Origin of the sequence: Paraburkholderia sp. J8-2 (genome assembly GCF_905220195.1) — a bacterium.
GTDB lineage: Bacteria > Pseudomonadota > Gammaproteobacteria > Burkholderiales > Burkholderiaceae > Paraburkholderia.
Genome location: NZ_CAJMZA010000011.1, coordinates 115,344 through 170,141, shown reverse-complemented (window position 1 = coordinate 170,141; position 54,798 = coordinate 115,344). Strand labels below are relative to the sequence as shown.

Annotated in this window: 59 protein-coding genes and 1 other RNA gene (2 of these 60 running past the window's edge); 32 read left to right on the top strand and 28 right to left on the bottom strand. The window is 66.4% G+C overall.

Annotated features, from left to right (window positions below):
• A protein-coding gene (locus tag U5A52_RS23805) for an autotransporter assembly complex protein TamA (RefSeq protein ID WP_415774046.1) crosses the window boundary here: on the bottom strand, positions 1-362 show its 5' portion. 1,396 nt of this gene lie to the left of the window's left edge; the window shows 362 of its 1,758 coding nt (coding positions 1-362); its start codon is at positions 360-362; its stop codon lies beyond the left edge, outside the window.
• A gap of 363 nt (positions 363-725) precedes the next feature.
• Here U5A52_RS23805 and U5A52_RS23800 point away from each other — a divergent pair, with 363 nt between their 5' ends.
• From U5A52_RS23800 to panD, 4 genes are all read left to right on the top strand, one after another.
• Positions 726-911, top strand: coding sequence for a DUF3460 family protein (locus U5A52_RS23800; protein ID WP_069265440.1), 186 nt, complete (start codon positions 726-728; stop codon positions 909-911).
• Positions 911-1,825 carry a ScpA family protein gene (locus U5A52_RS23795; RefSeq protein WP_321912729.1) on the top strand — a complete coding sequence of 305 codons (915 nt, stop codon included), beginning with the start codon at positions 911-913 and terminating at the stop codon, positions 1,823-1,825. The genes U5A52_RS23800 and U5A52_RS23795 overlap by 1 nt, the downstream gene beginning before the upstream one ends.
• 312 nt (positions 1,826-2,137) lie before the next feature.
• Positions 2,138-2,980 (top strand): pantoate--beta-alanine ligase, encoded by an 843-nt coding sequence (gene panC / locus U5A52_RS23790; RefSeq protein ID WP_321912730.1) that lies wholly within the window; start codon positions 2,138-2,140, stop codon positions 2,978-2,980.
• A 103-nt stretch (positions 2,981-3,083) separates the two neighbouring features.
• A complete protein-coding gene (gene panD / locus U5A52_RS23785; protein WP_028207747.1) occupies positions 3,084-3,470 on the top strand; it encodes an aspartate 1-decarboxylase in 387 nt (128 codons plus the stop codon).
• Between the two features lie 66 nt (positions 3,471-3,536).
• Here the strand turns inward: panD and U5A52_RS23780 are convergent, their stop codons facing one another.
• Entirely contained in the window at positions 3,537-4,175 is a 639-nt protein-coding gene (locus U5A52_RS23780) for a ParA family protein (RefSeq protein ID WP_321936474.1), read from the bottom strand.
• Positions 4,176-4,395: 220 nt separating this feature from the next.
• Between U5A52_RS23780 and U5A52_RS23775 the strand changes: the two genes are divergently transcribed.
• The gene (locus U5A52_RS23775) at positions 4,396-4,815 is read left to right on the top strand and encodes a PaaI family thioesterase (protein WP_321912735.1); all 420 of its coding nucleotides are present in this window, start codon (positions 4,396-4,398) and stop codon (positions 4,813-4,815) included.
• A gap of 44 nt (positions 4,816-4,859) precedes the next feature.
• On the opposite strand, the gene U5A52_RS23770 is transcribed toward U5A52_RS23775, so the two are convergent.
• Positions 4,860-6,383 (bottom strand): cobyric acid synthase, encoded by a 1,524-nt coding sequence (locus U5A52_RS23770; protein WP_321936473.1) that lies wholly within the window; start codon positions 6,381-6,383, stop codon positions 4,860-4,862.
• 161 nt (positions 6,384-6,544) lie between these two features.
• Between U5A52_RS23770 and cobU the strand changes: the two genes are divergently transcribed.
• Genes cobU through U5A52_RS23750 form a run of 4 tightly spaced genes read left to right on the top strand, consistent with a single transcriptional unit; the run spans position 6,545 to position 9,960 of the window.
• A complete protein-coding gene (gene cobU, locus U5A52_RS23765) occupies positions 6,545-7,099 on the top strand; it encodes a bifunctional adenosylcobinamide kinase/adenosylcobinamide-phosphate guanylyltransferase (protein WP_321936472.1) in 555 nt (184 codons plus the stop codon).
• Positions 7,099-8,034: an adenosylcobinamide-phosphate synthase CbiB gene (gene cbiB / locus U5A52_RS23760; protein WP_321936496.1), complete on the top strand. Its 936-nt coding sequence runs from the start codon at positions 7,099-7,101 to the stop codon at positions 8,032-8,034. Before cobU ends, cbiB begins: the two co-directional genes overlap by 1 nt.
• On the top strand, positions 8,027-9,052 hold the full coding sequence (gene cobD / locus U5A52_RS23755; protein WP_321936471.1) for a threonine-phosphate decarboxylase CobD: 1,026 nt from the start codon (positions 8,027-8,029) through the stop codon (positions 9,050-9,052). Before cbiB ends, cobD begins: the two co-directional genes overlap by 8 nt.
• Positions 9,052-9,960, top strand: coding sequence for a cobalamin-binding protein (locus U5A52_RS23750; protein ID WP_321936470.1), 909 nt, complete (start codon positions 9,052-9,054; stop codon positions 9,958-9,960). The genes cobD and U5A52_RS23750 overlap by 1 nt, the downstream gene beginning before the upstream one ends.
• Positions 9,961-9,981: 21 nt before the next feature.
• On the opposite strand, the gene cobC is transcribed toward U5A52_RS23750, so the two are convergent.
• From cobC to U5A52_RS23725, 5 genes are read right to left on the bottom strand one after another with little or no spacing between them, the layout of a single operon-like run.
• A complete protein-coding gene (gene cobC / locus U5A52_RS23745; RefSeq protein ID WP_321936469.1) occupies positions 9,982-10,569 on the bottom strand; it encodes an alpha-ribazole phosphatase in 588 nt (195 codons plus the stop codon).
• Positions 10,554-11,330, bottom strand: a complete 777-nt coding sequence (locus U5A52_RS23740) for an adenosylcobinamide-GDP ribazoletransferase (RefSeq protein ID WP_321936495.1) — start codon at positions 11,328-11,330, stop codon at positions 10,554-10,556. Before U5A52_RS23740 ends, cobC begins: the two co-directional genes overlap by 16 nt.
• A 10-nt stretch (positions 11,331-11,340) precedes the next feature.
• Positions 11,341-12,402, bottom strand: coding sequence for a nicotinate-nucleotide--dimethylbenzimidazole phosphoribosyltransferase (cobT, locus tag U5A52_RS23735; RefSeq protein WP_415765567.1), 1,062 nt, complete (start codon positions 12,400-12,402; stop codon positions 11,341-11,343).
• A 44-nt stretch (positions 12,403-12,446) separates the two neighbouring features.
• Positions 12,447-13,292: an ABC transporter ATP-binding protein gene (locus U5A52_RS23730; RefSeq protein ID WP_321912744.1), complete on the bottom strand. Its 846-nt coding sequence runs from the start codon at positions 13,290-13,292 to the stop codon at positions 12,447-12,449.
• On the bottom strand, positions 13,289-14,347 hold the full coding sequence (locus U5A52_RS23725) for an iron ABC transporter permease (RefSeq protein WP_321936468.1): 1,059 nt from the start codon (positions 14,345-14,347) through the stop codon (positions 13,289-13,291). The genes U5A52_RS23730 and U5A52_RS23725 overlap by 4 nt, the downstream gene beginning before the upstream one ends.
• Before the next feature lie 397 nt (positions 14,348-14,744).
• On the opposite strand from U5A52_RS23725, the gene U5A52_RS23720 reads away from it, so the two are divergent.
• From U5A52_RS23720 to U5A52_RS23700, 5 genes are all read left to right on the top strand, one after another.
• Positions 14,745-15,098: an ATPase gene (locus U5A52_RS23720; RefSeq protein ID WP_321912746.1), complete on the top strand. Its 354-nt coding sequence runs from the start codon at positions 14,745-14,747 to the stop codon at positions 15,096-15,098.
• Positions 15,095-15,409 (top strand): cell division protein ZapA, encoded by a 315-nt coding sequence (locus U5A52_RS23715; RefSeq protein ID WP_042268772.1) that lies wholly within the window; start codon positions 15,095-15,097, stop codon positions 15,407-15,409. Before U5A52_RS23720 ends, U5A52_RS23715 begins: the two co-directional genes overlap by 4 nt.
• A gap of 116 nt (positions 15,410-15,525) precedes the next feature.
• Positions 15,526-15,707: non-coding RNA, 6S RNA (gene ssrS / locus U5A52_RS23710), on the top strand.
• Between the two features lie 102 nt (positions 15,708-15,809).
• Positions 15,810-16,268: an EVE domain-containing protein gene (locus tag U5A52_RS23705; RefSeq protein ID WP_201693722.1), complete on the top strand. Its 459-nt coding sequence runs from the start codon at positions 15,810-15,812 to the stop codon at positions 16,266-16,268.
• Between the two features lie 187 nt (positions 16,269-16,455).
• Positions 16,456-17,190, top strand: a complete 735-nt coding sequence (locus tag U5A52_RS23700; RefSeq protein WP_321936467.1) for an SIMPL domain-containing protein — start codon at positions 16,456-16,458, stop codon at positions 17,188-17,190.
• Between the two features lie 93 nt (positions 17,191-17,283).
• Here the strand turns inward: U5A52_RS23700 and lgt are convergent, their stop codons facing one another.
• Positions 17,284-18,207 carry a prolipoprotein diacylglyceryl transferase gene (gene lgt, locus U5A52_RS23695; RefSeq protein WP_321912748.1) on the bottom strand — a complete coding sequence of 308 codons (924 nt, stop codon included), beginning with the start codon at positions 18,205-18,207 and terminating at the stop codon, positions 17,284-17,286.
• Between the two features lie 234 nt (positions 18,208-18,441).
• The gene (locus tag U5A52_RS23690; protein ID WP_321936466.1) at positions 18,442-19,401 is read right to left on the bottom strand and encodes a LysR family transcriptional regulator; all 960 of its coding nucleotides are present in this window, start codon (positions 19,399-19,401) and stop codon (positions 18,442-18,444) included.
• 170 nt (positions 19,402-19,571) lie between these two features.
• On the opposite strand from U5A52_RS23690, the gene ilvD reads away from it, so the two are divergent.
• Together ilvD and U5A52_RS23680 are read left to right on the top strand one after the other, a co-directional pair.
• Positions 19,572-21,245, top strand: coding sequence for a dihydroxy-acid dehydratase (gene ilvD, locus U5A52_RS23685; protein WP_321912750.1), 1,674 nt, complete (start codon positions 19,572-19,574; stop codon positions 21,243-21,245).
• 146 nt (positions 21,246-21,391) lie between these two features.
• The gene (locus U5A52_RS23680) at positions 21,392-21,751 is read left to right on the top strand and encodes a c-type cytochrome (RefSeq protein ID WP_321936465.1); all 360 of its coding nucleotides are present in this window, start codon (positions 21,392-21,394) and stop codon (positions 21,749-21,751) included.
• A gap of 59 nt (positions 21,752-21,810) precedes the next feature.
• On the opposite strand, the gene U5A52_RS23675 is transcribed toward U5A52_RS23680, so the two are convergent.
• The 3 genes from U5A52_RS23675 to U5A52_RS23665 are packed head-to-tail and all read right to left on the bottom strand — an operon-like array spanning position 21,811 to position 24,249.
• Positions 21,811-22,209 (bottom strand): DUF2486 family protein, encoded by a 399-nt coding sequence (locus U5A52_RS23675; protein ID WP_321912754.1) that lies wholly within the window; start codon positions 22,207-22,209, stop codon positions 21,811-21,813.
• Between the two features lie 59 nt (positions 22,210-22,268).
• Positions 22,269-22,685, bottom strand: a complete 417-nt coding sequence (locus tag U5A52_RS23670; protein ID WP_158757228.1) for a DNA polymerase III subunit chi — start codon at positions 22,683-22,685, stop codon at positions 22,269-22,271.
• A gap of 52 nt (positions 22,686-22,737) precedes the next feature.
• Positions 22,738-24,249, bottom strand: a complete 1,512-nt coding sequence (locus U5A52_RS23665; protein ID WP_321912757.1) for a leucyl aminopeptidase — start codon at positions 24,247-24,249, stop codon at positions 22,738-22,740.
• 134 nt (positions 24,250-24,383) lie between these two features.
• On the opposite strand from U5A52_RS23665, the gene lptF reads away from it, so the two are divergent.
• From lptF to U5A52_RS23650, 3 genes are read left to right on the top strand one after another with little or no spacing between them, the layout of a single operon-like run.
• A complete protein-coding gene (gene lptF / locus U5A52_RS23660; protein WP_321912759.1) occupies positions 24,384-25,484 on the top strand; it encodes an LPS export ABC transporter permease LptF in 1,101 nt (366 codons plus the stop codon).
• Between the two features lie 15 nt (positions 25,485-25,499).
• Complete coding sequence (gene lptG / locus U5A52_RS23655; RefSeq protein WP_321912761.1) at positions 25,500-26,648, top strand: LPS export ABC transporter permease LptG; 1,149 nt, start codon at positions 25,500-25,502, stop codon at positions 26,646-26,648.
• A gap of 59 nt (positions 26,649-26,707) precedes the next feature.
• Positions 26,708-27,085 (top strand): CbiX/SirB N-terminal domain-containing protein, encoded by a 378-nt coding sequence (locus U5A52_RS23650; RefSeq protein WP_321912763.1) that lies wholly within the window; start codon positions 26,708-26,710, stop codon positions 27,083-27,085.
• Between the two features lie 74 nt (positions 27,086-27,159).
• Here the strand turns inward: U5A52_RS23650 and cobA are convergent, their stop codons facing one another.
• From cobA to U5A52_RS23620, 6 genes are all read right to left on the bottom strand, one after another.
• Positions 27,160-27,933: a uroporphyrinogen-III C-methyltransferase gene (cobA, locus tag U5A52_RS23645; RefSeq protein ID WP_321936464.1), complete on the bottom strand. Its 774-nt coding sequence runs from the start codon at positions 27,931-27,933 to the stop codon at positions 27,160-27,162.
• 53 nt (positions 27,934-27,986) lie between these two features.
• A complete protein-coding gene (locus tag U5A52_RS23640; protein ID WP_321936463.1) occupies positions 27,987-29,303 on the bottom strand; it encodes a sulfate adenylyltransferase subunit 1 in 1,317 nt (438 codons plus the stop codon).
• 26 nt (positions 29,304-29,329) lie between these two features.
• The gene (gene cysD, locus U5A52_RS23635) at positions 29,330-30,292 is read right to left on the bottom strand and encodes a sulfate adenylyltransferase subunit CysD (RefSeq protein ID WP_321912767.1); all 963 of its coding nucleotides are present in this window, start codon (positions 30,290-30,292) and stop codon (positions 29,330-29,332) included.
• Positions 30,293-30,391: 99 nt separating this feature from the next.
• Positions 30,392-31,159 (bottom strand): phosphoadenylyl-sulfate reductase, encoded by a 768-nt coding sequence (locus tag U5A52_RS23630; RefSeq protein ID WP_321936462.1) that lies wholly within the window; start codon positions 31,157-31,159, stop codon positions 30,392-30,394.
• Positions 31,156-31,692: a DUF934 domain-containing protein gene (locus tag U5A52_RS23625; protein ID WP_321936461.1), complete on the bottom strand. Its 537-nt coding sequence runs from the start codon at positions 31,690-31,692 to the stop codon at positions 31,156-31,158. The genes U5A52_RS23630 and U5A52_RS23625 overlap by 4 nt, the downstream gene beginning before the upstream one ends.
• A gap of 30 nt (positions 31,693-31,722) precedes the next feature.
• Positions 31,723-33,402: a nitrite/sulfite reductase gene (locus U5A52_RS23620; protein ID WP_321912770.1), complete on the bottom strand. Its 1,680-nt coding sequence runs from the start codon at positions 33,400-33,402 to the stop codon at positions 31,723-31,725.
• A gap of 246 nt (positions 33,403-33,648) precedes the next feature.
• On the opposite strand from U5A52_RS23620, the gene U5A52_RS23615 reads away from it, so the two are divergent.
• Together U5A52_RS23615 and U5A52_RS23610 are read left to right on the top strand one after the other, a co-directional pair.
• Complete coding sequence (locus tag U5A52_RS23615; RefSeq protein ID WP_321912771.1) at positions 33,649-34,590, top strand: CysB family HTH-type transcriptional regulator; 942 nt, start codon at positions 33,649-33,651, stop codon at positions 34,588-34,590.
• 86 nt (positions 34,591-34,676) lie between these two features.
• On the top strand, positions 34,677-35,855 hold the full coding sequence (locus U5A52_RS23610; protein ID WP_321936460.1) for an ABC transporter substrate-binding protein: 1,179 nt from the start codon (positions 34,677-34,679) through the stop codon (positions 35,853-35,855).
• A 30-nt stretch (positions 35,856-35,885) separates the two neighbouring features.
• On the opposite strand, the gene U5A52_RS23605 is transcribed toward U5A52_RS23610, so the two are convergent.
• From U5A52_RS23605 to U5A52_RS23570, 8 genes are all read right to left on the bottom strand, one after another.
• Positions 35,886-36,173: a type II toxin-antitoxin system RelE/ParE family toxin gene (locus U5A52_RS23605; RefSeq protein WP_321912774.1), complete on the bottom strand. Its 288-nt coding sequence runs from the start codon at positions 36,171-36,173 to the stop codon at positions 35,886-35,888.
• Positions 36,170-36,493 carry a type II toxin-antitoxin system RelB/DinJ family antitoxin gene (locus tag U5A52_RS23600; protein WP_321912776.1) on the bottom strand — a complete coding sequence of 108 codons (324 nt, stop codon included), beginning with the start codon at positions 36,491-36,493 and terminating at the stop codon, positions 36,170-36,172. Before U5A52_RS23600 ends, U5A52_RS23605 begins: the two co-directional genes overlap by 4 nt.
• A gap of 163 nt (positions 36,494-36,656) precedes the next feature.
• Positions 36,657-37,805, bottom strand: a complete 1,149-nt coding sequence (locus U5A52_RS23595; RefSeq protein WP_321912777.1) for a Gfo/Idh/MocA family oxidoreductase — start codon at positions 37,803-37,805, stop codon at positions 36,657-36,659.
• Positions 37,806-37,830: 25 nt separating this feature from the next.
• Entirely contained in the window at positions 37,831-38,880 is a 1,050-nt protein-coding gene (locus U5A52_RS23590) for a sugar phosphate isomerase/epimerase (protein WP_321936459.1), read from the bottom strand.
• A 14-nt stretch (positions 38,881-38,894) separates the two neighbouring features.
• The gene (locus tag U5A52_RS23585) at positions 38,895-39,863 is read right to left on the bottom strand and encodes a substrate-binding domain-containing protein (RefSeq protein ID WP_321936458.1); all 969 of its coding nucleotides are present in this window, start codon (positions 39,861-39,863) and stop codon (positions 38,895-38,897) included.
• A 102-nt stretch (positions 39,864-39,965) separates the two neighbouring features.
• The gene (locus tag U5A52_RS23580; RefSeq protein WP_321936457.1) at positions 39,966-40,988 is read right to left on the bottom strand and encodes an ABC transporter permease; all 1,023 of its coding nucleotides are present in this window, start codon (positions 40,986-40,988) and stop codon (positions 39,966-39,968) included.
• Positions 40,969-42,456: a sugar ABC transporter ATP-binding protein gene (locus tag U5A52_RS23575; protein WP_321936456.1), complete on the bottom strand. Its 1,488-nt coding sequence runs from the start codon at positions 42,454-42,456 to the stop codon at positions 40,969-40,971. Before U5A52_RS23575 ends, U5A52_RS23580 begins: the two co-directional genes overlap by 20 nt.
• Positions 42,457-42,567: 111 nt before the next feature.
• On the bottom strand, positions 42,568-43,638 hold the full coding sequence (locus U5A52_RS23570; protein WP_321936455.1) for a LacI family DNA-binding transcriptional regulator: 1,071 nt from the start codon (positions 43,636-43,638) through the stop codon (positions 42,568-42,570).
• A gap of 284 nt (positions 43,639-43,922) precedes the next feature.
• Between U5A52_RS23570 and U5A52_RS23565 the strand changes: the two genes are divergently transcribed.
• From U5A52_RS23565 to urtE, 7 genes are all read left to right on the top strand, one after another.
• Positions 43,923-44,576, top strand: coding sequence for a protein-L-isoaspartate O-methyltransferase (locus tag U5A52_RS23565; protein WP_321912788.1), 654 nt, complete (start codon positions 43,923-43,925; stop codon positions 44,574-44,576).
• Positions 44,577-44,646: 70 nt separating this feature from the next.
• On the top strand, positions 44,647-44,970 hold the full coding sequence (locus U5A52_RS23560) for a rhodanese-like domain-containing protein (protein ID WP_158757209.1): 324 nt from the start codon (positions 44,647-44,649) through the stop codon (positions 44,968-44,970).
• A gap of 455 nt (positions 44,971-45,425) precedes the next feature.
• A complete protein-coding gene (gene urtA / locus U5A52_RS23555) occupies positions 45,426-46,730 on the top strand; it encodes an urea ABC transporter substrate-binding protein (RefSeq protein WP_321912792.1) in 1,305 nt (434 codons plus the stop codon).
• Between the two features lie 109 nt (positions 46,731-46,839).
• Positions 46,840-48,480, top strand: a complete 1,641-nt coding sequence (gene urtB, locus U5A52_RS23550) for an urea ABC transporter permease subunit UrtB (RefSeq protein ID WP_321912794.1) — start codon at positions 46,840-46,842, stop codon at positions 48,478-48,480.
• 1 nt (position 48,481) lies between these two features.
• Entirely contained in the window at positions 48,482-49,699 is a 1,218-nt protein-coding gene (gene urtC, locus U5A52_RS23545) for an urea ABC transporter permease subunit UrtC (RefSeq protein WP_321936454.1), read from the top strand.
• Positions 49,696-50,577: an urea ABC transporter ATP-binding protein UrtD gene (gene urtD, locus U5A52_RS23540; RefSeq protein WP_321912797.1), complete on the top strand. Its 882-nt coding sequence runs from the start codon at positions 49,696-49,698 to the stop codon at positions 50,575-50,577. Before urtC ends, urtD begins: the two co-directional genes overlap by 4 nt.
• Positions 50,578-50,598: 21 nt before the next feature.
• Positions 50,599-51,294 (top strand): urea ABC transporter ATP-binding subunit UrtE, encoded by a 696-nt coding sequence (urtE, locus tag U5A52_RS23535; RefSeq protein ID WP_321912799.1) that lies wholly within the window; start codon positions 50,599-50,601, stop codon positions 51,292-51,294.
• 67 nt (positions 51,295-51,361) lie between these two features.
• Here the strand turns inward: urtE and U5A52_RS23530 are convergent, their stop codons facing one another.
• Positions 51,362-52,429 (bottom strand): purine nucleoside permease, encoded by a 1,068-nt coding sequence (locus U5A52_RS23530; protein WP_321936453.1) that lies wholly within the window; start codon positions 52,427-52,429, stop codon positions 51,362-51,364.
• Between the two features lie 251 nt (positions 52,430-52,680).
• Between U5A52_RS23530 and U5A52_RS23525 the strand changes: the two genes are divergently transcribed.
• The 4 genes from U5A52_RS23525 to ureC all read left to right on the top strand — a co-directional run.
• Positions 52,681-53,586 carry an urease accessory protein UreD gene (locus U5A52_RS23525; RefSeq protein WP_321912804.1) on the top strand — a complete coding sequence of 302 codons (906 nt, stop codon included), beginning with the start codon at positions 52,681-52,683 and terminating at the stop codon, positions 53,584-53,586.
• A 234-nt stretch (positions 53,587-53,820) separates the two neighbouring features.
• On the top strand, positions 53,821-54,123 hold the full coding sequence (gene ureA, locus U5A52_RS23520) for an urease subunit gamma (RefSeq protein WP_017773123.1): 303 nt from the start codon (positions 53,821-53,823) through the stop codon (positions 54,121-54,123).
• Between the two features lie 17 nt (positions 54,124-54,140).
• Positions 54,141-54,446: an urease subunit beta gene (locus tag U5A52_RS23515; protein WP_321912806.1), complete on the top strand. Its 306-nt coding sequence runs from the start codon at positions 54,141-54,143 to the stop codon at positions 54,444-54,446.
• Between the two features lie 41 nt (positions 54,447-54,487).
• On the top strand, positions 54,488-54,798 hold the start of the coding sequence (ureC, locus tag U5A52_RS23510; RefSeq protein WP_321936452.1) for an urease subunit alpha. Its footprint extends 1,408 nt past the window's final position; 311 of the gene's 1,719 nt are visible here — the first part of the coding sequence; the start codon lies at positions 54,488-54,490; the stop codon falls past the right edge of the window.

The following is a 54,798-nucleotide window of genomic DNA, read 5'->3' as shown; positions in this document are numbered from 1 at the left end:
AGCTTCACCGACGAAATCGTCGTGCGCGGCCCCGGGTCGACGCTCACCCGCACGTGCCGCCTGCCGTCGATCGTGCGCACGTCGGTACGCACGACCGGCGTGAAATAGCCCGCGGTCGAGGCAAGGTCGCGCACCTGCTGCGGCGTCGCGGTCACGAGGAACTCGAACTGGTCCTCGTTCACGTCGGCGCGCGTGGCAAAGCGCGCAATGTCGAGGTGCGTCTCGAGGAGCTTGCGCAGATCGCGCGGAGTGGCCTGGATGTCGACGTCGTAGTAGGTGCGCGGGCGCATCCACGGCAGGAGGGTAGTCAGGATGTCGGCCCGGGCGGGCGGCGCGACGGCAGAGAACACGGCGAGGCACATGAACAGGCATGCGGCGAGCCGTGGCCGCGCCGCCCGCGAGGGGCGCCGCCGTGCGCACAATGCATCGATCACCCATCCCGCCAAACGCCACCTCCGGCCGTCGTAGAACTGGTTGGCGCCGGTTGCGCCGCTCGCGCGCAGGGCACGGGGGGCGGCAACGGGGCGCAAACGCGTTATTTCACCACATCGGCGCGTAAAAACCCCAGGAGGAGGCGCAAAGGCGCGGCAAGACCACCGCAAAGGTAGCGGAGCACGAAAGTCGGTGCGGATGTTCCGCGGCGTTGGCTTGCGGTAAAATTGCCGCCGACAGAATTAGCGGCGCGGCGCAATCAGGCGCCCCGCCTTACTGGACGGACGTCAGCCATGTATCAGTCGGACATCACGCAGTTCATCAACCAGCTCAAGCAGCAAAAGCCGCAGCTCGAAGAACAGCAACGCAAGGGCCGCGCGCTCCTGTGGGACAAGCAGCCGATCGACCTCGACGAGCGCGAGCGCCAGCAGGCTTCGCGCGTGAAGCAAACGTCCTACGTCTACTACCAGAACTTCTGATGGCCGAGGCCGACGGGGCCGGCGCGCCGCCAGCAGGCGAGCACGCGGCCAGTCACGCGGGCCACGCGCCCGGGCAAACGCCCGGTGAGGCGCTGACCACACCCGCGACCGACTCGACGCCCGACACGGTCGACGGCGTTGCGTTCGCACGCCTTTACGGCGAGCCGCTCTTCAAGCTCCCGCAGGACCTCTACATCCCGCCGGACGCGCTCGAAGTTTTCCTCGAAACCTTCGAAGGCCCGCTCGACCTGCTGCTGTACCTGATCCGCAAGCAGAACTTCAACGTCCTCGATATTCCGATGGCGGAGGTCACGACCCAGTACCTCGGCTACGTCGAGCAACTGCGCAAGACCAACCTCGAACTCGCGGCCGAATATCTGCTGATGGCGGCCATGCTCATCGAGATCAAGTCGCGCATGCTGCTGCCGGTCAAGAAGGCCGACACCGGCGAGGAAGCCGAGGACCCGCGCGCCGAACTCGTGCGCCGCCTGCTCGAATACGAGCAGATGAAGCTCGCCGCCCAGCGCCTCGACCAGTTGCCGCAGCTCGGCCGCGACTTCCTGCGCGCCGAGGTGTATATCGAGCAGAGCATCACGCCGCGCTTTCCCGACGTGGACAGCAACGACCTGCGCGCCGCGTGGGCCGACGTCATCAAGCGCGCAAAGCTCGTCCAGCATCACAAGATCTCGCGCGAGGAGCTCTCGGTGCGCGAGCACATGAGCATCATCCTGCGCAAACTCCAGGGCGAGCGATTCATGGAGTTCTCCGAGCTTTTCGACACCACGCGCGGCGTGCCCGTCGTGGTCGTGAACTTCATCGCCATGCTGGAGCTTTCGCGCGAGTCGCTCATCGAGATCACCCAGCCCGAGCCGTTCGCGCCGATTTACGTGCGGCTCGCGTATTTGCCCGCCTGATCTATCCCCGATGTTTTCCGGGCGCGCGCCGGGACAATAAACAGGATCGCATCACGCGGGGCAGCCGCCCGGACCGCACAGCGGAACGCCAGGACAAACCCCCTATCCGAGGCGGGTGCGCGGCATTCACAAATCCACTACAATCGCCCGCGCCTGCCCGGTCTCGTCCCATATACGGGGCACACGTCATACTTGCCGCGCCACCTGCGCGGACCGGGCGCGCGACGTCCGCTCGCGGCCCTTCGTCCGGGTCTCTGGCTTGCGGCCGTGCCACCCAAGTCTTGCCCCGCGCGAGGCATAAAGCATCCGATCATGAAAGTCATTAGCTCGATTCAGGAATTGCGCGACCAGTTGCGCGGCCAAAACCGCACTGCATTCGTGCCGACCATGGGCAACCTGCACGAAGGCCATCTCTCGCTGATGCGCCTCGCGCGCCAGCACGGCGACCCGGTCGTGGCGAGCATCTTCGTCAACCGGCTGCAGTTCGGCCCGAACGAGGACTTCGACAAGTACCCGCGCACGCTCCAGGACGACATCGAGAAGCTGCAGAAGGAAAACGTCTACGTGCTGTTCGCGCCCACCGAGCGCGACATGTATCCGCAGCCGCAGGAATATCGCGTGCGCCCGCCGCACGACCTCGGCGATATTCTGGAAGGCGAATTCCGCCCCGGATTCTTCGAGGGCGTGTGCACGGTCGTCATGAAGCTGATGTCGTGCGTGCAGCCGCGCGTGGCCGTGTTCGGCAAGAAGGACTACCAGCAGCTCATGATCGTGCGCGCGATGTGCAACCAGTTCGCGCTGCCGACCGAAGTGGTCGCCGCCGAAACGGTGCGCGACGCCGACGGCCTCGCGCTCAGCTCGCGCAATCGCTACCTGACCGAGGCCGAGCGCGCCGAGGCGCCGCAACTGGCGGGCGTGTTGCGCGCGATCCGCGAGTCGGTGCTGTCGGGCCGCCGCGACTTCCAGCAGCTCGAACTCGACGCCATGGCCACGCTCGCCGCCCGTGGCTGGAAGCCCGACTACATCGCGATCCGCAAGCGCGCGAACCTGCTGCCGCCCGCGCCGGGCGTAGCCGGCGACGCGGAGTCACCGCTCGTCGTGCTGGCCGCGGCGAAGCTGGGCGCCACGCGCCTCATCGACAACCTCGAAATCTGACGACGCGCGCGGGACGGCCGCGCCGCCGCCGCGCTCATCCGATTCCGCCAGATTCCGCTTACCCGCGGCGGGCCGCGCGCCCGCTCGCCTGAGGAGACCCTCCATGCAACGCCATATGCTGAAGTCGAAGATCCACCGCGTCGCGGTCACGCACTGCGAACTGCACTACGAAGGCTCGTGCGCCATCGACGAAAACCTGCTCGAAGCGGCGAACATCGTCGAAAACGAGCGCATCGACATCTGGAACATCAACAACGGCGAGCGCTTCACGACCTACGCGATCAAGGGCGAACGCGGCAGCGGCATGATCTCGCTGAACGGCTCGGCCGCGCGCCGCGCGCAACTGGGCGACCTCGTGATCATCGCGGCCTTCGCGAACGTGGAAGAGGAAGAGCTGAAGGCCGGCTGGAAGCCGGACCTCGTGTTCGTGGACGAGAACAACCGCATCAAGGGCAGCCGCGACCACGTGCCCACGCAAAGCTGGAGCTGACACGCGAGTACGGCCGGCGCGGCGCACGCGGCCCGCGCCGCCGCCGTTGCGCACTGGGTTGCCCGCTCATTTGCCGGCTGGTTTGCCGTCCACCCAGCCGATAATCGACTGCCACTGGTCGAGGTCCTTCTCGACCCGGCTCTTCGCGACGTCCCAGAGCGTGAGGCCGTGCGCGGCGAGCTGCACGTAGTTCTGCGTGTCGCGCAGATAGCCGAGCACCGGCAACTCCAACCCCTCGACAAAGCGCTGCAGCTGCTCGGCCGAGCGCGTGCGCGCATCGACCCGCATGCCCACCACGCCCACCTGGATCGCGCCCTTGCGCACGGCTTTTTCCTTGGCGAGGCGATTCAGGAAGTCCTGGGTGGCGAGAATGTCGAACATCGAAGGCTGCAGCGGCACGATCACCTTGTCGGCCAGCTCGATGATCGCCTGGAGCCGGTTGCCGTGCAGGCCAGCGGGCGTGTCGATAACTGCGTGCTCGAGGCCCTTGGGCGGCTTCGCCGGGTTGTCCAGATCGACCTGCCAGCTTTCGATGGCCGGCAGCGTCGCGGGCCGCAGATCTAGCCAGGCGTGCGAAGACTGCTGCCGGTCGAGGTCCGCGAGCGCGACCCACTCGCCTTGTGCGGCGAAATAGCCGGCCAGATTGGTGGACAGCGTGCTCTTCCCCACGCCGCCCTTGGGATTCGCCACCACGATTACCGTCATGAATGCTCCCGTCAGGATGGCTGGCGCCTCGCCAGCCGGATTGCCGTGATTTTTGCCTGATGCCTTGTTCGATACCTGGCGAGGCGACTTGCGAACGAGCGAGCGCCCCGAATCAACCGTCCGATAATATCGGCAAATTGCGCGCCGCCGAAGTCCCCCACGTGCGCGCACCCGCATTGTTCACCGCATTGTTCATATCAAATACGGAGACTGACCGACCATGAGTACGCTACGCCACGACGTCACGATCGAAACCCTGCTCGAACGGCAACGCGGCCGCCTGCCCGATCTGCTGGGCTTTCGTCCGATCGCCCTCGAGCAAGGCCTGCTGCGCGCCGAACTCGACGTGCGCAGCGACCTGCTCGCCCCGAATGGCTTCCTGCACGCCGCCACGGTGATCGGGCTCGCCGATACGGCCTGCGGCTACGCCTGCCTCGCCCACCTTCCGCCCAACGCGAAGAACTTCACGACCATCGAGATCAAGAGCAACCATCTCGGCACCGCGCGCGAAGGCACGATCTCGGCTGTCGCGACGGGCGTGCACCTCGGGCGCAGCACGCAGGTCTGGGACGCCACGGTGAAGGGCCCGGACGGCAAGACCATCGCGCTGTTCCGCTGTACGCAGATGGTGCTTTACTGAGCCGGTCGGCCGCGCTTTTAGCCGCACTGCTTTTAGCCGCGCTTTCAGCCGATCACGCCGAACACCTTCTCCAGATCGAGGCTCGCCGCGAGCGTATCCGCCAGCCGCTCCAGCGACGCCTCGCGCAGCGCCGGGTAGTCCACCGTGCGCGCCTGCGCAAGCCCCGCCCAGCGCACGAGCGCCGCACACGCCTCGGGCGTGTCGAAGAGACCGTGCACGTAGGTGGCGAGAATCTGGCCGTCCGCCGAACGCGCGCCGTCCGGGCGCGTCGCCCCCTCGGCGCCCACGGCAAGCCTCAGCGCCGGGAAATCGAGCGCCGGCCCGTGCGTCTCGCCCATATGAATTTCGTAGCCCGCCACGCGGGCAAGCGCCGCGTGCGCGCCTTCCAGCGCGAGCGCGCCTGTCACGTTCTTCAGCGTCTTCTCGCGCGTGAGCACGGTCTCGTAGTCGAGCCAGCCGAAGCCCTCAACCGCGCCTGGCTCGCCCTCCACGCCATGCGGATCGGCAATCGCGCGCCCGAGCATCTGCATGCCGCCGCAAATGCCGATGACGCGCCCGCCATACCGCAGATGCCGCGCAAGCGCCGTCTCCCAGCCCTGGGCGCGCAGCCACGCGAGGTCGTCGCGCACGTTCTTCGATCCCGGCAGGATCACGAGATCGGCGGCGGGAGGCGCTTCGCCCGTGCGCACATACGTGAAATCGACCTGCGGGTGGGCGCGCAGCGCGTCGAAGTCGGTGTGGTTGCTGATGTGCGGCAGCGCCGGCACGACGACGCGCAGCGTCTCGCCCTCGGCCTGCGCGCCGCTGTGGGCCGCGCCCGGCAACATGTCCTCGGCGTCGAGCGTGAGGCCGTGCAGATACGGCACGACGCCCAGCACCGGCTTGCCCGTCTGCCGCTCGAGCCAGGCGAGGCCCGGTTCCAGCAGTGTGAGGTCGCCGCGAAAACGGTTGATGACAAAACCTTTGACGCGCGCGCGCTCGCTCTCCGAAAGACAGGCCAGCGTGCCGATCAGATGCGCGAACACGCCGCCACGGTCGATGTCGGCCACGAGCACGACCGGGCAATCGACCGCCTCGGCAAAACCCATGTTCGCGATGTCGTTGGCGCGCAGGTTGACTTCGGCGGGACTGCCCGCGCCTTCCACGAACACCGTGTCGTAGCGCGCGCGCAGACGCCCATAGGATTCGAGCACGGCCTCGCGCGCGAGCGGCTTGTAGTCCTGGTACGCGCGCGCGTTGAGATTCATGCGCGCCTTGCCGTGGATGATGACCTGCGAGCCGAGATCGCTATTCGGCTTGAGCAGCACCGGATTCAGGTCGGTGTGCGCCTCGATGCCGGCAGCGACAGCCTGCAGCGCCTGGGCGCGGCCGATCTCGCCGCCATCCACGGTCACGGCGCTGTTGAGCGCCATGTTCTGCGGCTTGAACGGCGCAACGCGCGCGCCCGCGCGGCGCGCGAGGCGGCACAAACCGGCGACGAGCGTGCTCTTGCCGGCGTCGGAGGTCGTGCCCTGGATCATCAACGTGCCGGTGGGTACACGAGGCACGGCGGGTAGCGTGGCGGTCATGAAGCGAATACGTGGGCCTGGGTTGGTCCTTCGGTGGGCCTGAAAGACACGGGAAAGCGAACGCGCATTATCCCATCGCCCCGCCGCGCCCTGCAGAACCCTAGCGCGACGTTGGCCGAACGGATGACGGTGCGTCCGACTTCAGCCGTTACAATCACGCGATGAATTCGCGCGATCTCACCTTCATCGTCGGCGGCGCGCGCTCGGGCAAGAGCGCGCACGCCGAACGCCTCGCCGCCGCAAGCGGCCTGCCGGTCACCTATATCGCCACCGCGCGCGTGACGGACGACATCGAATTCACCGAGCGCATCGCCCACCATCGCGCGCGCCGGCCCGCGCACTGGGCGCTGGCCGAAGCGCCGCTCGATCTCGCGCTCGCGCTCGACGCAACGGCGGCGCCCGGCCAATGCGTGCTGATCGACTGCCTCACGCTGTGGCTCGCGAACCTGCTGTGCCCCGCCGACTCCGACTCGCCGCTGCCCGACTGGCGCGAGCGCCTCGACGCCTTCGCTGCCGCCTGCGAGCGCGCACAAGGCACGGTGCTCGTGGTGAGCAACGAGATCGGCATGGGCGTCGTGCCGATGGGCGCGGCCACGCGCCTTTACGTGGACGAACTCGGCCGCCTCAATCAGCGCATCGCGGCGCTTGCCGACCGCGCCACGCTCGTCGTCGCGGGCCTGCCTCTCGCGCTCAAGGCGCCGCACGGGGCCTCATGATGCTCACGCTACCCGTTACCGCCGCGCTCGCCGTGGCCGGCGTCGCCGTGGACCGCTGGCTCGGCGAGCCGCGCCGCGCACATCCGCTCGTCGCCTTCGGCCGCTACGCGAACCGCATCGAAGCGCGCCTGAACACCGGCCGCCGCGGCCGTCCGCTCGGCCTGCTCGCATGGCTCGCCGCCGTCGCGCCGCCCGTCATCGTCGCCGCGCTGTTTTGCGCGCTGCTGCCCTGGCCGCTCGCCTGGGCGTTGCATGTCGCGCTGCTCTGGTTCGCGCTCGGCGCACGTAGTCTTACCGAACACATCGCGCCGATCGGCGCCGCTTTGGCGCGGCGCGACCTCGCCGCCGCGCGCGAGCTGACGGGCCGCATCGTCTCGCGCGACACAGCGGGCGCGGACGCCACAGCGCTTTCGCGCGCCGCCGTCGAATCGGCGCTCGAAAACGGCAACGACGCGATCTTCGGCGCGCTGTTCTGGTTCGCGATCGCGGGCGGCCCCGGTGCGCTCGCGTTCCGTCTCGCCAACACACTGGACGCCATGTGGGGTTACCGCACGCCGCGCTTCCTGCGCTTTGGCTGGGCGGCCGCGCGTATCGACGACGTGCTCAACTGGATTCCCGCGCGCCTCACCGCCGCGAGCTACGCGCTGCTCGGCGACACACGCCAGGCGCTGCACTGCTGGCGCGAGCAGGCGCATCGCTGGGAGAGCCCGAACGCGGGCCCGGTGATGGCGGCGGGCGCGGGCAGCCTGAACGTACTGCTGGGCGGCGCGGCCGTGTATCACGGCACGCTGGAGGAGCGCCCGGCGCTCGGCGCGGGCTCGCCGCCGCGCGCGCAGCACGTGGATGCGGCGCTGCGGCTCGTCGAGCGCACCACCATCCTGTGGCTCGCGGCGCTGCTCGCACTGGCCTTCGTGAGCGTGGCGACCCATGTCTGAGCATCCCGCCGCTCTCGTCGCACACGGCGGCAATCTGCACGAAGCCGCCGAGCGTTACGGCATCGCGTGGGACGCCTGGATCGATCTCTCCACCGGCATCAACCCGCATGGCTATCCGGTGCTGCCCGTGCCGCCAACAGCATGGCGGCGTCTGCCCGACGACGGCGACGGCTTCGCCGCGTGCGCCGCGCGCTATTACGGCACGCCAGACGCTCACCATGTGCTGCCCGTGGCGGGCAGCCAGGCCGCAATCCGCGCGCTGCCCGCCTTGCTGCCGCTTGCGCGTGTAGCGATCGCGCCGCTCACCTACGGCGAATACGCGCCGGCGTTCGCGCGCGCGGGGCATGAAATCGTGCCGCTCGACGTCGTGCACGACACGCTGCCCGATAGCGTCACGCATGCCGTCGTGGTGAACCCCAACAATCCGACGGCCACGCATCTTGCTGCCGCGCGCCTGCTGCATTGGCATGCGCAACTCGCGTCGCGCGGCGGTACGTTGATCGTCGACGAAGCGTTTGCCGATGCGTTCGGGCACGAGCAATCCGAAACGCTTGCGCACGCAACCAATCGCGATGGACTCGTCGTGCTGCGCTCGCCGGGCAAATTCTTCGGGCTCGCCGGCGTGCGCTGTGGTTTCGCACTCGGCGCACCCGCGCTGCTGGCCGCGCTACGGGCGCATCTGGGCGCATGGACCGTGAGCGGACCCGCACGCCACGCCGTCACCCATGCGTTCGAAGACAGTGCGTGGCAAAACGCAATGCGCGTGTGGCTCGCCGCCGAGAGCGCACGCCTCGTTGCGCTGTTGCGCGCTCACGGCTTCGCGCCGCACGCCACGCCGCTTTTCGCGTGGATCACAGACTCGCGCGCGGCAGCGCTGCAAGACGCGCTCGCGCGACGCGCGGTGTGGACGCGCCGTTTTGACGCGCCGGCCAGCTTGCGCTTTGGCCTGCCCGCCTCCGAAGACGAGTGGCAACGCTTCGAAAGTGCGCTCGAACAGGCCGTACGGGCGATCGGCTGATGCGCGCGGCGATCCTCGCGTTATCGCTTGCCGTCGCGGCGCTCGGACCCTGCACCGCAAATGCAACCGTCACCGCCATCGACGACACAGGCAACACCGTCACCCTTGCGGCTCCCGCGCAACGCGTGGTGAGCCTCGCGCCTCACGTGACCGAGCTGCTCTATGCCGCGGGCGGCGGCACGAAACTGGTCGGCGCCGTGGCTTACAGCGATTACCCGCCTGAAGCACAAAAGGTGCCGCGCGTAGGCGACAATCGAGCGCTCGACCTCGAACGCATCGCCGCGCTCAAGCCGGATCTCATCGTGGTCTGGCGTCACGGCAACGCGCAGCAACAGCTCGATCGTCTGCGCGATCTGCACATCCCGCTCTTTTTCAGCGAGCCGCATAAGCTCGACGATGTCGCGGCCTCGCTCACGCGCCTTGGCGTGTTGCTCGGCACCGAATCCACGGCTCAGGCTGCGGCAAGCACCTACCGGCGCGATATCGCGCAGCTACGCGCACGCTATGCGCAGCGCGCGAGCGTGAGTGTGTTCTACGAAGTCTGGGATCAGCCGCTGATGACGATCAACGGTTCGCACATGATCAGCGACGTGATCGCGCTGTGCGGCGGCCGCAACGTGTTCGCAACGCTCGATCCACTCGTGCCGACAGTTTCCACGGAAGCCGTGCTCGCCGCCAATCCGGAGGCAATCGTCACCGCTTCGCCAGGCGCGACTTCGCCCGACCGCCCGCTGCCGGGCCTCGAGCGCTGGCGCGCCTGGCCCGCGCTCACCGCTGTTGCACGCGGCGATCTCTTCGCCATCGACGGCGATCTGCTCACGCGCCCCGCGCCGCGCATCGCCCAGGGCGCGGCACAACTGTGCAAGGATCTCGACCTCGCCCGCTCGCGCGACGCCACGGCGCATTGATTCGATCTCCGAAGCGATTTACTACGCGTTCCAGCGCGAAAGCAGCCACTGTGCGCTAGAAGCGTCGTAGCGCAGGCAGACGATGGCGCCCATCTCCAGCGGCCAGCGCACGCAGCGCGCGAGCGGCGTGCCGAGCGCGCGCGCCGTGACCGCGCGTATCACGCCCGCATGCGTCACGGCCCAGACGGTGGACTTCTCGTGCGCCCCGAGCGCGCCGAACCACTCGCTCACGCGCGCATCGAACTGCGCAACGCTCTCCCCGCCGTGTTCGCGCGCGTGCTCGAAATTCGCGGCCCATGCGTCGATTTGCACGCGCTCGATTGCGTCCCAGCGCTGCATCTCCCACGCGCCGAAATCCATTTCAGCCAGGCGTGCTTCGGCTTGCGGCGTGTGGCCGCGCACGCCGGCAAGTACGGCCGCCACGCTCGCGCAGCGCGTGAGCGGGCTCGTTTCAATCCGTTGCGGTTCGCGCACGCCGAGCGCAGCAAGCCGATCGGCCAGCAGCGCCGCCTGCTGCGTTGCGTCGCCCGCGAGCGCCACGTCGCTCGCGCCGTAGCACACGCCCGCGTCCACAGCCACGGCCGGATGGCGGATCAGAACGAGATCCATGCGAGCCCCACAAGGTAGATGGCGATCTCGAACACCTGCTGCGCGAAGCCGAGACAATCGCCCGTATAGCCGCCAATGCGGCGCACGAAGTAGCGCGCGAGCGCGTAGCGCAGCACGGCGAGCACGACGAGCGTCGCAACGCCCGCGCGCCAGTCAGGCGCACCTGCCCACACCGGCCAGAACAGCCACGGCAAGCCGAACACACACGCACACAGCCACGCGGCCACACTCATGCGCTGCGCAACGGGCTTGGCCTTGCCCTCGGGACGCACATATTCGAGCGAGACGAGATAGCTGATCGCGCACGCACGGCTCGCCGCGTGACCGGCGATCATCAGCATCGCGGCGCGCGCGGGGGGCAGCGCGGCAAGCGTCTGCCACTTCAGCGCCAGCGCCACCACAAGCCCAATCGCACCGAACGCGCCGATGCGTGAATCGTGCATGATGCGCAGCACGTCCTCACGTGTGTACGCGCCGCCGAATGCGTCAAGGCAGTCGGCAAGGCCGTCCTCGTGGAAGGCGCCCGTCGCGAGCAGCGTGAGCGCCATCGACAGCAGCACGGCCACGCTCGCGGGAAACACGCGCAAGGCGGCGAGATAGACGAGCGCCCCGAGCGCGCCGATCAACGCGCCGACGAGCGGAAAGTAGCGCGCCGCCGCATTGAGCCACGCAGGCTCGAAGCCAACCCAGCGCGGCACCGGCACGCGCGTGAAATAGCCCAACGCCGTGAAGAAATAGCGCAGTTCCGCAAGCGGGTTCATCGCGCGGCGCTCAGGCGTGTCGGTCACTGCGATCGTCGACGCCGGCCGACTCGAAGCTCGCCATTTCGTTCAGGAACGCCACCGCCGCGCGCAGCAGCGGCACGGCGAGCGCCGCGCCGGTTCCCTCGCCCAGACGCAGATCGAGCGTCAGCAGTTCGCGCGCGCCGAAGTGATCGAGCATGCGGCGGTGCCCTGCTTCGTTCGATGCATGCGCAAACACGCAGTAGTCGCGCACGTTTGGCGCAAGCGAGTCGGCCACGAGCAGCGCCGAGGTCGCGATAAAGCCGTCCACGAGAATCGCCATGCGCGAGCGCGCCGCTTCGAGGTACGCACCCGCCATCATCGCGATCTCAAAGCCGCCGAACGCGGCGAGCACGTCGAGCGGCTCGCGCGCGTCGGCATGATGCGCGAGCGCCGCCGCGAGCACGTTGCGCTTTTTCGCGAGGCCTGCATTGTCGAGGCCCGTGCCGCGCCCGACGCATTCATCGATCGGCACGCCGCACAGCCGGCTCATCAGGCACGCTGCCGACGACGTGTTCGCAATGCCCATCTCGCCAAAGCCGATCACGTTCGTGCCGAGCGCCGCGTGGTGGCGCACGCGCTCCGCGCCCGCCGCGAGCGCGGCGAGGGCTTCGTCGCGCGTCATGGCGCGCTCGCGCGCGAAGTTGCGTGTGCCTTGCGCGATGGGCACATCGACGAGCGCGGGCGACGGCGGCAGCAGCGTCGCCACGCCTGCGTTGACGACTTCGAGCGTGAGCCCTGCCACACCGCTGAACGCGTTGATGGCCGCGCCGCCCGCCACGAAGTTCGCGACCATCTGCGCGGTCACGGCCTGCGGGTACGGGCTCACGCCTTCAGCGGCAATGCCGTGGTCGCCCGCGAACACGATCATCACGGGACGCGCGACGCTCGGGCGCGTCGTGCCCTGGATCATGCCAAGCTGGCGCGCCAGCGTTTCGAGGCGGCCAAGACTGCCGGGGGGTTTGGTCTTCGTGTCGATGAGGCGTTGCAGTTCGTCGCGCAACGAGATGTCGAGCGGTTCGACGGCGAGCAGTTCGGTAAGCGATGACATCATGGTGTGTTTCGTTTCGAAGTGATGCGGGCGCGAACGGCGCGTTAGTGCGCGCCGTTCGCGCCCGGCGAATGCAAAAGGGAAGAAGTCGATCCGAGAGTTGGCGAAAGCGCGGGCACAAGCGCCTCGTGCTCGCCCTCGCGTATCAGCACGAGCGGATGGCCGAATGCAGCGCTCGCGCGCTGCGGCGTGAGCACCTCTCGCACGGGGCCCGCGTGAAAGCCGCCGCGGCCGTCGAGCAGGAGCGCGTGCGTCGCGAAACGCCGCGCGAGATTGAGATCGTGGCAGGAAAACAGTACGGCGCGCGCCTCACTTCGCACCCAGCGCGAGAGCGCTTCAAGGCACGCAATCTGATGATGCAGGTCGAGATGCGCAAGCGGTTCATCGAGCAGCAGCAGCGGCGCGCCCTGACACAACACGGCTGCCAGCGCGGCGCGCTGTCGCTCGCCGCCCGAGAGCGACAGCACATCGCGCGCGGCGAACGCTTCGAGGCCGAGCATGGCGAGCGCAGCGTGCGCGGCGGCACGATCGGCGTCGCCCTCCCAGCCCCAGCCCGAAAGATGCGGATAGCGATTGAGCAGCACGGTGTCGAGCACGCTCGCGCTGAATGCGTCGCGCTGGTCCTGGGGCATCAACGCGCGGCGCTGCGCGAGGCGCACCGGCTGCCAGTGTGCGAGCGCGATACCCTCCACTTCCACGCTTCCCGCCGAAGGCTCGCGCAGGCCCGCGAGCGCGCCGATGAGCGTAGTCTTGCCCGCGCCATTCGCGCCCGCGATGCACCAGATTTCGCCGGCGGCAAACCTTTGCGTGAGCGATTCGACAAGCGTGCGCGCGCCGGCTCGCAACGTGAGCGCGTGGACCGCGAGAAGAGGTGGAAGTGTGCCGCTCATCGTGCGCGCCTCGCGAGTAGCATCCACAGGAAAACGGGCACGCCCGCGAGCGCAGTCACAACGCCCACCGGCAACTGCGCGGGCGCAGCCACCGTACGCGCGACGAGGTCAGCGCCCATCACGGCGACGCCGCCCGCGAGCGCGGCGGCGGGCACGAGCATGCGCTGGTCGTTGCCGAACGCGAGGCGCAGCATGTGGGGCACGACGAGCCCAACGAAGCCGATGGTGCCGCCCGTCGTCACGGCGGCGGCCGCCGCGAGCGAGGCGGCAAGATAAATGCCCACGCGCAGACGCAACACCGGCACGCCGAGCGCCTGCGCAGCGGCGTCGCCGCGCAGCAACACGTTGAGCATCGGCGCGGCCGGCACGATGCACGCAAGGACCACGCCAAGCGTAACGAGCGCAGGCCATGGCGCGCCCGCGCCATTGAGGTCGCCCGTGAGCCAGAACAGCATGCCGCGCAGGCGCGTGTCGGGCGCGAGTGTGAGCAGCAGCGTGATCAGCGCGCCCCAGCCTGCCGCCGTCACCGCGCCCGTCAACAAAAGCCGCGGCGAGCTGTCCTGCGGCTCGCCGCGCCACAACTCGCGGCGCGCGAGGCCGAGCACGAGCAGGATCGAAACGAACGCGCCCGCACATGCGCTCGCCTGCACGCCCCACCACGCCACGCCCGCGATCATCGCCACCAGCGCGAACGCGGCAGCGCCGCCGGAAACACCGAGCACATAGGGCTCCGCGAGCGGATTGCGCAACAGCACCTGCAACAGCGCACCCGCCAGCGCGAGCAGCGCGCCACAAGCAAAGCCCGCCAACGCGCGCGGCAAGCGCAGCGTACGCACGATTTCAATCGCCATGTCGGGGGCGCCGTGCGCAGGGGTGAGCGCCGCGAGCGCCTGGGCAAACGTCACACTCACGCTGCCGGTTGCAAGCGATGCGACGAACACCGCGAGCGCGGCCGCAGCGAGCGCGCCCCAGATCATGCACGCGCGGCGTGCGCTCATCGCGCGGCGCGGCAGCGCGTGCAACGGCGGCACAGCATGGGACTCATCGCGGCTCATGGAACGCATCGAGGAACTCAGCAGCGGGTTTCAATCAAACTCACACAGAAAGACAGCAGGGATATCGCAGGCCACGACAGCGTGCAGTATTTTTGTCGCTAAGGATTCTGCATGATGTGTGGCAGAGCGTGGCAAAAGCGGCATGGCAAATGCCGTTCACAAAAGCACTGGCAATGGATCATGAATCCGTGATGTTATAACGCGCGGACCCTGAGCGAGACGACGCGCTGCGCGCGGCCGTGGCAAATTGCGTTCCCGCCCGGCCTATGCAGCACACGTAGCGAGGGATTCGTGCCTGATTCGGGTAAGAAGCCGGGTTGTTACGTCTGGAAACGACACAATCATCAAAATACGCGTTAATCCGCGCTAGAATGCCTGTCTTTAGAGGACGCAGCACATGCTCAACGAACTCGAAACACTCTCACAAAACATCGGGCGGCTGATCGAGATTAATCAGCGCCAACACGAAGCACGCCTCGCACTCGAAGAGCAACTCGCGCAGCTGCGTGCGCAATGCGACGAAACACGCGCCGAACTCGAACAGGTCCGCGAAGAGCGCGCCACGCTGCAAGCAGAGCGCGACGCACTCTCGGCCAAGATCGACGATGCGCAGGTGCGTCTGAACGCGATCCTCGAAAAGCTGCCACGCGCACGCGCTGGTAACGAGCGCGACAACCAGCTCGATCTGCTCGAACCGTCGCAGAGCAACGACGACGACAGCAACGCGGCCCGCCACGGAGAAAATGCATGACCACCAAGCAGATCGAAGCGACGATACTCGGCCAAACCTATCGCCTCGTCTGTTCGCCGGAAACGGAACAGGCGCTGCTCGAAGCCGTGGCGCGCGTGGACGCCGAAATGTCGAAGATCCGCAATCACAGCAACGTGCGCGGCACCGATCGCATTGCCGTCATGGCCGCGCTCTCGCTCGCTTCGGAACTGCTGCGCCTGCAAACGAGCGTGCGTCACGGAGAAGCATTCCCAGCCGAAGAAATCCGTCGTACAATGCGCCAAATGAATGAACAACTGGGCGCGGTGATTCACCAGTACGGTGTGCAATAAGCGCTGCAGTACGCTGCGGTTGTAAGAGCTAACGTGCGGTATGATGTTGTTCATCGGTAGCGTTGATTTGTTTAGAAACGCGTGTTTCCAAACACAGCTGCCAAACAGTTTAGTCAGCTTCCCTGCCTGGTTCGCCAAGGTCATATATTCCTTGAACCAATGCCATGTGCACGGTTGCGGAAATTTGTAGCACGGGCGTGCGCGTCACACAGTCTGATGTACCCGAAGTGCTGCTAACTGCGACCAATTCTGAACCCTCGGTTCAGGATGCCGGCCTAGCGGCTATGGCGGGGACCTATTCAAACGGCATCGGACCACAGTCCGATGCCGTTTTCCATTGTGCGGCACGAATTGCGCGTGCATGCCTGCCCCTCTCCCCTTTCGACGTGAACTTCGACTCATGCGCTACTGGCTGATGAAGTCCGAACCCGACGAAGCAAGCATCGACGACCTCGCAAACGCGCCGCAGCGCACGCTGCCCTGGACCGGCGTACGAAACTACCAGGCGCGCAATTTCATGCGCGACACCATGCAGCAAGGCGACGGCGTGCTGTTCTATCACTCGAGCTGCCCCGAGCCAGGCATCGCGGGCATCGCGCAGGTGTCGTCCACGGCCTACCCCGATCCTACGCAGTTCGATCCGAAAAGCCCTTACTACGACGCGAAATCGACGCAGGAGAATCCGCGCTGGATGCTCGTCGACGTCGTGTTCAAGAAGAAGTGTCCGCTGATCGCTCTGGCCGCGTTGCGCGAGCACGAGGAACTCGCGGACATGCGCGTGCTCGCCAAAGGCAATCGCCTGTCGATTACACCGGTCACCACGGCCGAGTGGAACTTCATCACGAAACATCTGATGTGATGCGGCTTTGACGCGGACCGGGCACGCACACAGCATCCGCGCGCGACTTCAAGCACAATCGCGCACAGTCGCGCGCTGTTACGTCGTTGTTTCGTTGCTGTTACGTTGCCGTTACGTTGCCATTGCGTCGGCGTTACGATGCCGCACGAGCAGCTCGCGCGCGACGCAAGTTCTGCAAGGAGCCTCAATGAACCGAAAAACCGCCGTCACGCTCGCCGCCGCATTCGCAGCCGCCCTCCCCCTCGCCATGACGCTCGCGCCGGGCGCCGCGTTCGCACAGAGCGACGCGCGTTTCCAGCAACCCTCGGGCGTGCTGTCGCTTTCCGCGCAGGCCAGCGCCGAAGTGCCTCAAGACGTCGTCAACATTACGCTGTTCTATGAACAGGAAGCGAGCGATCCCGCCTCGCTCACGGCCACGCTCAATCAGCGCGCCGACGCCGCGCTGCAACGCGCAAGAGGCGTCGCGGGCGTGACCGCGCACTCGGGCCAGTTCTCGATCTTCCCTTCCACCGATCGCGACGGGCGCATCTCCGCGTGGCGCGGACGCACGGAAGTCGTGCTCGAGTCGCATGATTTCGCGGCGGCGTCGAAGCTCGCCGGTGACCTCTCGTCGATCATGCAGGTCGGCAACGTGCAGTTCTCGCTGTCGCCCGAAGCGCAGCGTGCCGCCGAGCAAAAGCTTCAAGGCCAGGCCATCGCCTCGTTTCGCGACCAGGCCCTCTCGGCCACGCGCGCGTTCGGCTACAACAGCTACACGATTCGCGACGTGAACGTGGGGCACTCGGGCGTGATGCCGCGCCCCATGATGATGATGAGCGCGCGCGCCGCTTCGGCTGACGCGAAGATGTCGTCGCCCCTGCCGCTCGAAGGCGGCACATCCACGGTGACGGTCAATGTCTCCGGCTCGGTGCAGATGAAGTAACGCGCGCCATACAAGCAACACGCAAGCAAAAAAGGCCACGGTAAAAACCGTGGCCTTTTTCATGGGCTAAAACGCGTGGAGCGTATGCGCGTGTCAGCTCTTCGCGCCCGCGACCTGCGCGCTGTCGTTGCCGTTCTTGTTTCGATTGGCGCGGCGATACGCCCACACCATCAAGCCGATGCCCGCGATGATCATCGGCAGCGAGAGCCATTGGCCCATCGAAAGGCCGAGCGCGAGCAGGCCGAGGAAGTCGTCGGGTTCGCGGGCGAATTCAACCGTGAAGCGCGCAAGACCATAGCCGATCAGGAACATGGCCGAAATCGCGCCAACGGGGCGCGGCTTGCGCGCGAAAAGAATCAGCACGATGAAAAGCGCGATGCCTTCCAGCGCGATTTCATACAACTCGGAAGGATGGCGCGGAAGCAGGTGGTACTGCGCGAACACTTCGTTCAGATGCCACTGCGCGGCCAGTTGCGGATGCGCGGCAAGCCACGCGGCGTCGTCGTTCGCAGCGCCCGGAAACAGCATGGCCCACGGCGAGTCGGGCGACGTCACGCGACCCCACAACTCGCCGTTGATGAAGTTGCCGAGCCGGCCAAAGGCGAGCCCCGTGGGCACCATCGGCGCGACGAAGTCCGTGACCTGCAGCCAGGTGCGGCCGCGTTGCCACGCGAACAGAACCATCGCGAACGTCACGCCGAGGAAGCCGCCGTGAAACGACATGCCGCCTTCCCACACCTTGAAGATGTCGAGCGGATGCGCGAAATACCAGCTCGCCTTGTAGAACAGCACGTAGCCGAGGCGCCCGCCCAGAATCGTGCCGAGCACACCGTAGAACAGCATGTCGTCGATGTCTTTCGCGGTCCAGCCCTGGGCGGCCACGTAAGGCAGACGCAGGCGCAGACGGCCGATCACGATCGCCAGAATGAAGCCGACGAGATACATGAGGCCGTACCAGCGCACGGCGAGCGGCCCCAGATGAATGGCGACGGGGTCGAAGTTCGGGTGGATGAGCATCGTGGATGAAGTCTTGTCGGCGATATCAGTTGAAATCGGGTTGTAAGCAGTTACGCGCCACTGGCTAAACAGGCAAAGGGCGTTGGACGTTTGCAAAGCGGCGAGGTTCGCCGCCGGCGTGTCATGGCGTGACATTATCGCCGACGCGAGTAGGCGCGAACCAAAATGCGCGTTGGGCGATGCGCCGCGAGTATAACGGTGACAGATGACGTAGCCGGCACGCCCGCGTTCGCGCTAGCCCTCGCGCCTGTGCAAACCCGCCGTCGCTGCATGCGCCCGCACGATCTCGATAAACGCCGCGAGCACCGGGCTCACCTCGGCCGAGCGCCAGACGAGCCCCGTTTCGATGGCCGGCAGCGCCCCGGCAAGCGGCCGGTACACGACGCCCGTGCGCCGCAGATGGCGCAGCGACTGCGGCACGAGCGCCACGCCCATGCCGGCTGAGACGAGGCTCACGATCGTCTGCATCTGGATCGCTTCCTGCCCGATGAGCGGCGCGAGGCCCGCCGCGCCGTAGCAGTCCATGATGGTGTCGTAGAAACCAGGGGCCAGATGGCGCGGAAAGACGACGAGCGGCGCTGCGGCGAGGTCGCGCAGACTCACGGGCTCATCGTGCCAGTCATCGGCGGCCGGCCCGCCAAGGCGCGCCGACAGCGCCGACGGCATTGCGACCACGAGCGGCTCGCGTGCGATCGGCTGGTAAGCAAGCTGAGCCGCGTAGCGCGGCGGCACGGGTGCGATCACGAGGCCCGCGTCGATGCGTCCCGCCACCAGCTCTTCCACCTGCACGTCGCTCGTCGCTTCGGCGAGCTGCAAGCGCACGCGCGGATAACGTGCGCCGAAATCGCGCAGCAAAAGCGGCAGCAAGCCGTAATCGGCGGTCGAAACGAAGGCCAGCGCGAGCACCCCCGCCTCGCCGCGCGCGAGGCTCTGCGCGAGCGGCCGCAGCGCTTCGGCACTCGCCAGCAGGCGCCTCACCTCCGGCAACAGATCGGCGCCCACGGCTGTCAACTCCACCGAGCGGCGCGTGCGCGCGAACAGCGCCACGCCCAGCGTCTCCTCCAGCGCGCGAATGGCCTGCGAGAGCGGCGGCTGTGTCATCGAAAGGCGTGCCGCCGCGCGGCCGAAATGCTGCTCTTCGGCCACGGCAACGAAATAGCGAAGCTGACGCAGATCGGGGATAGTCGGGTTCATCGGCAGCGGTCTCGCGCGGTTATCTTGTTGATTCTTTTTTCGACTCAATAGACCACGAATAATATATTGGACAGCGTTCTCGCGAAATCGCATGCTTCGACAGACGTGCCGGCGCTCGCCAAACCAGAACCCCCACCCGGCATCCGAGACGAATTCCACCGGAGGTCCCCATGTCCTATAACCGTCGTTCGAAGCACATCACGCAAGGTGTTGCCCGTTCGCCCAACCGTTCGATGTATTACGCGCTCGGCTACGAGAAGGCCGACTTCGACAAGCCGATGATCGGCGTCGCGAACGGCCACTCGACCATCACGCCGTGCAACGCCGGCCTGCAGCGCCTCGCCGACGCGGCCGTCGAGGCCATCAAGCGCGCCGACGCGAACCCGCAGACTTTCGGCACGCCCACGATCTCGGACGGCATGTCGATGGGCACGGAGGGCATGAAGTACTCGCTCGTCTCGCGCGAAGTCATCGCCGACTGCATCGAGACCTGCGTGCAGGGCCAGTGGATGGACGGCGTGGTCGTGATCGGCGGCTGCGACAAGAACATGCCCGGCGGCATGATCGCGCTCGCGCGCATCAACGTGCCCGGCATTTACGTGTACGGCGGCACGATCCGCCCGGGCAACTGGAAGGGCAAAGCGCTGACCATCGTCTCGGCCTTCGAGGCCGTTGGCGAATTCACGGCGGGCCGCATGACCGAAGAGGATTTCGAAGGCGTCGAGAAAAACGCCTGCCCCTCCACGGGTTCGTGCGGCGGCATGTACACCGCGAACACGATGAGCTCGTCGTTCGAGGCGCTTGGCATGTCGCTCATGTACTCATCGACGATGGCCAACCCCGACGAGGAGAAAGTCGACTCGGCGGCGGAATCGGCGCGTGTGCTCGTCGAAGCCGTGAAGCAGGACCTCAAGCCGCGCGACATCATCACGAAGCAGTCGATCGAGAACGCGGTGGCGCTCATCATGGCGACGGGCGGCTCGACCAACGCCGTGCTGCACTATCTCGCCATCGCACATGCCGCGGAAATCGAATGGACCATCGACGACTTCGAGCGCATGCGCAAGAAGGTGCCGGTGATTTGCGACCTGAAGCCCTCGGGCCAATACGTCGCGACCGACCTGCACGCGGCCGGCGGCATTCCGCAGGTGCTCAAGATCCTGCTCGATGCGGGCCTGCTGCATGGCGACTGCATCACCATCACCGGCAAGACCATTGCCGAAGAGCTCAAGGACGTGCCGTCCACGCCGCGCGCCGACCAGAAGGTGATCTTTCCCATCAGCCAGGCGCTGTACAAGGAAGGCCACCTGGCGATCCTCAAGGGCAACCTCGCGACAGAAGGCGCGGTCGCCAAGATCACGGGCCTGAAGAATCCGGTCATCACGGGCCCCGCACGCGTTTTCGACGACGAGCAGAGCGCGATGGACGCGATTCTCGCCGACAAGATCCAGGCGGGCGACGTGGTCGTGCTGCGCTACCTCGGCCCCAAGGGCGGGCCCGGCATGCCGGAGATGCTCGCGCCGACTTCGGCGATCATCGGCAAGGGGCTCGGGGAGTCGGTTGGGCTCATCACCGATGGGCGCTTCTCGGGCGGCACCTGGGGCATGGTGGTGGGCCACGTCGCGCCGGAAGCGTTTGAAGGCGGCACGATCGCGCTCGTGCAGGAAGGCGATTCGATCACCATCGACGCGCACCAGCTCCTGCTGCAACTGAATGTGGACGACGCCGAACTCGCGCGCCGCCGCGCGGCGTGGAAGCAACCGGCGCCACGTTACACGCGCGGCGTAATGGCGAAGTACGCAGCGCTCGCGCGCCCGGCGAACCAAGGCGCGGTAACCGGCTAACGGCGCGGCTAACGGCGCGGCCGAGCGCGGCTAGACGCCGCTCAAACCTTCGCCTGCGATAAAGCAAAGGGCGCACGTCCGGAACGTGCGCCCTTTGCTTTTATAATGCGACGACACAGCCGGCGCACACGCGGGCGGAGACCTGTATGAACAGAAAGTCGCAAGCCAGGAACAAGACAGCGACGCTCGCCGCCGCGCTCGCCATCGGCATTGCCGGCGCACTCGGGGCAGCCCCGGCCCGCGCGCAGCATGGACCCGCCGGCCTCGCGCTCGCTCAGCAGCAGAACTGCATGAGCTGCCATTCGGTCACGCGCAATTTCATGGGTCCGGCCCTGCGCGACGTCGCCGCAAAATATGCAGGCAAGCCCGACGCGCAGACCTATCTCTCGCACAAGATTCTCGAAGGCAGCACCGGCGTGTGGGGCACCGTGCCGATGCCGGCCAATACACAGCTCAACCCAGGCCAGGCGGCCCAGCTCGCGAGCTGGATCCTCACGCTCAAGTGAGGCGTACGGTGTGACGGCGCGGCGCGGGGTGACCTCCGGCCGCCGCGCCCACCGCGGAATCAGGCCGAAGGCGGGTGTCCCGCGCGCGCAGCCAGTTCCTCACGCACGGCGGCCTTCACCCAGTTGTTGAGTTCCGTTTCGAGCGCGAGACCGATCTCGCGCGACACCTGTCCCACGAGCCAGTTCGAATGTTCCTGCATCGCCGCGCTGCAGCGCGCCTCGATCACGGCGCGGCCTTCGCCGGTGAGCCATGTGAGGCAGCGCCCGCGCAGGCGCTCGACGAGCGCGTCGGCGTCGTGCGCAAAGAGGCCTTCCTCGCGTTCGGCCACGGCCGCCTTCACGGCAGCGGCCGTCGCGCTCTTCGCCTCTTCGACGTTGTGCGCGCGCAGCGGATTGCCGGCCACCATCACCTCGCTCAAGAGCGGGATCGCCTCTTCCGGATCGTGCATGCCGGACATGTTCACCTCCATCGATCGGGGCAGTCGGCCTCGCGCCGGTACGCCTCGCGCGTCCGGCCTCAGCCGCCCTGCTTGTAGTTGTTGAGCGCGTAACCGCGGTCGCGGTAGAAACGATAGCGCTCGCGGCCCGACGCGAGTTCGTCGGGCGCATCGCCAATCACTTCGAGCAGGCGCTCGAAGCGTGCGAATTGAGGCGGGACCTGCGCGCCGAGATTGAGCAGCACACGATGATGCGGCGCACGCTCGAGATCCGTTGCCAGCACGATGGGCGATTCGCCCGCATGCGGGCTCTCCGCCATGCAGTGCGGCACGAAGTCGAGCGGCGAAAAGGTCCACAACATTTCGTCGAACGCGCGCAGGCGCGCGGGCTCGGCCAGCACCACCGCCTGCTGGCCCGCCTGATACGCCTTGCGCACGAGGCGGCACGCATACAGCAGCGAGTCGCCGACGTTCGTGTGGAAATCGATACGCGTCATGCCCACACCACTTTACACGCCGCCTGGCATGCAGCAATCGTCATGCCTGCCTTCATTGCGCCGCGCGGTCGATGAGGAACTGGGCGAGCAGCGGCACCGGACGGCCCGTTGCGCCCTTCGCCGCCCCGCTCTTCCACGCCGTGCCCGCGATGTCCAGGTGCGCCCACGGGTAGTTTTCGGTGAAGCGCGAGAGGAAGCACGCCGCCGTCACGCTGCCCGCCGGACGCCCGCCAATGTTGGCGAGGTCGGCGAAGTTCGACTTGAGCTGGTCCTGATACTCGTCGTCGAGCGGCAGGCGCCAGGCCGGATCGCCCGCTTCGCGCGAAGCGTCGAGCAGTTCGCCCGCGAGCGCGTCGTCCTTCGAGAACAGGCCGCTGTTGTGATGACCGAGCGCGATGATGCACGCGCCCGTGAGCGTGGCGATGTCGACCACGGCGGCCGGCTTGAAGCGCTCGGCGTAAGTGAGCGCGTCGCACAGGATGAGGCGGCCTTCGGCGTCGGTATTGAGCACTTCGACCGTGAGGCCCGCCATCGTCGTGACGATGTCGCCCGGCTTCGTGGCGTTGCCCGCGGGCATGTTCTCGCAGGTCGGGATGATGCCGATCACATTGAGCTTGAGCCCCATTTCGGCGACCGCGCGGATCGTGCCGAGCACCGAGCCCGCGCCGCACATGTCGTACTTCATCTCGTCCATGCCCTCGCCCGGCTTGAGCGAGATGCCGCCCGTGTCGAACGTGATGCCCTTGCCGACCAGCACGATGGGCGCGGCCTTGGCGCTTGCGCCCTGGTAGTGCAGCACGATGAACTGCGGCGGCTCGACCGAGCCCTTTGTTACAGAAAGAAACGAGCCCATCTTGAGCGTCTCGATCTGACGCTGGCCGAGCACCTCGACCTTGAGCTTCCAGTCGCGCGCGAGCTTCTTGGCCGTGGCGGCGAGATAGGTGGGCGTGCAGACGTTGCCCGGCAGATTGCCGAGGTCGCGCGTGAGGTCCATGCCGTTGGCGAGCGCGACGGCTTGCTTCGCCGCGACCTTCGCTGCCTTCTCTTCGGCGGCGTCGATGCTGAAGACCACGCGCTTGAGCGCCCGCTGCGCGACGTCGGGCTTGCTCTTCATCTGTGTGAAGCGGTAGGTCTCGTTGCGCAGCGCGAGAATGGCGGCGCGCACGCCCCATTCGCCCGTGCGCTCCTTCACCGGCAGTTGCGCGAGCGTGAACGTGACCTGTGCGATCTTCGTGCCGAGGATCGCGCGCCACGCGGCTTTGACCGCGTCGCCGTAAGCCTTCTGGCTAAACGAGTCCTGCTTGCCGAGACCCACGAGCAGCACGCGCGAGGCGCCGATGCCGCTCACTTCCGGCAGAAACAACGTGGAGCCGGCCTTGCCGTCGATGTCGCCGGCCTTGACGACGCGCGCGATTGCGCCGCCAATGGCGCTGTCGATCGCGAACGCCGGGCCCGAGAGGGTTTGCGCCTCGAACACGCCGACTACGACACAATCCGACTTGCCGGTCAGGAAGGAGCCTTCCCCGCCTTTGCTCCAGTCACAGGCTTTTATGCTAAAGTCCATCGCGCTTGTCCTCGGATAAAATCAGGGCTTAGGATGAAAGCCGCAATTATCCGCTATTTTTCCCGCGGCGGCTCCTGGGCGGTTGCGCGAGCTGCGCGCCTCCCGGCACGGGCCGCCCGCCCTGCCCATCAAGAATGATCTTCGAACGTTCCCTGCAGCGCGAACTCGCGTACACGGCCGGCGCCGTGTTCATGGTTCTGCTCACGATCATGCTGACGACGATGATGATCCGCATCGTCGGCTTCGCCGCGTCCGGTCAGATCGACCCGCGCGACGTGCTGGTGCTGATCGGACTGACCGTGATCGGCTACATGGCCGTCATGCTCATCGTCACGCTCTTCGTGTCGATCCTGTTCGTCCTCACGCGCTGGTACAAGGATTCCGAAATGGTCGTATGGCTCGCCTCCGGGGTGAGCCTCACGCGCCTGATCAAGCCGGTCGCCACCTTCTCCGCGCCGATCATCCTGCTTATCGTGTTCTTCGCGTTCATCGGCTGGCCGTGGTCGAACGCGCAAAGCAAGCTCATTCGCGCGCGCTTTCAGCAGCGCGATGAAGTGTCGCTGCTCGCGCCTGGCCAGTTCCGCGAATCGCCCACCACGCACCGCGTGTTCTTCATCGAGCGCATGAGCCCCGACCAGGCGCGCGTGGAGAATGTATTCGTCACGAGCACGGAAAACGGCAAGGTCAGCGTGATCGTCTCGAAGACGGGCCACACCGAAACCATGCAGAGCGGCGACCGCTTCGTCGTGCTCGAAAACGGCCGCCGCTACGACGGCGAGCCGGGTCACCCGGACTTTCGCATCAGCGAGTTCCAGCGCTATGGCGTGAAGATCACGAGCCAGCCGCTCGTCAACACGCCTTCGGCGAGCACCACGTCCACACCGGGCCTGTTGCGCCATCCCACCGACGACAACCTGGGCGAGCTCGCCTGGCGCGCCGGCTTGCCGCTCATCGCGATCAACCTGATGCTGCTCGGCATTCCGCTCGCGTACCAGAACCCGCGCCGCAGCCGCACGATCAACCTCGTGATGGCGGTGCTGATCTACCTCACCTATTCGAACCTGCTCAACGTCGTGCAGTCGCAGATCGAACAAGGCAAGATGCCGTTCGGCGTCGGCCTTGTGCTGCTGCACACCGTGGTGCTCGCGCTCGTCGTGTTCATCTTCTGGATACGCGTGCGCAACCGGCCGCTCTTCACACGTGCGATGTTCCGGCGCGCCTCTTCAGGAAACTGAGAGGAAAACTGACCGATGCGCATCTACGAAAAATACTTCGCTCGCCAGGTTTACCTGACGTTCATCTTCATTCTGTTTGCCTTCTCCGGCCTGTTCTTCTTCTTCGACCTCATCAACGAGCTGAATTCGGTCGGGCACGGCAACTACAAGTTCCAGTACGCGGTGCTGCGCGTGGCGCTCCAGGCGCCCTCGCGGCTTTACGAGATCATCCCGGTCGCAGCGCTCATCGCCGCGATCTACGTGTTCGCGCAAATGGCGGCGAATTCCGAGTACACGATCTTTCGTGTGTCGGGCCTCGCCACGAACCAGGCGCTGCGCTCGCTGCTCAAGATCGGCGTGCCGCTCGTGCTGCTGACCTATCTGATCGGCGAAGTGGTCGGCCCTTACACCGACCAGCTTTCCGAGCGCGTGCGTCTCGAGGCGTTGGGCTCGGCGGTGTCGAGCAACTTCCAGTCGGGTGTGTGGGTGAAAGACACGCTCACCGCGCGCGCCGACGGCGAACAGGTCACGCGCTTCGTGAATGTGGGCGAGTTGCTGCCCAATGCGACCATCACGAACGTGCGCATCTACGAATTCGATTCGAAGTTCCGGCTCTCCAACGTACGCCTGGCGAAGAGCGGCACGTTCCAGCCGCCGGGTCACTGGCTGCTCAAGGACGTGACCGATACGCAGCTCATCAGCGTGCCGCCGCCGCAGAACCAGCCTGTCGATGCGCTCAATCCGGTCTATCGCGCAGAACAGACCTCGGCGCCCGAATACTCGCTGCGCTCGGAGCTCACGCCGAACATTCTCTCGGTGCTGCTCGTTTCGCCCGACCGGATGTCGATGTTCAACCTGTTCCGCTATATCCAGCACTTGACCGAGAACCATCAGGACGCGCAGCGCTACCAGATCGCGTTCTGGCGCAAGCTGCTCTACCCGTTCGCCGTGTTCGTGATGCTCGTGCTCTCGCTGCCGTTCGCGTATCTGCATACGCGCGCCGGTGTGGTGGGCATGAAGGTGTTCGGCGGGATCATGCTCGGCATGAGCTTCCAGCTCGTCAACACGCTGTTCTCCCACGTGGGTACACTGAACACCTGGCCTGCGCCGCTTACCGCGGCGACACCGGGGCTCATTTATCTCGCGGTCGGGCTGATCGGGCTCAAATGGGTTGACCGGCATTGATGCCGGGCGCCCTCGTCCGCTAGCTCGTCCAATTCGCTGATTCGCACAGGCTCGCAAGCATGGGCACGCACGGCATGATTCTCTTTGGCCACGGCGCGCGCGACGCGCGCTGGCAAGAGCCGTTTCAGCGCCTGGCCGCAAAGCTCGCCGCCGCGCGCGGCGATGCGGGTCCGGTCAGCCTCGCCTTCCTGGAACTCATGGCCCCGAGCCTGCCTGATGCCATCGCCTCACAGGCCACGGCGGGCTGCGACACGATTACGGTCATACCGGTGTTCTTCGGCCAGGGCGGCCACGTGCGGCGCGACCTGCCCGCGCTGATCGCGCAATGCCAGAGCGAACATCCGGGTGTGCGCCTGCGTTGCGCGGGCGCCGTTGGCGAGGACGACGCGGTGCTCGATGCGATCGTGCGCTTTTGCATCGACAACGAACGCGACTAACAACGCTCACGCATAAAAAAAGGCTCGCCTTTCAGCGAGCCCGTTTTGCTTTCCTGGCCTTTATCGTGTGGCGCTCAGGCGGCGGCGCGGCGGTTTTGACGATCGCCCTGCGCTTCATCTTCGCGCTGCGCCTGCCCTGCGCGTTCGGCGAACGCATCGCCGATCATGAGCAGGCTTGGCTGCGCCGGGTCGAGCCAGTCCTGCGCCTCGCCCGCTTCGAGGCCTGCGAGCGTCAGCGTGAGCGTGCGCTCGCGCGCGGTGCTGCAAGCTTCGACGATCGCCACCGGCGTGGCGCCCGCGCGGCCCGCTTCGATGAGCTGGCGCGCGATCTCGGGCGCGCTGTCGCGGCCCATGTAGAACACGAGCGAATCGGCGTTGACCTGCTCGCGAATCTCCTCGCTGCCCGCCGCGCGCGAATACGTGGCGAGCGCAACACTGCGGGCCACGCCGCGCAGCGTCAGTGAGCGTTGCAGCGTCGCCGCGCTGGCGAGCGCCGCCGTGATGCCCGGCACGACTTCGAAGTCGATGCCGGCCGCTTCGAGCGCGCGCATTTCCTCGTCGGCACGGCCGAACAGCATCGGGTCGCCGCCCTTCAGGCGCACGACCACGCCATGCTCACGCGCGGCGTCGACGAGTTGCTTGTTGATGAAGTGCTGCGCCGTGGAACGCTGCCCGCAGCGCTTGCCGACCGCGATGAACTTCGCGGTTGGCGGCGCGTACTCGAGCATGGCCGGCTCGACGAGCGCGTCGTGCAGCACGACGTCGGCGCTCGCGAGCAGCCGTGCGCCGCGCACCGTGATGAGGTCCGCTGCGCCCGGTCCCGCGCCGATCAGATATACCTTACCCATTTGCTTCGAATCCATTATTGCGGCCGCGCGCGGCCGCAACGTCGCGCGACGCCTTAGGCCGAGAACGCGCGGATCATGCCCGCGGCCACCGTGTGATGCGTCGCCTCGTCGATCAGCACGAACGCGCCGGTGCCAGGATTCGCATCATACAGGTCGCAGACGAGCGGCTTCTGCAGCGAGAGCGCCACGCGGCCGATATCGTTCATCGCGAGTTCGTGGCGGTCGGTGGCGTGCGAGAGCGTATGCACGTCGAGCACCTGCTTGACCGCGCCGATCTTCGCGAACACCGTGCTCGTGGTCTGCTTGAGCAGGTACTTGCGCTGCGGCGAGAGCGGCTCGTCGTCGAACCAGCAGAGGTCCGCTTCGAGCTTCTTCGCCGGCTGCGCGTTGTCCGACGCCGGCACGAAGGTGTCGCCGCGCGAGACGTCCACGTCTTCGGTCAGACGAATCGTGACGGTCTGACCCGCGAACGCGCGGTCGACCTGCGCCGTGCCGCCCGGCACGGGCGCGATGATTTCCGCGACCGTTGCGCTGCGGCCTGCCGGCAGCACCGTGATGGCGTCGCCGAGCTTCACTTCGCCCGCTTCGACGCGGCCCATGTAACCGCGGAAGTCGTCGGCGCTGGAGCCGTCCTGGCGCGCGACCCACTGCACCGGGAAGCGCAGCGCTTCACCCGTGGCCTGCGCGACCGGCAGTTGCTCGAGCACGTCGAGCAGCGGCTCGCCCGCGTACCAGGGCATGCGCTCGCTCGCGGCCACGATGTTGTCGCCCTTGAGCGCCGAGACCGGCACGAAGCGCACGTCATTGAGGCCGAGCTGGCGCGCGAGCGCGACATATGCTTCGCGGATCAGATTGAACGTGGCTTCGCTGTATTCGACCAGATCCATCTTGTTGATCGCGACGATCACGTGCTGCAGGCCCAGCAGCTTGACGATGGCGCTGTGGCGCTTGGTTTGCGGCAGCAATTGCGTGACGCCGTTCTCGACCGTCACACGCGTGGGGTCGATCAGGATGATCGCTGCGTGCGCCGTGGAAGCGCCCGTGACCATGTTGCGCGTGTACTGCTCGTGGCCAGGGGTATCCGCGATGATGAACTTGCGCTTGGCCGTGGCGAAGTAACGGTACGCCACGTCGATCGTGATGCCCTGCTCGCGTTCGGCCTCGAGGCCGTCGGTGAGCAGCGACAGGTCGATCTCGTCGCCCACCGTGCGCTTGTTCTTCGCGCGCGAAAGCGCCGAGAGCTGATCCGAGAGAACCGCCTTGCTGTCGTACAGCAGACGGCCGATCAGCGTGCTCTTGCCGTCGTCCACGCTGCCCGCCGTGATGAAGCGCAGCACGCCGAGGTCTTCAGGTTGATGCGTCGTAACCATGTCTAATCTTTCCTCTCGCGTGCTCTTTAGAAATAACCTTGCTTCTTGCGCTGTTCCATCGCCGCTTCCGACGCCTGGTCGTCCATGCGTGTCGCGCCGCGTTCCGTGATCTCGGTCACGGCCGTCTCGGCGATGATCTTCTCGACGTTGTCCGCGTCGCTCGCCACCGGGCACGTGCAGCTGATGTCGCCCACCGTGCGAAAGCGCACCTGCGCCATTTCGCTGACTTCGCCTTCCTTCATCGGCGTGAGCGGCGTGACCGGCACGAGCAGGCCGTTGCGGCGCACGATCTCGCGCTGGTGCGCGTAGTAGATCGACGGCAGCTCGAGCTTCTCGCGCTCGATGTACTGCCATACATCCAGTTCCGTCCAGTTCGAGATGGGGAACACGCGCAGATGCTCGCCGTTGTGCAGGCGCGCGTTGTAGAGGCTCCACAGTTCCGGGCGCTGCGCCTTCGGGTCCCACTGGCCGAATTCGTCGCGGAACGAGAAGATGCGCTCTTTCGCGCGGGCCTTCTCTTCGTCGCGGCGCGCACCGCCGATCATCGCCGTGTAGCCGTATTGCTCGATCGTTTCGAGCAGCGTGACCGCTTGCGCGGCGTTGCGCGAATCGGTTTCGCGGCGCAGGCGCACGGTGCCCTTCTTGATCGAATCTTCCACATGGCCGACCACGAGTTCCGCGCCGATTTCGGCTGCGCGGCGATCGCGGAAGTCGATCACTTCCTCGTAGTTGTGACCCGTGTCGATGTGCACGAGCGGGAACGGCAGCGCGGTCTTGCGGTTCGCGCCAAGGCCGAACGCCTTCAGTGCGAGCGCCAGCACGACGACCGAGTCCTTGCCGCCCGAGAACAGCAGCGCCGGCTTGCTGCATTCGGCGACGAGTTCACGCAGGATGTGGATCGACTCGGCTTCGAGCCAGTCGAGATGGTCCATGCGGTTCGCCGTGACCTGGAGCGGCGCGTTCACTGCTGAGTCGAGCGTGGTGCTCATGTTCGGATCCTTCCTTTATTCGCACCCCTTTTACGGGGCACGCGGTACTCGGTATACGGTAGCGCGCCGGTCTTCACGACGGCGCGGCAAAACTCAATCTTAGTTCGCCGGGCGGATCGACGACACTTCGACGACCGGAATGGCTGACACGGACGTAATGTGCAAGCCACATTCCTTCGTGTCGCGCGACTCCCACCACCAGCGGCCGGCGCGGCTGTCCTCGCCGGGACGGATGGCGCGCGTACAGGGCTCGCAGCCGATGCTCGGGTAGCCGCGTGCGTGCAGCGGGTTCACCGGCACCTCGAAGGCGCCCAGATAAGCCCAGACATCGGCTTCGGTCCAATCCGCGAGCGGATTGAACTTGTCGATGTTGCGCGCTTCGTCGCGTTCTTCCTCGTGCAGTTCCGCACGCGTGACCGACTGCTCGCGGCGCTGGCCCGTGACCCAGGCGGAAACGCCGGAAAGCGCGCGGTTCAGCGGCTCGACCTTGCGGATTTCGCAGCAGCGCTTGCGCAGGTCCACGCTCTCGTAGAACGCGTTCAGGCCGTGCTGGGCGACGTACTCGTCCACCGCGTCCTGTTGCGGATGAAACTGCTCGATCTCGTAGCCGTAGCGCTCGCGCACAGCGTCGAGCATGCCGAGCGTTTCCGCGTGCAAACGGCCCGTGTTCAGCGAGAAGATGCCGATTTTCACGCCGCGCGAAAGAATCGCGTGGGTGAGCAGCATGTCTTCGGCTGCGAGGCTGCTGGCCAGCTTCACGCTGGCGTGACGCGCGGCGATCGAGTCGAGCAGCGCATCAAGGCGCTCGATTTTCGCCTGCAGGTCAGCCGTGATTTCGGTCGCTGGGGTTGTCAAAGCGGTGCTCATGCTGCTGCGCCTTGCTGTGCCAGGCGGCGGCGGAACAGCGGCGACGGCTCGTCGAACGCGCCCTGGTATTGCACCGTGAACTCGGTGAACGCCTTGAGCGCGTCGTGGATGTCCTTGTCGGCGCGCACGGCGAACGCGTCGAAGCCGCAGCGCTCGTGAAAGCGCAGCTGGTCGCGCAGCACGTCGCCGATCGCGCGCAGTTCGCCCTTGTAGCCATAGCGCTCGCGCAGCAGGCGGCCGATCGAAAAGCCGCGGCCATCGCGGAACACGGGGAAATCCACGCCGATCAGCGCGAGCTTGTCGAAGTCGGCGGCGATATCGGCCGGTTCGCTGTCCGGCGCGAGCCACACGCCGAGTTCGTCCTTGCCGCGCGAGGCGACGAGCGCGTCGCGCTGCGCCTGCCAGTAAGCGAGCGGAACCAGCACCTTGCCTGCGGGCAGCGCCGACACCTCGGGCAGCGCGCCGTCTTCGGCCGCACGCACGACTTGCCAGTTGTCTTCAACGATCTCGCGGTTTTTGATGATCAATGCCATTGCTCGAATCTCGTCTCTCGTTGCGTGCGGTTAAGCGTGGGCCGGCTGGCGCGATGCGTACACGCGCTCCTTGAACGGCGTGATGCCGACGCGGTCGTACGTGTCGATGAAGCGCTCGCCGTCGATGCGCAGCTCGACGAACGTGTCGACCACCTTCTGGATCACGTCGGGCATTTCTTCCGCCGAGAACGACGGTCCGATCACGCGGCCAAGGCGCGCGCCGTTGGCGCCGTTGCCCTGCTCGCCGCCGAGCGACACCTGATACCACTCAGAGCCGTCCTTATCCACGCCCAGAATGCCGATGTTGCCGACGTGGTGATGACCGCACGAGTTCATGCAACCCGAGATATTGAGCGACAGGTCGCCGAGGTCGTAGACGAAGTCGAGGTTGTCGAAACGCTCCTGGATCGCCAGCGCGATGGGGATCGACTTCGCATTGGCGAGCGAGCAGAAGTCGCCGCCCGGGCACGCGATGATGTCGGTCAACAGGCCGATGTTCGCCGTCGCGAAACCTTGCGCCTTCGCCTTTTCCCACAGTGCGAAGAGGTCGCGCTTCTTCACGTCTGCGAGAATCAGGTTCTGCTCGTGCGAGACGCGGATCTGGCCGAACGAGTACTCGTCGGCCCAGTCGGCCACGGCTTGCATCTGCGCGTCGGTGGCGTCGCCCGGCGCGATGTCGCGCGGCTTGAGCGAGAGCGTGACCGACGCATAGCCCGTCACGCGGTGCGGACGCACGTTGCGCTCGACCCAGCGCGCGAACGCGCGGTTTTCCAGCAGATGCTTTTCGTACGACGTGTCCGTGTCGGCGATCTTTTCATACGCCGGCGGCACGAAGTACTGCGAGACGCGGTCGACTTCTTCCTGCGTGAGCGTCGAGGGGCCGTCCTTCAGGTGCTGCCACTCTTCTTCGACCTGCTCGGCGAACTTCGCCGGCGAGAGCGCCTTCACGAGAATCTTGATGCGCGCCTTGTACATGTTGTCGCGGCGGCCGTAGCGGTTGTACACGCGCAGCACGGCTTCGCAGTAGGTCAGCAGGTGCTGCCACGGCAGGTCGCGCTTGATGATGGCGCCGACGATCGGCGTACGGCCAAGACCGCCACCCGCGAGGATGCTCGCGACCACTTCACCCTGCTCGTTACGGTCGAGGTAGACGCCCAGGTCGTGGATCTGCACGGCGGCGCGGTCTTCCTTCGTGCCCGACACGGCGATCTTGAACTTGCGCGGCAGCCACGCGAATTCGGGGTGGAACGTCGACCATTGGCGCAGGATTTCGGACCACGGACGCGGGTCGACGACTTCGTCGGGCGCGACGCCCGCGAACTGGTCGGCGGTGATGTTGCGGATGCAGTTGCCCGACGTCTGGATGCCGTGCATCTGGACCGAGGCCAGCTTGCGCAGGATTTCCGGCGTTTCTTCAAGCTTGATCCAGTTGTACTGGATGTTCGAGCGCGTCGAGAAGTGGCCGTAGCCGCGGTCGTGCTCGCGCGCGATCGTGGCGAGCATGCGCAGTTGGTCGCTGCGCAGATTGCCGTACGGAATCGCGATGCGGTGCATGTAGGCATGGCGCTGGTAGTACAGGCCGTTCTGCAGACGCAGCGGGCGGAACTCTTCTTCGCTCAATTCGCCCGACAGGCGGCGGCGAACCTGGTCGCTATATTGCGCGACGCGTTCGTCGACGATGGTCTGGTCGTACTGATCGTATTGGTACATTCGGGGACCCCAGGGTTGGTTCAATCGCGGCGTTCCGGTTACGTCGCGCTCCGACTTCTCGACTTCGTTCTTTCCGCACTGTTTTGCCTGCTCGAGGCGGCCGCGCCTTCAATCGCGCCGGTCATTTGCTAATGACCAAAACAGATATCCATATTGGAAAAGTTGGAGGAATGGTAATAAACTCGCTTTATATTTCAAACGACTCAAAAATCAGGTCGATATGCAATCAGGTTATAAGGGTTATCTATGAACCTGCACCAGTTCCGTTTCGTCCGCGAGGCCGTACGCCAGAACTTCAACCTCACGGAAGCGGCCAAGGCACTGTATACGAGCCAGCCGGGCGTCTCGAAGGCGATCATCGAGCTGGAAGACGAGCTTGGGGTCGAAATCTTTACCCGTCATGGCAAGCGCGTGCGCTCGCTCACGGAGCCGGGCCGGATCATCCTCGCCTCGGTGGAGCGCATTCTGCAGGAAGTGGAAAGCTTGAAGCGCGTCGGCAAGGACTATGCCGCACAGGACCAGGGCAACCTGACCATCGCCGCCACGCACACGCAGGCGCGCTACTCGCTGCCGGCCGCCATCGCCGAGTTCAAGCGGCGCTTCCCTAAGGTGCACCTTTCGATCCTGCAGGGCAGCCCCACACAGGTCGCGGAAATGGTGCTCCATGACCAGGCCGATCTCTGCATCGCGACCGAGGCCATCTCGGGCTACAAGGAACTGGTGTCGCTGCCCTGCTTCACCTGGCACCACGTCGCGGTGATGCTGCCCGACCACCCGCTGCTCGAGCGCAAGCCGCTCTCGCTCGACGATCTGGCCCAATATCCGCTGATCACCTACGACAACGCGTTCGCCGGGCGCACCAAGATCAACGACGCGTTTCGCCTGCGCGGCCTCTCGCCCGACATCGTGCTGGAGGCCATCGACGCCGACGTGATCAAGACGTATGTCGAGCTGGGTCTGGGCGTGGGGATCATGGCCGACATCGCTTTCAACGCCGAGCGCGACCGGCACCTGCGCGCGGTGCCCGTGGGGCACCTGTTCGGCAGCAACGTCACGCGCGTGGCGCTCAAGCAGGGGGCTTACCTGCGCAGCTATGTGTATACGCTCGTCGAGCTGCTTTCGCCGAGCCTGAACCGCAAGCTGATCGAGCAGGCGCTCAAGGGCGAGCACGAGACTTACGAGCTGTAGCGGCCCGTTGCAGGATCGGTGCCGGAAGAAAGATCAGACAAAATCCGCAATACAACAACATCACTTCTCGCCTGGAGATTCAACGGATGAAGCCGCGCTTTACTTTCGTGCAGTCCCTGCGCCCGCTCGTCGTGGCCGCCGCCCTTGCTACCGCCGCCTGCGCGTCTGTCGCGCATGCCGACATCAAGGTCGGTATCGACCTCTCGAGCACGGGTCCGGCAGCCGCCATCGGCATCACGAGCAAGAACGCCATGCTGATGTGGCCCGACACGATCGCGGGACAGAAGGCCGACTACATCGTGCTCGACGACGGCTCCGACCCGGGCGCCGCCGTACGCAACATCCACAAGCTCATCAACGAAGATCACGTGGACGTGATCGTCGGGCCGAACATTACACCGGCGGCGCTCGCGGCGCTCGACCCGGTGGCGCAAAGCAAGACGCCGATGATTACGCTGGTCGGCTCGGGCTCGGTGGTCGAACCGCAGCAGGGCGCGCGCGTGTGGGCGTTCAAGATGGCGCAGACCGACGCCGCCATGGCCGACGTCATGACGCGCTACATGGCCGCGCACGGCGTGAAGACGGTGGGCTTCATCGGCTTTGCCGACAGCTACGGCGACAGCTGGCTCAATGAATTCACGAAGTACGCGAAGGAACGCAACATCCAGATCGTGGCGACCGAACGCTACAACCGCACCGACGCGAGCGTGACGGGCCAGATCCTCAAGCTGATGGCGGCCAAACCCGACGCCATGCTGATTGCCGGCGCAGGCACGCCGACCGTGCTGCCGCAACGCACGCTGATCGAGCGCGGCTACAAGGGGCCGATTTACCAGACGCACGGCATCGCCACGCCTGAATTCATCAAGCTTGGCGGCAAGGACGTGGAAGGCACCCTGTTCCCGACCCAGCCCGTGGTGGTGGCGCGCACGCTGCCCGCCGACCAGCCGGCGCAGAAGGCGGCGCTCGCCTTCGTCGATGCCTACGAGGCGAAGTACGGCCCGGGCACGGTCACGCAGTTCGCGGGTGACGCGGCAGGGGTGTATCCGCGCTTGCAGGACGCCGTTGCGCGCGCGCTCAAGACCGCGCAGCCGGGCACGGAAGCGTTCCGCGTGGCATTGCGCAGCGAACTGGAGCACGCGCACGAAGTGGTCGTGCCCAATGGCATGGTCAACACGAGCCCGACGGACCACGTGGGCCTCGACCAGCGCGCGAGCGTGATGGGCACGGTACGCGGCGGCAAGTTCGTGTATCTGAGCCAATAAGTTGCGCGAGCGGCGGCGCCCTGCCGCCGCTCAGTCGACTGCGTCCGGCCAGCGGCGCGCGCTGTGCAGGACGCGCAATATCGTGAGCGCTTCGTTCTCGTACCGGTAGGCAAGCACGAACGGCGTTGACTCGACCACCAGCTCCCGCGTGCCGCTCACGCGGCCGACCCGGCCAAGGTTGGGGAAAAGTCGTAACCGTCGGACGGACGCCGAAATCCGCTCGTCCCACACGACAGCCCGGCGCGGGTTGCTAGTCACGGTGAAGTTGAATGCGGCCTCGCGGTCGGCCAGCGCGAGCAGCGACCAGCCTACCCTCAACTTTTCGCCTGGCGCTTGCGCGCACGCTCAGGCTCGCCGGCCACCGCCGCGCGCCGCTTCGCGAAGTGCGCCTCCACCGCTTCGTCCGCCACCGCCGGCCGCGGGTCCTCCAGCGCCTCGCGCACCTTCGCCCGGAACCACGCGTCGTGCGCCACCGGATCGACGGCGAAATCGAACGGCAACGCACCCTCGTTCGCAATACGCGTGAGCAGAATGCGTACGGCGTCCGATACCGTGAGCCCCATGTTGTCGAGCACTTCGGCCGCGCGCTGTTTGAGCGCGTGATCGATGCGAACCTGTACCAATGCGTTTGCGTTCATCGACTCACTCCCTGGTTTGGCCGTTAGCCTTGAGACCGGCCTCGTCGCATACGCAGTGTAATTCAATTGAATGACGTTAGACATGCTCTACCTTTGAAGCGGGTTAAACATGTCGCAAGTTTCGTTGCCTGGCCCTGCGTGCTCAATTCATCCGAATGGCCAATCACGGCCGCACGATGCTGCACCACGCGCCGCCAGCCTTATTGCTCGCCAGCACGGCCTCGATGAAGCGCAACCCTTCCACGCCGTCGTCGACCGTGGTCAGCAGCCGGCTCTCGGGCGGCGCCGCAACGCCCGCCTCGCGCGCGCGGATCTGCGCGGCGGCGTCGCGATAGAGCTGCGCGAACGCCTCCAGATAGCCTTCCGGATGCCCCGGCGGCACACGCGTGGCGTGCAGCGCGGCGGCCCCTGTCACGCGGCCGCGCGTGAGGCGCTGCGCCTCGCCGCCCTGGGGCGTGAACCACAGCACGTTGGGCTCCTCCTGATCGAACGCGAGGCCCGCCTTCGTGCCATACACGCGCAGCCGCAACGCGTTTTCCGCACCACTCGCCACCTGGCTCGCCCACAACATGCCGCGCGCGCCGTTGGCATAGCGCAGCATGGCCTGAACGTGATCGTCCACGCGGCGGCCCGGCACGAAGGTATGCACTTCGGCAGCAAGTGATTCCGGCACGAGCGCGCTCACGAACGCCGCCAGCTGATACGCATGCGTGCCGATATCGCCCAGACACCCCGCCGGCCCCGCCAGCGCCGGATCGGTGCGCCACGCCGCCTGGCGGTTCGCGCCGCCGCGCTCGACAGGGTTGGCGAGCCAGTCCTGCGCGTATTCGACCTGCACGATGCGCACATCGCCAATCTCGCCCGCCTCCACCAGCTCACGTGCGTGCCGCGCGAGCGGATAGCCCGAATACGTATGCGTGAGCGCGAACACGAGATTCGCGTCGCGCGCGTGCCGCGCAAGCGCTTCGCCCTCGGCGAGCGAGACCGCGAGCGGCTTGTCGCAGATCACGTGAATGCCCGCATCCATGAACGCATGCGCGACCGGCGCGTGCAGATGGTTCGGCGTGACGATGGCCACCGCGTCGATGCCATCCTCGCGCCCGGCTTCCACGCTCGCCATCTCGCGCCAGTGGTCATAGCTGCGCGCGAGACCGAGCGCCTCGGCGCTCGACTGCGCGCGCGCCGGATCGGACGACAGCGCGCCCGCTACAAGCTCCCAGCAATCGTCGAGACGGGCCGCGATGCGATGCACCGCGCCGATAAACGCGCCCTCGCCGCCGCCGACCATGCCGAGCCTGAGTCTTCGTGTCATTGCCTGGCTCCCGTGAGAAACGCGTTCAGAGGCCCAGCACGCCCTTCACCTGCGCCGCATCGACGCCGCTGCCCGCGAAGTCGTCGAACGCATGCTCGGCCACGCGGATGATGTGCCGTTTGATGAATTCGGCGCCCTCGCGCGCGCCGTCGTGGGGATGCTTGAGCGCGCACTCCCATTCGAGCACGGCCCAGCCCGGATAGCCGTACTGCGTGAGCTTCGAGAAGATCGCGCCGAAGTCGATCTGCCCGTCGCCGAGCGAGCGAAAGCGCCCCGCACGCTCGACCCATCCGCTGTAGCCGCCGTACACCCCTTGCTTGCCCGTGGGGCGGAATTCGGCGTCTTTCACGTGAAAGGCCTTGATGCGCGCGTGATAGAGGTCGATGAACGCGAGGTAATCGAGCTGCTGCAGCACGAAGTGGCTCGGGTCGTAGAGGATGTTCGCGCGCGGATGATCGTCCACGCCCGCCAGAAAGCGCTCGAACGTCACGCCGTCGTGCAGGTCCTCGCCCGGATGCAGTTCGTAGCAGACGTCGACGCCCGCCGCGTCGAACGCATCGAGGATCGGCCGCCAGCGGCGCGCGAGTTCGTCGAAGGCGGTTTCGACGAGACCCGCCGGCCGCTGCGGCCACGGATAGAAGTACGGCCACGCCAACGCGCCCGAAAACGTCACGTGCGCGCTGAGCCCCAGATTCTTCGAGGCGCGCGCGGCCAGCATCAACTGCTCGACGGCCCACGCCGTGCGCGCTTCGCGATTGCCCCGCACCTGCGGCGGCGCAAAGCCGTCGAACAGCGCGTCGTAGGCGGGATGCACGGCCACGAGCTGTCCTTGCAGATGCGTGGAAAGCTCGGTGATCGCCACGCCCGCGTCGTCGGCCTGCTGGCGCAGGTCGTCGCAGTACGCGGTGCTCGACGCCGCCTGCGCGAGATCGACGAGGCGCGCATCCGTGGGCACCTGGATGCCCTTGTAGCCGAGCTGGGCCGCCCAGCCGGCCATGTGCCCGAAGCTGTCGAACGGCGCGTCGTCGCCGAGAAACTGCGCGAGGAATATGGCCGGGCCTTTGATCGTCTTCATCGCAAGCCCCGTCCTTAGAACGGCGAATCAGGGAAGTAGAACTGCTTCGCGTTTTCCTTGGTGATCAGCACGGAAGGGATGATCGTCGTAGGCGGCAGCGACTTGCCCTGCAAGCGCGCTTCGGCCGTGAGCTTGATCGCGTCGTAGATGAACTTCGGCGAATACGACACATCGGCCTTGATGAGCGGATCGCCGTCCATCACGCGCTTGACCATCTCCTTCGATCCCGCGCCGCCGAACACGATCTTGATGTCGTTGCGCTTGGCCTGGTCGATGGCCTTGAGCACGCCCACGGCCATGTCGTCGTCGGCGGCCCAGACGGCGTCGATGTGCTTGAAGCGAGTGAGGTAGTCCTGCATCGTGCGGAACGCGTCGTCGCGGTTCCAGTTCGCGTACTTCGCGTCGAGGATCTTGATGTCCGGATAGTTCTTCAGCACCGAGGTGAACGCGGTCCAGCGCTCGTTGTCGAGCGTGGTGGGGATGCCGCGCAGCGCAACGATATCGCCCTTGCCGCCCAGTTGCTTGGCGAGATATTCGGCGGGGATCTTGCCGAACGCCGTGTTGTCGCCGGCGACATAAGCGTCCTGCGCGCTCGTGTCGGTCAAGCCGCGATCGACCACCGTCACGTACACGCCCTGCTTCTTTACCTGTGCGACCGGCTGCGTGAGCGAAGCCGATTCATACGGGAAGATCACGAGTGCGTTGATCTTGTTGACGGTCACGAGGTCCTGCAACTGGTTCGCCTGATCGGGTGCGTTCGCCGCCGTCTTGACGATGACCTTGAGGTCCGGGTGCGCCTTCTCCAGATCCTTCTTCGCCTGATTCGCCCACCAGACGATGCCGCCCGTGAAGCCGTGGTCGGCGGTGGGAATGGCCACGCCCAGCGTGACCTTGTCGTCAGCGCGCGCCGCGCCCGCACCGACCGTCGCCGCCACGCCGAGCGCCAGCGCGCCCGCACACATCGTTCGAATCATCTTCTTCATGATGCCGTCTCCTTTTCGTGCGGGCCCACGCCCGTTCTTGCGTTGAGTTTTCGCTGCCTCCTTCGACTTCCCGACTGCCTTGCCAGATCTGCTTCGCCATCCTTATCGTCTGCCGCGCTGCAGGAAGGCCACGGCGATGATCGCCACGCCCTGCACCGCCGCATTCAGATACACGCTGATGATGCTCGTGAGATTGAGAATATTGGCGATGACCGAGAGCAGCACCGCGCCGACCACGGTGCCCGCCACGCGCCCTTCGCCACCCTTGAGCGCGGTACCGCCCACCACCACGGCGGCGATCGCCTCCAGCTCCCACAGCAAGCCTGTCGTCGGCGTGGCGGAGCCGAGGCGCGGCACATAGAGCACGGTCGCCACGCCCACGCACACGCCCAGCAGCACGTAGGTTGCGCACTTCACGCGATCGACGCGGATCGCGGCATAGCGCGCGACCTGCTCGTTCGAGCCGATCGCCTGCACGTGCCGCCCGAACGCGGTGCGGTTCAGAATGAGCGCGCCGCCCGCTGCCGTGAGCGCGAACACCCACACGGGCACCGGAATGCCGAAGAGGCTCGCGTAATACACCGGGCCGTACAGATCGACGAGATTGTTCTGCAGCGTGAGCGCGCCGCCGTCGGCGAGCCACGTGAGCACCGAGCGGAAGATGCCGAGCGTGCCGAGCGTCACGATGAACGGCTCGATGCGCCCGCGCGTGATCAGCAAACCATGCGCGAGCCCGAACACCGCGCCGAGCACGAGCGCAATCGCAATGCCGATCGCGACGATGGCCAAAGGGGCAAACGCATGGTCGCTCGCGGCCAGCGTATTCATGACCCAGATCATCACGCCCGCGATGAGCGCGGCCATCGACCCGACCGAAAGATCGATGCCGCCCGAAATGATCACGAACGTCATGCCCACGGAAATGATGCCGATGAACGAGGTGCGCGTGAGCACGTTGAGCAGGTTGCCGGCGGTGGCGAAATCGCGGTTCAGCAGGGTGCCGAGCACGCACACCAGGATCAGGCCGATGAGCGGCCCGACGCCCGCGAGCCGATGCACGAAACGCGCTGCGGCCGAGCGCGCGCCACGGCCTTCGGACGGTGCATCAGTGGGTGCCGGTTGCATGAGCGATCAGCTCCTCTTCGTTCAGATGTTCGCGCCCGAGCGTGGCGACGAGCCGGCCCGCGCGCATCACGGCCACGCGATGCGCCAGGCCGATCAGCTCGACCAGTTCGGACGAGATCACGACGACCGCGCGCCCCGAGGCCGCGAGCCGCTGGATCAGGAAATAGATGTCGCGTTTCGCGCCCACGTCCACGCCGCGCGTAGGCTCGTCGAGCACGATCACGCGCGGGTCGGGCTGCAGGAACTTGGCGAGCGCGAGCTTCTGCTGGTTGCCGCCCGAGAGCATGCGCGCGCGGCTGTCGAGGTCGCCGGTGCGGATGCCGAATTCGCGCACCGCTTTTTCCAGCGCGCGGCGGGCCGCCTTGAGGTCGAGCAGCGGATGGCCGTAGCGCTCGAGCGTCATGAGCGTGAGGTTGTCCTGCAGCGTGAGGTTCATGTGCAGGCCGCGTCCTTTTCTGTCTTCGCTCAGGTACGTGAGGCCGTGGCGCATCGCGTCGCGCGGGTGGCGCAGCGTCACGGCGCGGCCGTCGATCTCGATCTCGCCCGCGTGCCGGTGGCGCAAGCCCACGATCGCCTCGAACGCCTCGCTGCGCCCCGCGCCCACGAGCCCCGCAAAACCGAGAATCTCGCCCGCGCGCACCTCGAAGGAGAGATCCTCGACCCAGCCCGGCACGGCGAGATTCGTCACGCGCAGCGCGACAGGCGCATCCGCGCTCGCTGCGCTTTTCTCAGGAAACATGTCGGAGACGTCGCGGCCCACCATAAGGTTCGCCATCTGCTGGCGCGCGAGCCCCGCCGTCGCGCTCGCGGCCACGAAGCGCCCGTCGCGCATCACGACCACGTCGTCCGTGATGCGCTCCACTTCGTCGAGCTTGTGCGAGATGTAGACGAGCGTCGTGCCGGCGGCGCGCAGCTTCGTCATCAGCGCGAAAAGCCGCGCGGTTTCGGCGGGCGTGAGCGTGGCCGTGGGCTCGTCCATGATGAGCAGGCGCGCGTGGCGCGAGAGCGCCTTGGCGATCTCCACGAGCTGCTTTTCGGCGACGATCAGCTCGCGCACCTTCACGTCCGGGTCGCGCGCGAGCCCCACCTGCGCGAGCAGTTCGCGCGCCTCGCGGCGCATGGCGGCGTCGTCCACCAGCCAGCCTTTGCGCTTCTCGTGGCCAAGGAAGATGTTCTGCGCGATCGTCAGGTGCTCGGCGAGGTTGAACTCCTGGTGGATCAGCACGATGCCGGCGGCCTCGGCTTCGCGCGAGCCTTCGAAGCGGCGCGGCACGCCGTCCACCAGCATCTCGCCCGCACTCGCTTCTTCGTAGCCGGCGAGGATCTTCATGAGCGTGGACTTGCCCGCGCCGTTCTCGCCCAGCAGCCCGTGAATGCGACCCGGCGCAAGCTCGAAGCTCACACCGTGCAGCACGCGCACGGGACCGAAGTCCTTGCGGATGTCGTTGAACTTCACGGCGACGCTCATGCGCGTGCGCTCCTCCAGTGGCCTTGTCTGCGGGTTTTGGCTGACGGCTCGCGCCGTCAGCCTCTGCTCCGCTGGTCTCCCCTGCTATGTGTTCACTGACGTCTGCCGACTTCACCCGCTCTCGCGCACCACGAGCCTGTGCGGCAGCAGCACGCCCGGCACGCTCGCGCGCGGGTCGGCGAAACGCCGCAGCAACAGCCGCGCGGCCGTCTCGCCCAGCTCCCGCATGGGCTGCGCGATCGTCGTGAGCGGCGGATCGATCTGCGCGGCAAGCGCGATATCGTCGAAGCCGACCACGGCGACGTCTTGCGGCACGCGCCGCCCCGCGCCGCGCAAGCCGTTGATCACCCCCACCGCGAGCGTGTCCGACACCGCGAAAATCGCGTCGGGCGCCTCGCCTGCGGGCAACTGCATGAGCGCGGCGGCGGCCTGCGCGCCCGCGTCGTAGTCGAGGCAGTTCACGTTCACGCGCCAGGCGTCGCGCATCGCAATGCCCGCTTCGGCAAGCGCATCGCGCCAGCCGTCGCGGCGTTGCTGCGCGTACAGATAGTGTTCGTCGGAGTTGATCAGCGCGACACGCCGCCGCCCCCGCGCGATCAGATGCCGCACGGCGTCGTGTGCGGCCCGGTAGTTGTCGATGCCCACATACGGCACGCCCACGTCCGGATCGAACTCGCAGCAGGCCACCCACGGCAGCGCCGTCGATTCCGCCGCAAGCGCGTGCTGGACGGTGGCCGGGTCGAGGCAGATCGCCCCGTCCGCGCGGTGGCGGCGCAGCAGGTCGAAGTAGCTGCGCTCGCGGCCGGCGTCGGCGCCCGTGTCGCACAGCAGCAGGAAAAAGCCGTGCTGGCGCGCCACGCTGTCGATGCCGCGCACGATCTCCGCATAAAACGGGTTGCCGAAGTCGGGCACCATCGTCAGCAGCAGGCGGCTTTCGGCGGTGCGCAGGTTGCGCGCGAGTTCGTTCACGCGATAGCCGCTCGTCTCGATTTCGGCGAGCACGCGCTCGCGCGTCGCGGCGCGCACGTTCGCGTGGCCGTTGAGCACGCGCGAGACCGTCGCGACCGACACGCCCGCGCGCTGCGCCACCGCCGCGATCGAGCCGCCGCGCGCGGCGGTGTCCCCGCGGGCGTGGGCGTCTTCGTGTTGCGCTTGCGGCAATCGGGACGAGCGAGCGGGCATGGGCGACAAGCGATCGTGACCGGTTCGGAACGGCGCGGCGGCGCAGGCGCGGGGCCTTCGGGCGCGGCCGGATGTAATCGATTACATTTTTGGTACGAGAACCGCAAAATCGCAAGGCTCACGAAGCCAGGACAAACACCGATCCGTTAGCGCCCCCGCAACGCCCGCCCGCTGCCGGCGGCGCGGCCGGGCCGGAAGCCGGTTTGCTACAATTCTCCGATTGCCCGACGCCTTTTTTGCCGGGCTTTGATACGAACCGATCCCGACCACAACGCCGAGTCACCATGAACATCGAACAAGCGCGTTTCAACATGATCGAACAGCAGATTCGCACCTGGGAAGTGCTCGACCAGGACGTGCTGAACCTGCTCGCGATCGTCAAGCGTGAGCATTTCGTCCCCGAGGCCTATACCGCCCTCGCGTTCGCCGACCTCGAACTGCCGCTGCCGAACGGCCAGCACATGCTGGCGCCGCGCGTCGAAGCGCGCGTGCTGCAGGAGCTCGCGGTGAAGAAGCACGAGAGCGTGCTGGAAATCGGTGCGGGCTCCGGCTACATGGCGGCGCTGCTCGCGCACCGCGCGCAGAAGGTGCTGACCGTGGAAATCGATACGGAACTCGCCGAATTCGCACGCGCGAACTTCGTCAAGAACGGCGTGCTGAACGCCGAAGTCGTGGTCGGCGACGGCGCACGCGGCTGGGCCGCGAATGCGCCGTACGACGTGATCTGCGTCTCCGGCGGCCTGCCGGTCGTGCCGCAGGAGCTGCTCGAGCAGCTCAAGGTGGGCGGGCGTCTCGCCGCTTTCGTGGGCGGCGCGCCGGTCATGGAAGCGCAGATCATCACGCGCATCGACGAGAAGCAGTTCCGCATTGCGGGCGTGTTCGAGACGTATGTCGAAGCGCTGCAAAACGCCGTGCATCCGCCGCGCTTCAAGTTCTGAGCGCAGCCAACCCGTTGTATCGCCGGGTGTCTTTCATGGTTGCCCGGCCTTTTACCCGATCGAGTCTTCCATGCAGAATCTGACCGCCCCCGCCCTCGCCGAATGGCTTGCCGACACCACCCGCGAGGCCCCCGTGCTGCTCGACGTGCGCGAGCCGTGGGAAATCGAAACGGCAAAGATCGCCGGCAGCACGTCGATCCCCATGCGCGAGATCCCCGCGCGCAGCGAGGAACTGGACGACGAGGCGCAGATTGTCTGCATTTGCCACCACGGCGCGCGCAGCGCCCAGGTGGCGATGTTCCTCGAATCGCGCGGCCATACGAAGGTGTTCAACCTGCAAGGCGGCATCGACGCCTGGTCGCGTCAGGTCGACCCCAAGGTGCCAACGTACTAAGCCGGCGCACGCCAGCTTTGACGCAAGGGCGCGGCTTAGGCCGCGCCCTTTGTCATTTCTGGGCCGCTCGCCCAGTTCCCACTCCGTTCCCGCACAGTTCCCCCTCCGTTCCATCGCAGTCCACCTCGCGCAGCACCAGCGTTGCGCTCATGCACAACGATGCAGCGTGCCTGGCGATCCCGGTCGGCCCGCTTCATGCAGGCGCGCACTGACACGATGCAGCGCGCCCGAACATGCATCTCGCTGCACCACAATCGCCCGCCCGCCGCACGTGCACCGATGCGCTTCGCATCGCCGCGTGCCTTATGGGGCAAGCCTCGTGCTTTCCCCTCGCGCTGGCACAACGCTTGCAGAAGGGTGTGCGCAAGACAGGCCACACACACCGGGCGGCGCGCAAGACGACAAACCACCACGCGCCACGGCCCACGACTCACTCACGGACAAGAGGCACAAAAATGAAACGTCGCAGTCTGTTGAAACTCGGGACGATGTCGGGCGCACTCGCGGCAGCGGGGCGCATGCCGTTCGCTCACGCGGACACCGGCAGCGGGCCGATCAAGGTCGGCATCCTGCATTCGCTCTCGGGCACGATGGCCATTTCGGAGACCTCACTGAAAGACACCGCGTTGATGACGATTGCCGACATCAACAAGAATGGCGGCGTGATGGGGCGTCAGATCCAGCCCGTGGTGGTCGACCCGGCCTCCAACTGGCCGCTCTTCGCCGAAAAGGCGCGCCAGCTCCTCACGCAAGACAAGGTGGCCTGCGTGTTCGGCTGCTGGACCTCGGTGTCGCGCAAGTCGGTGCTGCCGGTGTTCGAGGAACTGAACGGCCTGCTCTACTACCCCGTGCAGTACGAAGGGGAAGAGATGTCGCGCAACGTGTTCTATACGGGCGCCGCGCCCAACCAGCAGGCCATTCCCGCAGTGGAATACCTGATGAGCGCGCAAGGCGGCGGTGCGAAGCGCTTCTTCCTGCTCGGTACGGACTATGTGTATCCGCGCACGACCAACAAGATCCTGCGCGCGTTCCTGCACTCGAAGGGCGTGAGCGACAGCGATATTCAGGAGGTCTACACGCCGTTCGGCCATAGCGACTATCAGACCATCGTCGCGAACATCAAGACGTTCTCGCAAGGCGGCAAGACCACCGTCGTTTCGACCATCAACGGCGACTCGAACGTGCCGTTCTACAAGGAGCTCGGCAATCAGGGCATCAAGGCGACCGACGTGCCCGTGGTCGCGTTCTCCGTGGGCGAGGAAGAACTGCGCGGCATCGACACGAAGCCGCTCGTGGGACACCTCGCGGCGTGGAATTACTTCATGTCGGTGAAGGGCGCGAGCAACACGAAGTTCAAGGAGCAGTTCGAAGCCTGGGTGCAGACGAACAACCTGCCCGGCGGAGCCAAGCGCGTGACCAACGACCCGATGGAAGCGACCTTCGTGGGCATCCATATGTGGAAGCAAGCCGTGGAAAAGGCGAAGAGCACCGACGTCGACAAGGTGCGCGTGGCGATGATCGGCCAGACCGTGGCGGCGCCCTCGGGCTTCACGCTCACGATGGACGGCAACCATCACCTGCACAAGCCGGTCATGATCGGCGAGATTCGCGGCGACGGTCAGTTCAATGTGGTGTGGAAAACGAAGACCGCCATCCGCGCGCAACCGTGGAGCCCGTTCATCGCCGGCAACGAAGGCAAGCCTGACGTGGTCACCTCGACCACACTGCCCGCCTTCCTGCGCCGCTCGCGCGTAGCCTGACGTTGCCCTTCGCAAGCGCCGCACCGCGGCGTGCGCTTGCGTGCTCTGTCTACGGACACGCGGCGTAACGGCCTGGCCGTTGCCGCGGTCCGCACCAAAAGAAAACATCATGGCTCTCTCACTCCCGAGGTACGCGCGCGCGGGCTTGCGCCACGCGCTCGCCGCGGCTGCGCTCTTTTCGGCGCTATGCACTGGCGCACACGCACTCGATGCAGCCGACGTCGCGCCGCTTGGCGGCGACGACTTCGACGCGAAATCCGCGGCCATCGACAAGCTCATCGCCACGCATGACGCCGCCTCGCTGGCGCTCCTGAAAGCGCTCGCTGACGACAACGTCACGGCGACCGATTCCGGCGAAGTGCTCGTGCAGGATGGCGAGAATGCGCGCGACGCCGCAACGGGCAAGCCCGTCGCCGCAAACGTCGCGTCGAGCGCGCAGCCCATCACGCTGAACAACATCCTGCGCTCGAAGGTGGCGGGCGCAGTGTCGGGCCTGCAACTCGCCTCGCCAGACCTGGAGACGCGTCGAGCCGCCATCGCGGAACTGCTGAAGAACCCCGACCCGGCCATGAAGCCGATGATCGACGCCGCGCGCGCGCAGGAAACCGACCCCACCCTCAAGCGCCGCCTCGACACGCTCTGGGCCATGACGGCGCTGCACGATCCGAACACGGCCACGCGTCTCGAAGCGGCGAAGCTCGTCGCGGCGCGGCACGACCTCGACATGTACGAACTGTTGCGCCCGCTCGTCGCGAAGAACGCGAGCGGCGCGTACAACGAGCCCGATGCCGACGTGCGCGCCGCAGCGCAACAGGGCATCGACGCGCTCGATTCGATCCAGCGCCGCAGCGAGATCTTCGGCACGCTGTTCGCGGGCCTCTCGCTCGGCAGCGTGCTGCTGCTCGCGGCGCTCGGTCTTGCCATCACCTACGGGCTCATCGGCGTCATCAACATGGCGCACGGCGAGTTCCTCATGATCGGTGCGTACGCAACCTATGTCGTGCAAACGCTCGTGCAGCGCTATGCGCCCGGCGCGTTCGACTGGTATCCGCTCTTCGCGATTCCCGCTTCGTTCGTCGCCGCGGCGCTCGTCGGCGCCGTGATCGAGCGGCTCGTGATCCGCCATCTTTACGGCCGCCCGCTCGAAACGCTGCTCACCACGTTCGGGATCAGCCTCATTCTCATTCAGGCCACGCGCATGATCTTCGGCGCGCAGAACGTGCAGGTCGAAAACCCTTCGTGGATGAGCGGTGGCGTGACCGTCATGCCCAACCTCATCCTGCCGTATAACCGTCTCGCGATCCTCGCTTTCGCGCTGATCGTGGTGGGCATTGCGTGGACCGTGCTCACGAAGACGCGCCTTGGCCTCTTTGTGCGCGCCGTCACGCAAAACCGCCGCATGGCCGCGTGCGTGGGCGTGCGCACCGCGCGCGTGGATGCGTGGGCCTTCGCGTTCGGCGCGGGCGTGGCGGGCCTCGGCGGCTGCGCGCTCTCGCAGATCGGCAACGTCGGTCCCGATCTGGGCCAGAGCTACATCATCGATTCGTTCATGGCCGTGGTGCTGGGCGGCGTCGGGCAGATCGCGGGCACCGTGATTGGCGGCTTTGGTCTCGGGCTCGTCTCCAAGGCCATCGAGCCGTTTTGGGGCGCCGTGCTCGCGAAGATCGCCGTGCTGGTGCTGATCGTGCTCTTCATCCAGAAGCGTCCGCAGGGGCTATTCGCCCTCAAGGGCCGCAGCGCGGAGGCATGACATGACGAGCGTCACTTCCTCTTCCGCGCGTCACACGCTGGGCGCATCGCATGGCCCCGGCGGCGACGCGGAAACGTTCGCCCTCGGCTTGCCCGCGCGCCCCGCCCTGCTCTCGCCGCGCGCATGGCTCGCGCTCATCGTGCTGATCCTCGCGATCGGCGTGGGCGTGCCGCTTTGCGCGCTGGTGCTGCCGCAATCGAGTGCGCTGCATCTTTCCGCCTATGCCATGACGCTAGGCGGCAAGCTCATGTGCTACGCGATCGCGGCGCTCGCGCTCGATCTCGTGTGGGGCTATTGCGGCATTCTGAGCCTCGGTCACGGCCTGTTCTTCGCGCTGGGCGGCTACGCCATCGGCATGTACCTCATGCGCGAAATCGGTCACGACGGCAAGTACGGCAGCGACCTGCCCGACTTCATGGTGTTTCTCGACTGGCACGCGCTGCCGTGGTACTGGCAGGGCACCGAGCACCTCGGGTATGCGCTCCTGCTCGTCGTGCTCGTGCCCGCCGTGGTCGCGTGGGTATTCGGCTTCTTCACGTTCCGCTCGCGCGTGAAAGGCGTCTACCTCTCGATCATCACGCAGGCCATGACGTTCGCCGCGATGCTGCTGTTCTACCGCAACGAAACGGGCTTCGGCGGCAACAACGGCTTCACCGACTTCAAGCGCATCGCGGGCATGCCGATCACGCATCCAGGCACGCGCACCGTGCTGTTCCTGCTGACGTTCGCCGTGCTCGTACTCGCGTTTCTCGGCGCGCGGGCCATCGTCACCTCGAAGCTCGGGCGCGTGGTGACCGCCGTGCGCGACGGCGAAACCCGCCTCATGTTTCTCGGCTACAGCCCGCTTGGCTACAAGCTGTTCGTGTGGACCGTCTCGGCCATTCTGTGCGGCATTGCGGGCGCGCTTTACGTGCCGCAGGTCGGCATCATCAACCCGAGCGAGATGTCGCCCGGCAATTCGATCGAAATGGCGATCTGGGTGGCCGTGGGCGGACGCGGCACGTTGATCGGGCCGATCATCGGCGCCTTCGCCGTGAACGGCGCGAAGAGCTTCTTCACCGCGCATTTCGCCGAGTACTGGCTGTTCTTCCTCGGCCTGATGTTCGTGCTCGTGCCCCTGCTGCTGCCCAACGGCATCATGGGTCTCATCGAACTCATCCGGAACCGGATCACTGACCGGACCCGTGCGCGGATCACAGCGCGGAGCGAACGCCCATGAACGGACATATCCTGCTCAACGACCCGCTCAACCACAACCCGTTCGACGACGCCCTCAAGCACGACGAACTCGCCCTCTCGGGTGTGGCGGATCTCGGGCACGTAGTCGAGCCCGGCGCGATCGATATCTCGCACGGCACGATCCTCTACCTCGAAGACGTGACCGTGAGCTTCGACGGCTTTCGGGCGCTCAACAAGCTGTCGCTCGTAATCGACGTGGGCGAGCTGCGCTGCGTGATCGGCCCGAACGGCGCGGGCAAGACCACGATGATGGATGTCATCACCGGCAAGACCTCGCCCGACTCGGGCAAGGTGTTCCTCGGCCAGACGCTCGACCTCACGCGTATGAACGAGCCCGCCATCGCGCGCACGGGCATTGGCCGCAAGTTCCAGAAGCCCACGGTGTTCGAGCAGCATCCCGTATGGGAGAACCTCGAACTCGCGATGAAAGCCGACAAGGGCTGGTTCGCCACGCTGCGCGCGCGCCTTGGGCGCGAGGCGCAGGCGAAGATCGAGGAAACGCTCGAAGTGATCCGGCTCGAGAGCGACGCGCGGCGCCTCGCGGGCGAGCTTTCGCACGGCCAGAAGCAGCGGCTCGAAATCGGCATGCTGCTCATGCAAAAGCCGCAACTGCTGCTGCTCGACGAGCCCGCCGCAGGCATGACCGACGACGAAACCATGGAACTCGCCACGCTGCTCAACCGCCTGCGCGGCACCTGCTCGATGATGGTGGTCGAGCACGACATGGAGTTCGTCGCGGCGCTCGCGGGCGAAACGGGCCGCGTGACGGTGATGGCCGAAGGCAGCGTGCTCGCGCACGGCACGCTCGACGAAGTCAAGCGCGACGAGACGGTGATCGAATCGTATCTGGGCCGCTAGGCCACATCGACAATATCAGCCATGCTAACTATCGAATCGCTGAATCAGTATTACGGCGGCAGCCACATCCTGCGCAATGTCTCGATGACGGTGCCCGAGGGCGAACTCACCGTGCTGCTCGGGCGCAACGGCGTGGGCAAGACCACGCTGCTGCGCTGCCTCATGGGCGTCGTGCCGACGAAAAACGGCGCGATCGCCTGGCGCGGCGAGGCGCTCACGAAGCTGCCCACACATGCGCGCGTGGCGCAGGGCCTCGCTTACGTGCCGCAAGGGCGCGATATCTTTCCGCGTTTGAGCGTCGAAGAGAATCTGCTGGTGGGCGCGGCGAGCAAGAAACGCATGCCTTCCGCCGTGCCCGCGCATATCTACGAACTCTTTCCCGTGCTCAAGGACATGAAGGCGCGGCGTGGCGGCGACCTCTCGGGCGGCCAGCAGCAGCAGCTCGCCATCGGCCGCGCGCTGATGAGCGATCCGCAATTGCTCATTCTCGATGAGCCGACCGAAGGCATTCAGCCTTCGATCATCCAGGACATCGGCCGCACGCTGCGCAGGCTCGTGGAAGAGATGCACATGACGGTGCTGCTGGTCGAGCAGTACTACGACTTCGCCAAGGCCATTGCGGACCGCTACTGGGTGATGAGCCGAGGCGAAATCGTGGCGGGCGGCGCCGGGGCAAACATGGATGCGGATGGCGTGCGGGAGTTGATCGCCGTATAAGGGACATCAAGGTTTGTGCTGCCATCCTGTCTTTTGCCAGGCAGACAGGATGGCACGCGCGAACGCGCTACCGCTTGGGTACGCCGTCGCGCCACTCGCCCCAATGCGTGACGATGTCCTGCACGAGCGGATTGCCCGCGAGGTACAGGTTGCCGATCGCGATCGTGAAGCCGCCCTGCGATGCGTAGTTGAGCAAATTGTCGGCGCTCGTCTGGCCCGCGTACGGCCGGTCGAAATCCGAACCCGCACGCAGCACCGCGACGCGGTTCAGGTCGACGCGCTTCACGGTCGCCGCGCGCGTGAGCGCCTCGAACGTGGCGTTGTCTTCCTGCTGCGTCGTGCAATAGGTGCCCTTGCCGTCGGTCAGGATCTTCGTCCATTGCCGCGCGCGCTCGCCGAGGTCCGTGCCCGACCACCAGGTATCGCCCGCCAGCGTGTCGCACTGGAGGACGGTGGGCGGTCGGTTCGCGGGCGCATAGCTGTATTTGGCGCGGGCGGCTTGCGCCTGCGCGTCGTCGGTCAGCGTCACGCTGCGCGACAGCGCGAAGGCCGCGTTCGAGAGCGCCGGATTGAGCTGGAACACTTCCGTGCGATAGTCGAGCGGCGGCTTTTGCGTCGGGCCCGTCGTGTTGATGCCGAGATAGCCGGTGTTCCAGCCCTGGGGAATTTCGCGTCCGTCGATCTCCCACTGAATGCCGAAGTCGACGAGCCAGTTCGCCCACGCAGCGGAACCGACGGTCCCCTGACCCGGATCGATACCGGCGATGCCCGCCACCATGAAGTACGTACGACGCAGGTCGAAACGCGGCGAGAACGTCAGCGCCATGATCGACGCGGCGGCATTCGCGTGCCCCATGCCCGTCGTCATCACGCACACGTCCTGGCGATTGCAGTGCACGGCCGGATAGTCCGGAGACAGACCGGCGACCGTAATGTCCTGCCACGGTCCGAGATGATCGAGCCATACCTGGCCTTCCGGTCCGAACATCGAAATGATCATCACCTTGACCGGACGGCCATGCGAGCCGCCGTCGTCCTGCGAGAAGCTGTCGTCGGCTTGCGCGACGACCGGCGCAACGGCTGCGCCGGCCATGAACAACGACGAAAGCACCGCACCAAAAGCACGATTTAGCATAAGAGGCCCCACCTTGTTTAAGAACTGCGGTTGCGAGAAGTGAATCGCGTGCCGTGTTGTCGACGGATGTCATGCTTGTTTTTCGGCGTGCAGCGTGGGGCCTGGGCGTGAGCCGCGCAGGCGAAAGTGAGTATAGGCGGAGAAAAAAATGCCATCGTTTCCGGCGCGCAAGTGCCCTCGCGCGTGACCAGCGCGCGTGGGCGAGCGTGCTATCCTGCACGCCATTGTTCGCCTCTTCCCCTTCACTACGCATGACGCTCCACGTCGATCACGCCTCACTCGCCAACACCACGTTTCGCAGCACCGCGCATCAGGAATGGGCCGCGAAACTCGAACTCGGCTTCGAGCGCCAGGGCGCGCGCACCGCGCTCACCCATCGCCTGCACGCGGGTCCGTTGCGCGTGCAACGGCCGCTCTACCCAGAAGGCGATGCGATCTGCCACGCGGTGATCGTGCATCCGCCCGCGGGGATTGCTGGCGGCGACCGGCTCGACATCGACGTGAACGTGGGCGATGGCGCTCACGCTGTACTCACCACGCCGGGCGCGACCAAGTGGTACAAGTCGAACGGCCGTGTGGCGCGCCAGCGCATCAATGTGCGCGTGGGCGCCGGCGCGAAGCTCGACTGGCTGCCGCAGAACAACCTCGTGTTCGATCACGCCCACGCCGAACTCGAATTCGCGCTCACGCTCGGCGCGGGGGCCACGGCCATTGGCTGGGATGCGACGCAGCTAGGCCGCCAGGCCGCGGGCGAGCGCTGGTCGGCGGGCATGGTGCGGGCGCTCACGCGCGTGACGCGCGCAGCGCCGGAAAGCGACGGTGACGATCAACTGCTGTGGCTCGAACGCGCGCTCATCGACGCCAACGACCCGCTGCGCGACGCACCGCAAGGGCTCGCGGGCTACCCCGCGTTCGGCGTGCTGTGGGCGATTGGCCCGGCGTGCAACGAGGCGCTCGCGCAAGACCTCGCCGCGATCCTGCCCTTCGACGACGCGCAGCGATCGGGCGCGACCTGCATCGTGCCGGGCGTCCTGCTTGTGCGCGTGGTCGCGCGGTCGATGGAACCGCTGCAGCACACGCTCACGCAGTGCTGGACGGCGCTGCGTCCGTTCGTGCATGGCGTGAAGGCCGCGCCGCTGCGCTTGTGGACGACCTGAGCGCGCACCGCAGCGGTGCTCGTTAGCACTTCCACGCACAGTAGCGCAGCGCAGCAACGCCAATACGGTGCAAATCCGCCATAAAATTGGTGCATCGACGCTGCCCCCTTCATTGGCACACACCTTGCTGTGAGCTTGCATCGATTCGTGCGCGCCGCGCGCGAGGCCGCAAGCTGCGCGTAACCCGGCTCCCGTAAGCTGGGCCGACAGCCTTGCCCCAACCGACCCAGAACGATGAAGCTCACGCCACGCGAGAAAGACAAGCTCCTGATCTTCACCGCCGCGCTGCTCGCCGAAAGGCGCCGCGCCCGCGGCCTCAAACTCAACTACCCGGAAGCCGTCGCGTTCATCAGCGCGGCGCTCATGGAAGCGGCCCGCGACGGCAAGACCGTCGCCGAGGTCATGCACTACGGCACCACGCTGCTCACGCGCGACGACGTGATGGAAGGCGTGCCCGAGATGATCCCCGACATTCAGGTCGAAGCGACCTTCCCCGACGGCACCAAGCTCGTCACCGTTCACCATCCGATCCCCTGAGCCGGGAGGAGCCACCCATGATCCCCGGCGAAATGCTGATCGACGACGGCGAAATCGAACTCAACGCAGGCCGCGAGACCGTCACCGTGAAGGTGGCGAACACGGGCGACCGCCCCGTGCAGATCGGCTCGCACTTCCACTTCTACGAGGTCAACGACGCACTCGCGTTCGACCGTGAAGCCGCACGCGGCTTTCGCCTGAACATTGCGGCGGGCACGGCCGTGCGCTTCGAGCCAGGACAGGAGCGCACCGTGGAGCTCGTGGCGCTCGCGGGAGAGCGCGCCGTGTACGGCTTCAACGGCCGCGTAATGGGCCCGCTCTGAGCGCGGCCAGCGAATTCAGGCGAATTCATCAGGAATCCGACATGACATTGAAGATCGGCCGCCGCGCCTACGCGGAGATGTTCGGCCCCACCACCGGCGACCGCGTGCGCCTCGCCGATACCGAACTCATCATCGAGATCGAGCGCGACTACACCGTCTATGGCGACGAAGTGAAGTTCGGCGGCGGCAAGGTGATCCGCGACGGCATGGGACAGTCGCAGCGCACGCACGCGGAAGTTGCGGACACCGTCGTCACGAACGCCGTGATCATCGATCACTGGGGCATCGTGAAGGCCGACATCGGCATCAAGGACGGCCGCATCTGGAAGATCGGCAAGGCGGGCAACCCCGA

Coding starts and splice junctions, on each gene's coding strand:
- urtD (WP_321912797.1), top strand. CDS start 49,696: ATGAACGGACATATCCTGCTCAACGACCCGCTCAACCACAACCCGTTC.
- U5A52_RS23560 (WP_158757209.1), top strand. CDS start 44,647: ATGCAGAATCTGACCGCCCCCGCCCTCGCCGAATGGCTTGCCGACACC.
- U5A52_RS23725 (WP_321936468.1), bottom strand. CDS start 14,347: ATGAGCCGCGATGAGTCCCATGCTGTGCCGCCGTTGCACGCGCTGCCG.
- U5A52_RS23670 (WP_158757228.1), bottom strand. CDS start 22,685: ATGACGCGTATCGATTTCCACACGAACGTCGGCGACTCGCTGCTGTAT.
- U5A52_RS23570 (WP_321936455.1), bottom strand. CDS start 43,638: ATGCCCGCTCGCTCGTCCCGATTGCCGCAAGCGCAACACGAAGACGCC.
- U5A52_RS23730 (WP_321912744.1), bottom strand. CDS start 13,292: ATGAGCGGCACACTTCCACCTCTTCTCGCGGTCCACGCGCTCACGTTG.
- cysD (WP_321912767.1), bottom strand. CDS start 30,292: ATGAGCACCACGCTCGACTCAGCAGTGAACGCGCCGCTCCAGGTCACG.
- U5A52_RS23640 (WP_321936463.1), bottom strand. CDS start 29,303: ATGGTTACGACGCATCAACCTGAAGACCTCGGCGTGCTGCGCTTCATC.
- U5A52_RS23720 (WP_321912746.1), top strand. CDS start 14,745: ATGCTCAACGAACTCGAAACACTCTCACAAAACATCGGGCGGCTGATC.
- U5A52_RS23775 (WP_321912735.1), top strand. CDS start 4,396: ATGAGTACGCTACGCCACGACGTCACGATCGAAACCCTGCTCGAACGG.
- U5A52_RS23625 (WP_321936461.1), bottom strand. CDS start 31,692: ATGGCATTGATCATCAAAAACCGCGAGATCGTTGAAGACAACTGGCAA.
- urtA (WP_321912792.1), top strand. CDS start 45,426: ATGAAACGTCGCAGTCTGTTGAAACTCGGGACGATGTCGGGCGCACTC.
- U5A52_RS23515 (WP_321912806.1), top strand. CDS start 54,141: ATGATCCCCGGCGAAATGCTGATCGACGACGGCGAAATCGAACTCAAC.
- U5A52_RS23610 (WP_321936460.1), top strand. CDS start 34,677: ATGAAGCCGCGCTTTACTTTCGTGCAGTCCCTGCGCCCGCTCGTCGTG.
- U5A52_RS23585 (WP_321936458.1), bottom strand. CDS start 39,863: ATGAAGAAGATGATTCGAACGATGTGTGCGGGCGCGCTGGCGCTCGGC.
- U5A52_RS23700 (WP_321936467.1), top strand. CDS start 16,456: ATGAACCGAAAAACCGCCGTCACGCTCGCCGCCGCATTCGCAGCCGCC.
- panD (WP_028207747.1), top strand. CDS start 3,084: ATGCAACGCCATATGCTGAAGTCGAAGATCCACCGCGTCGCGGTCACG.
- U5A52_RS23680 (WP_321936465.1), top strand. CDS start 21,392: ATGAACAGAAAGTCGCAAGCCAGGAACAAGACAGCGACGCTCGCCGCC.
- cbiB (WP_321936496.1), top strand. CDS start 7,099: ATGCTCACGCTACCCGTTACCGCCGCGCTCGCCGTGGCCGGCGTCGCC.
- urtB (WP_321912794.1), top strand. CDS start 46,840: ATGGCTCTCTCACTCCCGAGGTACGCGCGCGCGGGCTTGCGCCACGCG.
- urtE (WP_321912799.1), top strand. CDS start 50,599: ATGCTAACTATCGAATCGCTGAATCAGTATTACGGCGGCAGCCACATC.
- U5A52_RS23565 (WP_321912788.1), top strand. CDS start 43,923: ATGAACATCGAACAAGCGCGTTTCAACATGATCGAACAGCAGATTCGC.
- U5A52_RS23715 (WP_042268772.1), top strand. CDS start 15,095: ATGACCACCAAGCAGATCGAAGCGACGATACTCGGCCAAACCTATCGC.
- U5A52_RS23630 (WP_321936462.1), bottom strand. CDS start 31,159: ATGAGCACCGCTTTGACAACCCCAGCGACCGAAATCACGGCTGACCTG.
- U5A52_RS23615 (WP_321912771.1), top strand. CDS start 33,649: ATGAACCTGCACCAGTTCCGTTTCGTCCGCGAGGCCGTACGCCAGAAC.
- U5A52_RS23740 (WP_321936495.1), bottom strand. CDS start 11,330: ATGAACCCGCTTGCGGAACTGCGCTATTTCTTCACGGCGTTGGGCTAT.
- cobD (WP_321936471.1), top strand. CDS start 8,027: ATGTCTGAGCATCCCGCCGCTCTCGTCGCACACGGCGGCAATCTGCAC.
- U5A52_RS23600 (WP_321912776.1), bottom strand. CDS start 36,493: ATGAACGCAAACGCATTGGTACAGGTTCGCATCGATCACGCGCTCAAA.
- U5A52_RS23780 (WP_321936474.1), bottom strand. CDS start 4,175: ATGACGGTAATCGTGGTGGCGAATCCCAAGGGCGGCGTGGGGAAGAGC.
- U5A52_RS23620 (WP_321912770.1), bottom strand. CDS start 33,402: ATGTACCAATACGATCAGTACGACCAGACCATCGTCGACGAACGCGTC.
- cobA (WP_321936464.1), bottom strand. CDS start 27,933: ATGGGTAAGGTATATCTGATCGGCGCGGGACCGGGCGCAGCGGACCTC.
- U5A52_RS23690 (WP_321936466.1), bottom strand. CDS start 19,401: ATGAACCCGACTATCCCCGATCTGCGTCAGCTTCGCTATTTCGTTGCC.
- U5A52_RS23590 (WP_321936459.1), bottom strand. CDS start 38,880: ATGAAGACGATCAAAGGCCCGGCCATATTCCTCGCGCAGTTTCTCGGC.
- U5A52_RS23525 (WP_321912804.1), top strand. CDS start 52,681: ATGACGCTCCACGTCGATCACGCCTCACTCGCCAACACCACGTTTCGC.
- U5A52_RS23580 (WP_321936457.1), bottom strand. CDS start 40,988: ATGCAACCGGCACCCACTGATGCACCGTCCGAAGGCCGTGGCGCGCGC.
- U5A52_RS23595 (WP_321912777.1), bottom strand. CDS start 37,805: ATGACACGAAGACTCAGGCTCGGCATGGTCGGCGGCGGCGAGGGCGCG.
- U5A52_RS23770 (WP_321936473.1), bottom strand. CDS start 6,383: ATGACCGCCACGCTACCCGCCGTGCCTCGTGTACCCACCGGCACGTTG.
- U5A52_RS23675 (WP_321912754.1), bottom strand. CDS start 22,209: ATGTCCGGCATGCACGATCCGGAAGAGGCGATCCCGCTCTTGAGCGAG.
- cobC (WP_321936469.1), bottom strand. CDS start 10,569: ATGGATCTCGTTCTGATCCGCCATCCGGCCGTGGCTGTGGACGCGGGC.
- lptF (WP_321912759.1), top strand. CDS start 24,384: ATGATCTTCGAACGTTCCCTGCAGCGCGAACTCGCGTACACGGCCGGC.
- U5A52_RS23575 (WP_321936456.1), bottom strand. CDS start 42,456: ATGAGCGTCGCCGTGAAGTTCAACGACATCCGCAAGGACTTCGGTCCC.
- U5A52_RS23665 (WP_321912757.1), bottom strand. CDS start 24,249: ATGGACTTTAGCATAAAAGCCTGTGACTGGAGCAAAGGCGGGGAAGGC.
- cobT (WP_415765567.1), bottom strand. CDS start 12,402: ATGTCATCGCTTACCGAACTGCTCGCCGTCGAACCGCTCGACATCTCG.
- U5A52_RS23530 (WP_321936453.1), bottom strand. CDS start 52,429: ATGCTAAATCGTGCTTTTGGTGCGGTGCTTTCGTCGTTGTTCATGGCC.
- U5A52_RS23795 (WP_321912729.1), top strand. CDS start 911: ATGGCCGAGGCCGACGGGGCCGGCGCGCCGCCAGCAGGCGAGCACGCG.
- lptG (WP_321912761.1), top strand. CDS start 25,500: ATGCGCATCTACGAAAAATACTTCGCTCGCCAGGTTTACCTGACGTTC.
- lgt (WP_321912748.1), bottom strand. CDS start 18,207: ATGCTCATCCACCCGAACTTCGACCCCGTCGCCATTCATCTGGGGCCG.
- cobU (WP_321936472.1), top strand. CDS start 6,545: ATGAATTCGCGCGATCTCACCTTCATCGTCGGCGGCGCGCGCTCGGGC.
- ureA (WP_017773123.1), top strand. CDS start 53,821: ATGAAGCTCACGCCACGCGAGAAAGACAAGCTCCTGATCTTCACCGCC.
- panC (WP_321912730.1), top strand. CDS start 2,138: ATGAAAGTCATTAGCTCGATTCAGGAATTGCGCGACCAGTTGCGCGGC.
- urtC (WP_321936454.1), top strand. CDS start 48,482: ATGACGAGCGTCACTTCCTCTTCCGCGCGTCACACGCTGGGCGCATCG.
- U5A52_RS23800 (WP_069265440.1), top strand. CDS start 726: ATGTATCAGTCGGACATCACGCAGTTCATCAACCAGCTCAAGCAGCAA.
- ilvD (WP_321912750.1), top strand. CDS start 19,572: ATGTCCTATAACCGTCGTTCGAAGCACATCACGCAAGGTGTTGCCCGT.
- U5A52_RS23705 (WP_201693722.1), top strand. CDS start 15,810: ATGCGCTACTGGCTGATGAAGTCCGAACCCGACGAAGCAAGCATCGAC.
- U5A52_RS23650 (WP_321912763.1), top strand. CDS start 26,708: ATGGGCACGCACGGCATGATTCTCTTTGGCCACGGCGCGCGCGACGCG.
- U5A52_RS23750 (WP_321936470.1), top strand. CDS start 9,052: ATGCGCGCGGCGATCCTCGCGTTATCGCTTGCCGTCGCGGCGCTCGGA.